The 49,806-nt window shown below is 73.5% G+C and carries 38 protein-coding genes and 2 tRNA genes (1 of these 40 cut by a window edge); 14 read left to right on the top strand and 26 right to left on the bottom strand.

The annotated features are described in order from the left end of the window. Positions 1-594, top strand: partial view of an acyl-CoA dehydrogenase family protein gene (locus IEZ03_RS25170; protein ID WP_184887717.1) — the 3' end only. 909 nt of this gene lie to the left of the window's left edge; the window shows 594 of its 1,503 coding nt (coding positions 910-1,503); its start codon lies beyond the left edge, outside the window; the stop codon is at positions 592-594. A gap of 42 nt (positions 595-636) precedes the next feature. Here IEZ03_RS25170 and IEZ03_RS25175 read toward each other — a convergent pair whose 3' ends face one another. From IEZ03_RS25175 to IEZ03_RS25195, 5 genes are all read right to left on the bottom strand, one after another. Beyond that, on the bottom strand, positions 637-1,221 hold the full coding sequence (locus tag IEZ03_RS25175; protein ID WP_229808564.1) for a GAF domain-containing protein: 585 nt from the start codon (positions 1,219-1,221) through the stop codon (positions 637-639). Positions 1,222-1,300: 79 nt separating this feature from the next. After that, on the bottom strand, positions 1,301-1,882 hold the full coding sequence (locus tag IEZ03_RS25180) for a GTP-binding protein (protein WP_184887715.1): 582 nt from the start codon (positions 1,880-1,882) through the stop codon (positions 1,301-1,303). Then, a complete protein-coding gene (locus IEZ03_RS25185; protein ID WP_184887713.1) occupies positions 1,863-2,243 on the bottom strand; it encodes a DUF742 domain-containing protein in 381 nt (126 codons plus the stop codon). Before IEZ03_RS25185 ends, IEZ03_RS25180 begins: the two co-directional genes overlap by 20 nt. Further along, positions 2,240-2,674, bottom strand: a complete 435-nt coding sequence (locus IEZ03_RS25190) for a roadblock/LC7 domain-containing protein (protein WP_184887711.1) — start codon at positions 2,672-2,674, stop codon at positions 2,240-2,242. Before IEZ03_RS25190 ends, IEZ03_RS25185 begins: the two co-directional genes overlap by 4 nt. Before the next feature lie 30 nt (positions 2,675-2,704). After that, positions 2,705-4,150 (bottom strand): sensor histidine kinase, encoded by a 1,446-nt coding sequence (locus tag IEZ03_RS25195; protein ID WP_229808565.1) that lies wholly within the window; start codon positions 4,148-4,150, stop codon positions 2,705-2,707. Positions 4,151-4,764: 614 nt separating this feature from the next. Between IEZ03_RS25195 and blaOXA the strand changes: the two genes are divergently transcribed. Further along, positions 4,765-5,652, top strand: coding sequence for a class D beta-lactamase (blaOXA, locus tag IEZ03_RS25200; RefSeq protein ID WP_229808566.1), 888 nt, complete (start codon positions 4,765-4,767; stop codon positions 5,650-5,652). Next, positions 5,649-6,905: an MFS transporter gene (locus tag IEZ03_RS25205; RefSeq protein WP_184887705.1), complete on the top strand. Its 1,257-nt coding sequence runs from the start codon at positions 5,649-5,651 to the stop codon at positions 6,903-6,905. The genes blaOXA and IEZ03_RS25205 overlap by 4 nt, the downstream gene beginning before the upstream one ends. Here the strand turns inward: IEZ03_RS25205 and IEZ03_RS25210 are convergent. Genes IEZ03_RS25210 through IEZ03_RS25220 form a run of 3 tightly spaced genes read right to left on the bottom strand, consistent with a single transcriptional unit; the run spans position 6,792 to position 9,259 of the window. Continuing rightward, positions 6,792-8,009 (bottom strand): sensor histidine kinase, encoded by a 1,218-nt coding sequence (locus tag IEZ03_RS25210; RefSeq protein WP_184887703.1) that lies wholly within the window; start codon positions 8,007-8,009, stop codon positions 6,792-6,794. The two genes, IEZ03_RS25205 and IEZ03_RS25210, sit on opposite strands and share 114 nt — an antisense overlap. Beyond that, complete coding sequence (locus IEZ03_RS25215) at positions 8,006-8,734, bottom strand: response regulator transcription factor (RefSeq protein WP_184887701.1); 729 nt, start codon at positions 8,732-8,734, stop codon at positions 8,006-8,008. The genes IEZ03_RS25210 and IEZ03_RS25215 overlap by 4 nt, the downstream gene beginning before the upstream one ends. Positions 8,735-8,737: 3 nt before the next feature. Further along, the gene (locus tag IEZ03_RS25220) at positions 8,738-9,259 is read right to left on the bottom strand and encodes a DM13 domain-containing protein (protein ID WP_184887699.1); all 522 of its coding nucleotides are present in this window, start codon (positions 9,257-9,259) and stop codon (positions 8,738-8,740) included. Positions 9,260-9,540: 281 nt separating this feature from the next. Here IEZ03_RS25220 and IEZ03_RS25225 point away from each other — a divergent pair, with 281 nt between their 5' ends. The 5 genes from IEZ03_RS25225 to IEZ03_RS25245 are packed head-to-tail and all read left to right on the top strand — an operon-like array spanning position 9,541 to position 23,041. Then, positions 9,541-11,586, top strand: a complete 2,046-nt coding sequence (locus tag IEZ03_RS25225; protein ID WP_184887697.1) for a phospholipase D-like domain-containing protein — start codon at positions 9,541-9,543, stop codon at positions 11,584-11,586. Positions 11,587-11,589: 3 nt separating this feature from the next. After that, complete coding sequence (locus IEZ03_RS25230) at positions 11,590-14,979, top strand: DUF6603 domain-containing protein (RefSeq protein WP_184887695.1); 3,390 nt, start codon at positions 11,590-11,592, stop codon at positions 14,977-14,979. Between the two features lie 15 nt (positions 14,980-14,994). After that, the gene (locus IEZ03_RS25235; protein WP_184887693.1) at positions 14,995-17,685 is read left to right on the top strand and encodes a hypothetical protein; all 2,691 of its coding nucleotides are present in this window, start codon (positions 14,995-14,997) and stop codon (positions 17,683-17,685) included. After that, the gene (locus tag IEZ03_RS25240; protein ID WP_184887690.1) at positions 17,682-21,539 is read left to right on the top strand and encodes a hypothetical protein; all 3,858 of its coding nucleotides are present in this window, start codon (positions 17,682-17,684) and stop codon (positions 21,537-21,539) included. Before IEZ03_RS25235 ends, IEZ03_RS25240 begins: the two co-directional genes overlap by 4 nt. After that, on the top strand, positions 21,539-23,041 hold the full coding sequence (locus IEZ03_RS25245) for a hypothetical protein (RefSeq protein WP_184887688.1): 1,503 nt from the start codon (positions 21,539-21,541) through the stop codon (positions 23,039-23,041). The genes IEZ03_RS25240 and IEZ03_RS25245 overlap by 1 nt, the downstream gene beginning before the upstream one ends. Before the next feature lie 47 nt (positions 23,042-23,088). Here IEZ03_RS25245 and IEZ03_RS25250 read toward each other — a convergent pair whose 3' ends face one another. From IEZ03_RS25250 to IEZ03_RS25265, 4 genes are read right to left on the bottom strand one after another with little or no spacing between them, the layout of a single operon-like run. Next, complete coding sequence (locus tag IEZ03_RS25250) at positions 23,089-23,799, bottom strand: ABC transporter ATP-binding protein (RefSeq protein ID WP_184887686.1); 711 nt, start codon at positions 23,797-23,799, stop codon at positions 23,089-23,091. Further along, positions 23,796-24,557, bottom strand: coding sequence for an ABC transporter ATP-binding protein (locus IEZ03_RS25255; RefSeq protein WP_184887684.1), 762 nt, complete (start codon positions 24,555-24,557; stop codon positions 23,796-23,798). Before IEZ03_RS25255 ends, IEZ03_RS25250 begins: the two co-directional genes overlap by 4 nt. Then, the gene (locus IEZ03_RS25260) at positions 24,547-26,553 is read right to left on the bottom strand and encodes an ABC transporter permease (protein WP_184887682.1); all 2,007 of its coding nucleotides are present in this window, start codon (positions 26,551-26,553) and stop codon (positions 24,547-24,549) included. The genes IEZ03_RS25255 and IEZ03_RS25260 overlap by 11 nt, the downstream gene beginning before the upstream one ends. Positions 26,554-26,573: 20 nt before the next feature. Further along, a complete protein-coding gene (locus IEZ03_RS25265) occupies positions 26,574-27,827 on the bottom strand; it encodes an ABC transporter substrate-binding protein (RefSeq protein WP_221480860.1) in 1,254 nt (417 codons plus the stop codon). A 218-nt stretch (positions 27,828-28,045) separates the two neighbouring features. Between IEZ03_RS25265 and IEZ03_RS25270 the strand changes: the two genes are divergently transcribed. After that, positions 28,046-28,729: a TetR/AcrR family transcriptional regulator gene (locus IEZ03_RS25270; protein ID WP_184887678.1), complete on the top strand. Its 684-nt coding sequence runs from the start codon at positions 28,046-28,048 to the stop codon at positions 28,727-28,729. A gap of 170 nt (positions 28,730-28,899) precedes the next feature. On the opposite strand, the gene IEZ03_RS25275 is transcribed toward IEZ03_RS25270, so the two are convergent. The 3 genes from IEZ03_RS25275 to IEZ03_RS25285 form a co-directional block, all read right to left on the bottom strand. Further along, positions 28,900-28,972, bottom strand: a tRNA-Lys gene (locus IEZ03_RS25275). 83 nt (positions 28,973-29,055) lie between these two features. After that, positions 29,056-29,625: a response regulator transcription factor gene (locus tag IEZ03_RS25280; protein ID WP_184887676.1), complete on the bottom strand. Its 570-nt coding sequence runs from the start codon at positions 29,623-29,625 to the stop codon at positions 29,056-29,058. Positions 29,626-29,845: 220 nt separating this feature from the next. Beyond that, positions 29,846-30,376, bottom strand: a complete 531-nt coding sequence (locus IEZ03_RS25285; protein ID WP_184887674.1) for a pyridoxamine 5'-phosphate oxidase family protein — start codon at positions 30,374-30,376, stop codon at positions 29,846-29,848. Between the two features lie 97 nt (positions 30,377-30,473). Between IEZ03_RS25285 and IEZ03_RS25290 the strand changes: the two genes are divergently transcribed. Continuing rightward, complete coding sequence (locus IEZ03_RS25290; RefSeq protein ID WP_184887672.1) at positions 30,474-30,944, top strand: winged helix-turn-helix transcriptional regulator; 471 nt, start codon at positions 30,474-30,476, stop codon at positions 30,942-30,944. A 144-nt stretch (positions 30,945-31,088) separates the two neighbouring features. Here IEZ03_RS25290 and IEZ03_RS25295 read toward each other — a convergent pair. The 3 genes from IEZ03_RS25295 to IEZ03_RS25305 all read right to left on the bottom strand — a co-directional run bounded on the left by IEZ03_RS25295 (position 31,089) and on the right by IEZ03_RS25305 (position 32,519). Next, positions 31,089-31,164 (bottom strand) — tRNA-His (locus IEZ03_RS25295). A gap of 54 nt (positions 31,165-31,218) precedes the next feature. Then, entirely contained in the window at positions 31,219-31,815 is a 597-nt protein-coding gene (orn, locus tag IEZ03_RS25300; RefSeq protein ID WP_132049030.1) for an oligoribonuclease, read from the bottom strand. A gap of 53 nt (positions 31,816-31,868) precedes the next feature. Beyond that, positions 31,869-32,519, bottom strand: a complete 651-nt coding sequence (locus IEZ03_RS25305) for a pyridoxamine 5'-phosphate oxidase family protein (protein WP_184887670.1) — start codon at positions 32,517-32,519, stop codon at positions 31,869-31,871. Positions 32,520-32,588: 69 nt separating this feature from the next. Here IEZ03_RS25305 and pdxR point away from each other — a divergent pair, with 69 nt between their 5' ends. Further along, a complete protein-coding gene (gene pdxR, locus IEZ03_RS25310; protein WP_229808567.1) occupies positions 32,589-33,962 on the top strand; it encodes a MocR-like pyridoxine biosynthesis transcription factor PdxR in 1,374 nt (457 codons plus the stop codon). Positions 33,963-33,996: 34 nt separating this feature from the next. Here pdxR and IEZ03_RS25315 read toward each other — a convergent pair whose 3' ends face one another. Then, positions 33,997-34,701 carry a hypothetical protein gene (locus IEZ03_RS25315; protein WP_184887668.1) on the bottom strand — a complete coding sequence of 235 codons (705 nt, stop codon included), beginning with the start codon at positions 34,699-34,701 and terminating at the stop codon, positions 33,997-33,999. Between the two features lie 430 nt (positions 34,702-35,131). On the opposite strand from IEZ03_RS25315, the gene IEZ03_RS25320 reads away from it, so the two are divergent. Beyond that, positions 35,132-36,214 (top strand): phosphotransferase family protein, encoded by a 1,083-nt coding sequence (locus tag IEZ03_RS25320; protein WP_184887665.1) that lies wholly within the window; start codon positions 35,132-35,134, stop codon positions 36,212-36,214. Between the two features lie 78 nt (positions 36,215-36,292). Here the strand turns inward: IEZ03_RS25320 and IEZ03_RS25325 are convergent, their stop codons facing one another. The 3 genes from IEZ03_RS25325 to IEZ03_RS25335 form a co-directional block, all read right to left on the bottom strand. Further along, entirely contained in the window at positions 36,293-37,765 is a 1,473-nt protein-coding gene (locus tag IEZ03_RS25325; protein ID WP_184887663.1) for an RNA polymerase sigma factor, read from the bottom strand. Between the two features lie 216 nt (positions 37,766-37,981). Beyond that, entirely contained in the window at positions 37,982-39,490 is a 1,509-nt protein-coding gene (locus IEZ03_RS25330; protein ID WP_184887661.1) for an RNA polymerase sigma factor, read from the bottom strand. A gap of 377 nt (positions 39,491-39,867) precedes the next feature. Beyond that, entirely contained in the window at positions 39,868-42,150 is a 2,283-nt protein-coding gene (locus IEZ03_RS25335) for a substrate-binding domain-containing protein (protein WP_184887659.1), read from the bottom strand. A gap of 263 nt (positions 42,151-42,413) precedes the next feature. Here IEZ03_RS25335 and IEZ03_RS25340 point away from each other — a divergent pair, with 263 nt between their 5' ends. Then, on the top strand, positions 42,414-43,226 hold the full coding sequence (locus tag IEZ03_RS25340) for a TrmH family RNA methyltransferase (protein WP_184887657.1): 813 nt from the start codon (positions 42,414-42,416) through the stop codon (positions 43,224-43,226). Here the strand turns inward: IEZ03_RS25340 and IEZ03_RS25345 are convergent, their stop codons facing one another. The 3 genes from IEZ03_RS25345 to IEZ03_RS25355 all read right to left on the bottom strand — a co-directional run bounded on the left by IEZ03_RS25345 (position 43,227) and on the right by IEZ03_RS25355 (position 48,152). Beyond that, positions 43,227-44,213 (bottom strand): hypothetical protein, encoded by a 987-nt coding sequence (locus tag IEZ03_RS25345; RefSeq protein ID WP_184887655.1) that lies wholly within the window; start codon positions 44,211-44,213, stop codon positions 43,227-43,229. A 130-nt stretch (positions 44,214-44,343) separates the two neighbouring features. After that, the gene (locus tag IEZ03_RS25350) at positions 44,344-44,712 is read right to left on the bottom strand and encodes a UCP033725 family protein (RefSeq protein ID WP_132054380.1); all 369 of its coding nucleotides are present in this window, start codon (positions 44,710-44,712) and stop codon (positions 44,344-44,346) included. Further along, entirely contained in the window at positions 44,709-48,152 is a 3,444-nt protein-coding gene (locus IEZ03_RS25355) for an SseB family protein (RefSeq protein ID WP_184887653.1), read from the bottom strand. The genes IEZ03_RS25350 and IEZ03_RS25355 overlap by 4 nt, the downstream gene beginning before the upstream one ends. Positions 48,153-48,462: 310 nt before the next feature. On the opposite strand from IEZ03_RS25355, the gene IEZ03_RS25360 reads away from it, so the two are divergent. Further along, entirely contained in the window at positions 48,463-48,843 is a 381-nt protein-coding gene (locus tag IEZ03_RS25360) for a DUF8711 family protein (protein ID WP_184887651.1), read from the top strand. A gap of 46 nt (positions 48,844-48,889) precedes the next feature. Here the strand turns inward: IEZ03_RS25360 and IEZ03_RS25365 are convergent. Continuing rightward, positions 48,890-49,806 (bottom strand): penicillin-binding transpeptidase domain-containing protein (locus tag IEZ03_RS25365; protein WP_189241237.1); only part of this gene is annotated, 917 nt, incomplete at its 5' end.

Here is a 49,806-nt window from a genome sequence, read left to right on the forward strand (position 1 = left end):
ACCCCGGCGTTCCCGGCCGTCCAGGCCCTCAAGACCGTCGCCACGGAGCGGATCGTCCGTGCGGCGCAGAACTACCAGCAGCTGACCGGCGGTGAAGGGTACCGCTGCGGGTCGCCCACCAACATCGCCGGCCAGGCGTTCCTCGATTCTCGGGTCTTCACCGTCTTCGACGGCAACAACGACATGCTCAGCCAGCAGCTCGCCGCGCACTGCCTGACCCGGCGGGGCGGCCTGCCGCTCAGCGAGTTCCTGGCCGGCTGGCCGCTGACGGCGCCCGCCGTCGACACGCTCAAGACGGACCTGAGCTTCCTCGACCGGCCCCTGGACCAGTCGCACCAGGTCCTGGCGGGCCGCGCCATCGGCTACCTCTTCGCGGTGACGAGCGTCCTCAAGTGGGCCGAGGAGACAGGTGCCGACCCCGGGCGGCTCTGGCCCGCCGTCGAGTTCCTCCGGCACGACATCACCGGCGTCGCCGCCGAGTTCCGGCTGATGGCCAGCGGGATAGTCGGAGACGAGGACCCGGCGGAGCCGGTCGGCGCCGGCGCCGGGCGGCCGTTCCCGTTCGCCGGTTCCGACCTGACCGGGACGGGGTGAGGCCCCGCCCGCTCCGCCCGCCGCTGCCCGATGCCCGGCCGGTCAGTCCGGCAGGCCCTCGCGGAGGTCGATCCGGGCGGCCAGGTCGGCCGCCTTCCGCTTCATGAGGTCCAGGCCGGCCTTGCCCCACGGGCGCGGTTCGCTGTCCACGACGCAGACCGTGCCGAGAACGGTGCCCGTGCGGTCCGTCAGCGGAGCGCCCGCGTAGCTGCGGACCATGAGCTTGTCGACGATGGGGTTCCCGGCGAACCGCGGGTAGTCGAGGACGTCGTCCAGGATCAGTGCCTTGCGCCGGACGACGACGTGCGGGCAGTAGCCGGCGTTGAGGGGGATCCGCAAGTCCAGGATCCCCTCGACGAGGTCGGCGGCGGCGGGCGGCGTGAAGACGCCGGACACGAACTGGTCCTCGCCGATGAGGTTCACGAAGGCCACCGGCGTGGTCGCGAGGCCGGTGAGCTGCTGTGCCTCCAGCGCCAGCTCGTGGGCGAACCTGTCGAACTCGCTCTCCCGCTTCTGCCCCAGCCCGAGTTCGCGCAGCCGCGCCGCCCGCTTGGGCGCCTCGTGGTCGGGCGGCAGCAAGGGCCGGTCGAACAGTTCCGGCGCCTGGTCGCTGAACTGGTGTGTCACGGGAGACCTCCGGGGTGTGGGCGGGTGTGCGGTGGCGGACGGACAGCGGGGCCGGGGTCCGGGACCCCGGCCCGCCGCGTCAGACGGGGGCGGGCGGGGCGGTGGAGAGAAGGTGCAGGATCAGCGAGCGCAGCGCCGCGATCGCCGAGGCGCGGTCGCGCGCGTCGCAGAGCACGATCGGCACGTGCGGGTGGAGTTCGAGGGCGGCGCGCACCTCGTCCGGGGAGTAGTGGAACGAACCGTCGAACTCGTTCACCGCGACCAGGAACCGGAGGCCCCGGTTCTCGAAGAAGTCGACGGCCTCGAAGCAGTCCTCCAGGCGGCGGGTGTCGGCGAGCACGACGGCGCCGAGGGCCCCGGCGGCCAACTCGTCCCACAGGAACCAGAAGCGCCGCTGCCCGGGGGTGCCGAACAGGTAGAGCACGATCCCGTGCTGCTCGATCGTGATCCTGCCGAAGTCGAGCGCGACGGTGGTGGTCGTCTTCCCCTCCACCCCGCCGAGATCGTCGATGCCGACGCTCTCCGAGGTGATGAGCTCCTCGGTGCTCAGCGGCTCGATCTCGCTCGCCGCGCCGACGAACGTCGTCTTCCCGACGCCGAAACCGCCCGCCACCAGGATCTTCACCTGGGTCGGGAGCCCCTCAGACTCGTTGTAGGCCATCGAGCAGTGCCTCCAGAAGGGCTCGGTCGGTGGGGTCGGCCGCGATCCGCGCCTCCTGCACGGCCATCACGCCGCGTTCCACCAGATCGGAGAGCAGGACTTTGGTGACCGCCGTGGGGAGCCGCAGGTGGGCCGCGACCTCGGCGACCGACGTCGGCGTCCGGCACAGTTCGAGGGCCCTGGTGTACTCGACGTCCAGCGCGGGGGAGAGCCGGACGGACACCATCAGGGTCAGCATGTCCAGTTCGACGGTCGGGTGGGTGCGCCCGGCGGTCACCGTGTAGGGGCGCACGAGCCGGCCGGCGTCGTCGTCGAGCCAGACCTCGTCGTCCTCGGGCCGTACCTCGTCTCCGGACGTCATATCGGCCGGTCTCGCTCGATCGCCGTGGCCGCCGGCCGGACCGCGGTGTGCAGGAACGGCCGGACGGACCTGATGAGCCGGGCCATCTCGAAACCGACCACGGCGGGGTCGGCGTCCGCGCCCGCCAGCACCGCGAGCACGGAATTGTAACCGGCCCAGGAGATGAACAGCTGGCTGGATCTGAGCTCCGCCACCACCTGCCGCACCTCGTTGCTGTCGTCGAATTTCGCTCCGGTGCTGCGCGCTATGGAGAACAGCCCGGAAGCGAGCGCGGAAAGCTGCTCCGCGCTCGTGCGGTCGAATCCGTGGGCGGCTTTCAGCATGCCGTCCGCGGAGAGCAGCACGCTGCCGCGTATGACCGGAACCTCTTCGCCCAGCCCCCGCAACAGCCAAGCAAGATCTTGAGCCTGGTTCGGGGCGACACCGCTCAATGGACGCTCCTTATCATGAGTCCTGCCTCGCTAGTTGACGCCGTCCGGCTCCTCCGCGGAAATGTCCGCCTCCTGGGCGCTGCGCATTCCTCGCTGGAAAGCCGCCATCAGTCCGGAGTTGTGCACGACCTCCCGGTCCTCTTCTTCCTCGTGCTGCGCGGGCGCGGGCGCTTCGGCCAATTCGGGTACGAGGTGCGTCTGCGCCTGGCGGCGCGGCAGCGCCGGCCGCTCCCCGGCGTTCGGCGGGACCGGCGCCTCGGCCGGGCGTGGGGGCTCCCCGGCCGCCGGCCGGGCGGGCGGCGGATCGCCGGGGGCGCCGCGGCCCTCCGGCGCGGATTGCGCTGTCGGTTGCGGCGCGGGTTCCGGGCGGGCGTGCGCCGGGGACGGCCGGGGCCGCTCCCCGGTGTCCTCGGGCTGCCCGCCGTCCAGTTCGCCCGGCACGACGACGACGGCCTGCGTGCCGCCGAAGACGTTGCCCTGCAGCTGGACGCGGATCTTGTGCCGCCGGGCGAGCGCGGAGACGACGAGGAGCCCGATCCGCCCGTCCTTCAGCAGCTCGTGGGTGTCGCCCCGGTCCTGGTCGGCGAGCAGGGCGTTCAGCCGGCGCTGCTCGCCCCGGGGGATGCCGAGGCCGCGGTCCTCGACCTCGATGGCCAGGCCCGCGCTGACCCGCTCGACCCGGATGAGGACCTGCGTGTGCGGCGGGGAGAACCTGGTCGCGTTCTCGATGAGCTCGGCCAGCAGGTGGACGACGTCCGCCACCGCGCCGCCGTGCAGGTTCCCGTCGGCCGGCGGCACCACCTTGACCCGGTTGTACTGCTCGACCTCGGCGATCGCCGAGCGCAGCACCTCGTAGAGGGTGACCGGCCTGGTCCAGCGGCGGCGCGACGAGGCGCCGCCGATCACGGCGAGGCTCTCGGCCTGGCGGCGGGTGCGGGTCGTGAGGTGGTCGACCTTGAACAGGCCCTTGAGCAGGTCCGGGTCCTCGACCTGGTTCTCCAGCTCGTCGAGGCCCTGGATGGCGCGGTGCGACAGCGTCTGCATCCGCCGCGCGAGGTTGACGAAGACGTCGACCCGGCGGCCCGACTCGGCCGCGGGGTCGCGGTTCGCGGCGCCGACCACGGCGTTCCAGGCCGCGGCCTGCGCCCGCTGCAGCTCGTACGCGAGCTGCGCGACGGAGTCGCCGGCCTCGGGGACCGGGAGGTCCTCGCGGCACGGCTTGGCCGTCTCGCCCGCGCGCAGCCCGGCGGCCAGCCGCTGCAGCTCGCGCCTGCCGCGGGCGACCAGGAACCCGAGCTCGCCGAGCCGCCGCCGCAGCTGCTCGTCCTCGCGGGCGCGCCGCCGGCCCAGCCGCCGGGACGCCGTCTCCGCCCCCGCCGCCGCGGCCAGCAGCGTGATCACGGCTCCCACGGCCAGCATGGCGAGGATCAGGCGCGTCTCCCGGTTCATGGCGTCGTCGCTGTACAGCGTGGTCACGGCGATAAGTCCGAGAAGTCCCATAATTGCTGCGGGAAGCACGGAAATGGTTCGGTGGTAGGCGCGCATTCCGTCCCGTCCGCGCCGGCCGGGGGCCGGCGCCCCGCCGGGCCGGACGTCCGGGGGCGCGGCCGCTGCGGCGGGTTCGAAATAGTCAGGCATCGGGGTCCTCGGCGTCGACAGCGAGATCACGATACTGGGGGATACATGCTCGTATGAGTACGGCTCGTGTCCAGGCTGTCACAACGTCTTATCGGGGAAACCAGGATTGCTGAGATTCCCTCATCCGAGGCGGGCAACGCGGCAACTGGTCCGAAATGTCCAATTCTCCCGATTTTGAAAGTCGATCCGGGCGGTAGGGGCGCGGCTTAGACCGTTCTATTCGCTAACAAGGACGACCAGAAATGCCCTCAACGGACATCTATTAACGCCTGTCACCACACCATGGGCCGACCGGCGCTCCTCCGAACCACCCGGTTGAGGCGCTCGAACACGGCTCTGTGGCCTGCTCAGGTGTCGTGTCCCTTCTACCTGCAATGATATTGATCTGATATCAATCCTCGATCAGTATCAATATTGGACAGGGTGCGCCGGGTTGTGATCACTTGGGGTCCGTGATCAGACATCCCTCCCGAATCCTTCGCACGCGGCTGGGGGCCGCGGTGCTCGCCGCGGCCACCGTCTTCGGTGCCGCCGCGTGCGGTGCGTCCGCCCATGACGCCGTCCCGCGCGGGGCCACCGCGGTTGCGGCGGCCGAGCGGCCGAGGCCCGGCACGATCGTCCGCGACGACCTGCGCGCGGTGTTCGACGCGGCCGGCGTCCGCGGCACGTTCGCGCTGCTGGACGTGCGCACCCGGAACACGACCGTCGTGGACCGGCGCCGTGCCGAGACCCGCCTGGTGCCCGCATCCTCCTTCAAGGTCCCGCACGCGCTGGTCGCCCTGGAGACCGGCGCGGTGCAGAGCCCCGACGAGGTGATCCCGTGGGACGGGACGCCGCAGCCGTTCCCCGACTGGGAACGGGACATGACCATGCGGGAGGCCGTCCAGCTCTCCAACGCGGCCGCCTTCCAGGTGATCGCCCGCCGGATCGGCCCCGAGCGCGAACGGCGGTGGCTGCACCGGTTCCACTACGGCAACCGCGAGATCGGCACCGCGGCGGACCGCTTCTGGCTGGACGGTCCGCTGCGGATCTCCGCGGTGGAGCAGACCCGGTTCCTGGAGCGGCTCGCGGCCCGGCGGCTGCCCGCCGCACGCGAGCACCAGCGCACCGTCCGCGAACTGATCAAGCAGGAGGAGAGGGACGGGTACGCGCTGTTCGCCAAGTCCGGCTGGGAGAACGCCCCCGGCCCCGGCACCGGCTGGTGGGTCGGCTGGGTCGAGCGCGGCGGGCACGTCCACACCTTCGCGCTGAACATCGGCATCGGCGAGGCGGGCGACGCCGGGAAGCGCGCCACCGTGGCGCGTGAGCTGCTGCGGCGCCTGCACGTGCTGCCCGCGTGAACGTATCCGCCTACGACCACGGCGACCGCCGCACGGTCGCCGTGGTCGTCGCCGTCCAGGCGGCCATCTCGCTGGGCTACTTCTCCGCGATGGCGCACCTCGTCGTCCACCTCAGGGACGATCTGGGACTCGCGGCCGGGCTGATCGGCCTGGTCCTGGCGCTCCGCAACCTGGTCCAGCACACGCTGTCCCTGCCGGTCGGAGCGCTGGTGGACGTGCTCGACCCCGTCCGGGCGGGCATGCTCGCCTGCGTCCTGCGCGCCACCGGGTTCGTCCTCCTGGGCACCGTGTCCGCGACCTCGGGGCTCGTCGTCGCGGCGCTGCTGCTGGGCACGGGCGGCGCCCTCTTCCACCCCGCGGCGCAGTCGCTGCTGGCGGGACTCGCCGACCGGCGACGCGGCCGCGGCTACGCGGCGTACACGATGACGCTGCAGGCGGCGGCGGTCCTGGGACCGGCACTGGGCCTGGCCCTGCTGAACGTCGGCTACTGGCTCGTGGCCCTGGTGTCGGGAGGGCTCTGGCTGCTGGCGGCGTTCCTGTTCTCCCTGCTGAAGCGGGTCCCGCGCCTCCCGTCCGGAAGCGGGGCCGTCGCCGGGGTGCGGACGGCGCTGCGGGACCGGGTCTTCATGTGGTTCGTCGTCGTGTCGATGCCCGCGATGCTGCTGGCGGACCAGGCGGCGGTGGTGGTCCCGCTCGGCGGCGCGTCCGCCGGCGCGGTGACCGTGTTCTCCTGCGTCCTGGCGGCGGTGTCGGCGGCGGTCCAGCCGTGGTGCGCCACGCGAGGCGAACGTCCCGGCGTCCTGCGCGCCGGCCTCCTGTGCGCCGGCGCCGGCTACCTGCTGCTGGCGACCGGCGCGGGGAGCGGGGGACCGGGCCTGATCGCGGTGGCCGTCCTGCACGGCTTCGCGGGCGGCCTGCTGCAACCGGCGGTGTTCCAGACCGTCGCCAGGCTCGCCCGGCCGTCGCGCTACGGGACGTACCTCGGCGTACGCGCGTTCTTCGCGGGACTGCTCGCGTTCGCCGGCGGCATCGCCGTGAGCCGAGCCTTCGAAAGCGGCCCCCGCGGAGCGACGGCCGCGCTGGCCGCCCTGGCCCTGCTCGCCTGCGCCGCAGCGGCCGCCACGATGAGGCGCGACGCCTCAGGAACGGCGCTGGTCCAGCGCGGGCGAGCCCGTCCCGCCGGGGACCCGCTCGGCGCCGGCCGCCGGGAGGGTGAGCTCGAAACGGCACCCCACGCCGGTGTTGCGGACTGAGACGCGCCCGGCGTGGGCCTCCACGATGCCGCGGACGATCGCCAGCCCCAGCCCCGCGCCGGTGTCGCCGAGGCGCCGCTGCCGCGCGCCGGCGTCGTCCTCAGCAGGCCGGACTGCCGCCGGGGTCCGGGCCTGGCCGTCGCGCCAGCCTGTTTCGAACACCCGGGGCAGGTCCCGCTCGGGGATGCCGCCGCACGCGTCGTCGACCGCGAGGACGACCCGGTCGCCCTCCCGGTGCGCGCTCACCGCGACGGTGCCGTCGGCCGGTGTCGCGCGGATGGCGTTGACCAGCAGGTTCCCGAGGACCCGCGTGATGCCCTGGCCGTCGACCCGCACGGGCAGCCGCGCGATGCCGCCGTCGCGCAGCCGCACCCCCCGCTGCTCCGCCAGCGGCCGGGCGGTGGCGATGGCGTCGTCCACCAGGTCGTAGATCGAGATCCGGGCCAGGGTCAGCTCCAGGGATCCGGCCTGGATGCGGGACAGCTCGAACAGGTCGTCGACCATGTCGGACAGCCGCTCCACCTCGGCGCGGATGCGGGTGTGGTACCGGCCGGGCTCGGCGACGACGCCGTCCTCCAGCGCCTCGGCCATGGCGCGGAGCCCCGCCAGCGGGGTGCGCAGATCGTGGGAGATCCACGCGACCAGGTCCCGGCGGGAGGCGTCCAGCGCCCGTTCCCGCTCCTGCGCCGCCCTGAGCCGGGCGCCTGTCTCCTCCAGTGCGGCGGCGAGCGCGGCGAGTTCGGCGATCGGCGGGTCCGCGGGGGCGACGAACCCGGCCTCGCTGCCGACGGCCCGTGCCGCCACCGCCAGTTCCCGGCTGCCCGCGGCGATCCGGCGCCCGAACAGCAGCGCCGCGCCGAGCGACACCGCGCCCGACACGGCGACCACGATCAGCACCACCTGGAAGTCGTGCGGGGACAGGAACATCTCCACCGCCACCGCGATCGTGCCCGCGGCCATCGCGACCACGGCGAGCGCCGCGACCGCGAACATCGACAGCACCACCGGACGGCGGCGCAGCAGCGTGACGGCGGGGGCGGCCAGCATCCCGGCGAACAGGGCGCCCAGCGCCGCCAGCCCCACGATGACCAGCACCTCGCTCATGGGGGCGGCACCTCGTCTCCGGGCGGGTCGAAACGGTAGCCCGCGCTCCACACGGTCCTGATGAGCTTGGGGGCGGCCGGATCGTCCTCGACCTTCTCCCGCAGGCGCCGCACATGGACGGTGACCGTCGAGGCGTCGCCGAAGTCCCATCCCCACACGTGCCGCAGCAGCTCCTCGCGCGCGAACACCCGGCCGGGACGGCGCAGCAGGAACGCCAGCAGGTCGAACTCGCGGGCCGTCAGGGCCAGCGGCCGGCCGGCGCGTTCGGCGCGCCGGGCCGCCGGATCGACGACCAGGTCACCGGCCCGCAGCGCCGCCGAGGCGGCGGCGGGCGGCGGAGCCTCGGCGCGGCGCAGCACGGACGCCACCCGCAGCACCAGCTCGCGGGGGCTGAACGGCTTGGAGATGTAGTCGTCCGCGCCCAGTTCCAGCCCCAGGATCCGGTCGGCCTCCTCGTTGCGCGCGGTGAGCATCACCACCGGCACGGGCGGCCCGTCCCCCGACCGCAGCCGGCGGCACACCTCCAGGCCGTCCAGGCCGGGCAGCATCAGGTCCAGCACGATCAGCCTGGGCCGCAGCGCCGCGGCCATCTCCAGCGCGGCCGGGCCGTCGGCGGCGTGCGCGACCCGGTGCCCGGCGCGGGCGAGGTATCCGGTGACGACCTCGGCGACGGTCGGGTCGTCCTCCACGACCAGTATGTGGCCGCCGGCGGCAGCGGGACTCAACGATCAGCTCTTCCCGGGGGCGAGGTCGGCGGCTCCGAACGAGACCGAGAACCGCTTGCACCAGATTACGGCGCTGCGGAACCCGGACACATCGGTACCGGCGGGGACGCTGTAGTTCTGGTCGCCGAGGTTGCCCTTGAGTTCGCCGAGTTCGACCGCCCCCTTCCCGAGCCCGTCCCGCACCGCGCCGGCGTCCCGCCGCGACAGGTAGACCCGCACGTCCGGCCCCTCCGACGTGCTCAGATCCTCCAGGCGCAGCAGCCGTTCCCCGTTCGCGAGCCGCACTGTGAACGCCTTGCCGCCGGTGCCGTGCTCATGGCTGACGAACCGCCCTCCCGCCAGCCGCACGGGCCCCTCTTCCTGCTCGGCCACGGCGGCGGACGGCGAGGCGGACGGCGAGGCGGACGGCAGCGCCTCGTTCACGGTGGTGTCGGTGAACGCCCTCCACGGCTGGAAGAGATAGAGCCCAACCCCGGCGGAGCCCACCAGGACCGCCAGGACGGCGACGACAGCACGACGGGACATCACGATTCTCCAGGCCAGGATGAACGGACGACCCCCACCGGCCGCCCCGGACATCCCAACCCAACACCCGCCCCCGCCCCCGAGCCAGCCGGAACAGCGTCCCGTAAGACACCGGTAAGACCCCGTCCGACGGGCTGGAGCACGAATGACCGGGTGAGGCCTGGAACGCGACAAGGGCGCAACCGGGCCGTGGACCCGCCTGTCCACCATGGGTCAGGATCGTGCGCGGCGGCCGTGCCGAGAGGAACATCGGGGACATTCGACCCCGGGGGAGCCTTCCCATGAGCACGCGGGCGACAGGCCGTCTCGTCGACGAGGACGGCGCGGCTTGGCGATCGGGACTGGTCGTCGACGTGATCCACGGGTCGAGGCTGTTCGGTCCGCCGCTCGGCACGGCGGTGCCGGACGACCAGGGCGTGTTCTCGCTCTCGTACGCCGCGGACGCCCCCGGCCTGAGGCAGCCGCTGGGAACCCGGCAGCTCGTCATCCGGATCAGCGACCGGGTGGGCCGGCTCGTGCATCGGCGGGAACGCGCGGACGTGGACACCGAGGTCCTCGATCTCGGCGACATCGCGATCAAGCGCGCCGAGGCCGGCGGCTTCCTGGTCACCCTGGGCACGGGCGAGCCGTCGCTGGTCTCCGACGGCAACGAGGTCCGGCCGCTCATCGACAACGTCGAGGCGTGGGGCCACATCGGCGCCGCCTTCCAGGCGGCTCAGCGGTCGATCGAGTTCACCCAGCTCAACTTCTTCACGCCGCGGTTCGCCGCGGACCCCCGGGACGAGGCAGCCGTCCTTGTCTTCGGCTTCGAGCCGCCGCCACCGACCACGAGCACCCCCCGGGCGGTCACCGAGCGGGACCTGCGGCCGGAGGTGACACTGCGGGAGAAGGGCCGGCGCGCGGGCTTGTCGATCCGCGTCCTCCTCGACCACATGGCCATTCCGTTCCCGTTTCTCACCTGGGCCGTGGATCAGGTGCACGACCGCCTCAACGTCTGGCGCAACCCGACAGACGCCGAAGAGGCCCGCGACTATTTCCGCAGGTCGGACGCGACCGGAGTCAAGGTCCTTCCGTTTCTGCCGGCGTTCTACCGGCGGATGCACATGAAGATGGCGTTCGTCGATGTCAGGGCGGAGACCGGGGGCGAGGCGATCAGCGTCGCCTCCCCGTTCCGTCCCGGCTACCTGGACGGCCCCGGCCACGCGATCGACGACCCCGCCCGGGGCGGGGCCGCCGACACCGCGTTCCCCCTCCATGACGTCAGCATGTCGATGAAGGGGCCCGCCGTCGCCGACGCCTACGACGCGTTCCGCCTGCACTGGAACGCGGCGCTGCCGGCGGAGGACGCGCAGGACAGGGTGGAGGGCATCGCGCGTCCGGCCAAGCGGGCGGGCGGGCCGGAGAGCATCGCGGCGCTCCAGATCGTGCGCACGCTCGACGACGGGTTGTTCGATGAGCGGAGCGACGGCGAACGCGGGATCCTGGAGGGCTACCTGCGGGCGTTCGCCCAGGCCCAGCGGTTCATCTACCTCGAAACGCAGTACCTGACCAATCCCACGCTCGCCGACGCCCTCCTCAAGGCGGTCTCCGACCGGCCCGCGCTGCGGGTCGTCATCGCGCTCAATATCAATCCGGACATTCCCACCTACCCCCGGCAGCAGCAGAAGCTCGTCAACGAGCTGTTCGCGCGGTTGCCGGCCGGCCGTCCGCCCCAGGTCGGCGTGTTCACCCGCTGGACGTTCGACCGGGCGGACCCGCCCGCCCGCCCCCGTCCGCGGATCGCGCCGATCTGGCTGCACTCCAAGGTCGGCGTCGTCGACGACGTGTGGGCGACGGTGGGCTCGGCCAACCTCGACGGCGCCTCGCTCGACCGCGTCGACGCGTGGGCGATCCCGGAGTTCGTCGACAGCCGGCACAGCGAGCAGAACGTCAACATCCTCAACGGCGTCGACGGGCAGCCCGCGACGGCCGTCGTGGAAACGCTGCGCCGCAGGCTGTGGGCCGAGCATCTCGGGATCGCGGCCGACGATCCGGCGCTGACCCTGCGGACCGGCGCCGAGGCGCTGGACCTCTGGAACGTACAGGCACAGGCCGCCTTGCAGGCACTGCGAGCGCCGTCCACCGCGCCCGCGGGTTCGGCCTACGTGCTGCCCTATCCGGTCGGAGAGCCGTTGTCGTGCCGGTGCTGCGCCAGCCACGAGACCCCGCGCAAGCACCTGGACGTGCTGGGGGTCACCAAGGACATCGACGCGGTCAAGTCGGTGCGGGGCTTCGACTACAAGACCGGTGACTGGGATCCGCGCACACCTCTGCAGATCGACGGGTGAAGCATGCCGTCCACCGTGGAAACCGCCGCCGAACAGGTCGCCCGCGCCCTGCTCCTCATCAACCGCGCCCTGGCGGATCCCCGCGGTCCGCGGGCCCTGCTGCACCGGCTCGGCTGGAGCCCGCCGCCCGGGGTGGACGACATCGGCCTGGCCGCGCTCGACCTGTCCGATCTGCTGGCGAAGGTGACGCGCCTGGACGCCCTGCGCGCCTCGGGCACCGCGGACGACGCCGAACTGGCGGTCGCCGTGGCCGAGGTCGCGGTGGCGGCGGCCGAGGCGGTCGATGCCGTGCGGCGCGTCCCCGACGGGTTCGTCGCGCCGGCCGGCTATCTCGCGGCCACCCGGATCGCGGACGAGTTCGTCCCGCGGCTGACGGATCTCGCCGTGGTCGGGACCACCGCGTCCGCCGCCCCCATGGTCGCCGCCATCGCGCAGCTGTGCGGGGTCTTCGTCACCGAGCACCGCGCCGCCGACCCCGCCGTCTTCCAGGTCGAGCACCTGCGGCACATCGTGCGCTGGGACAGGCTGGGCGCGCTGTTCACCGATCCCGGCGGGGTCTTCCGGGAGGTGTACGGCTGGGGGACCGCCGACTTCCACGGTCAGGAACTGCTGCACAACCTCGGCAACGTCCTGCACTTCGTCTCCGACGACATCACCTCCCAGCCGTTGCCGCGCCGGGTCGAGGCACAGCTCGCCGGCGTCTCCGCCCAGGAGGGCCAGGCGATGCAGCTCCTGCTGAGCCTGCTCCGCGACCAGGTCACCGCCCGGGACATCGGGTTCACGCTCTTCGAAGTGCGCCGCACCGCGCCGGCCGCGTCCGACGGCGGCCTGGGCCTCGCGCCGTACGTCCTCGGCACCGACCAGGTCGACATCCCGATCGCCGCCGGCGTCGCCCTGCGGCTCCAGACCTCGGTGAACGTGCAGGACGGGGTGGCGCTGGTGGTGCGCCCCGGGCGGCCCCCGGCATTCCGGGTCAACATCATGCAAGCGGCCGGAGACGTCGCCGGGGACGGTGACGCCCTGGTCGCGACCCTGCGCTTCGCCCGCGGGCCGGACCGGCCGATCCGGCTGCTGGCCATGCCCGGCGGGGCGGTGCTGGAAGCGTCGGCCTTCGTCGTCGGAGGAGGCGTCGGCGCGGGCGGGGCGGACGGCTCACTGCTCGCGACGACGACCGGCGCCCGCCTCGTCGTGCCCGCCGGGCTCGGCGACGCCTTCCTGGCCCGGCTGCTGGGCGGCCGGGACATCGACATCGCGTTCGACCTCGGTGTCGAGTGGTCCCCGCACCGCGGCCTCACGCTGCACGGCAGCGCCGGGACGGCCCTGACGCTCAGCCTGGACGAGCGGATCGGGCCGGTGCGGCTGCGCGCGCTCCGCCTGGAGTTCGAGGCCGGCCCCGGGGGCCTGGCGATCGAAGCCGGGCTGGTCGCCGACGCCGTCCTCGGCCCGGTCACCGTCGCCGTCGACGCTGTCGGGCTGCGCGGCGAACTGGGCCTCCAAGGCGGCGACCTCGGCCCCTTCGACCTCTCGGCGTCGGTGCTCACCCCGGACACGCTGGGCCTCGACATCGACGCGGGTCCGGCGCAGGGCGGCGGGTCGGTGACCCTGGACGCGGAGGACGGCCGCTATTCGGGTGCGCTGGCGATGCGGCTGCACCGGATCGCGGTGCGCGGGGCGGGGGTGCTCGACACCCGGCTGCCGGGAGGCCGGTCCGGCTTCTCCCTGCTCGTGCTGCTGTCGGCGCGGTTCGAGCCGGGCGTCGAACTCGGCTTCGGCATCAGCCTGACCGGGGTGGGCGGGCTGGTCGGCATCGACCGGCGCATCGACGTGGACGCGCTGTCCGAGCGCTTCGCCACCGGCGCCGCGGCGCGGATCCTGTCGGCGGACGGTTCGCCGCGGGACCTGCCGGCGGTGCTGACCGAGTTGTCGGAGGTGTTCCCGCCGGCCGACGGCGTGCTCGTGGTCGGCCCGACCCTGCGGCTCCGGTGGATCAAGATCGTCACGCTGGACGTGGGGGTGTTCCTGGAGTTCCCCGGCCCGACCCGGGCGGTGGTGCTGGGCACCGCGAGGGCGAGCGTGGACAACCCGCTGGCGGCGGGGCCGCTGCTGCGGTTGCGCTGCGACTTCGTCGGCGTGCTCGACCTGCCCGCGGCCACGTTCGCGTTCGACGCGGTGCTGGTGGACTCGCACCTGCTGGAGACGTTCGCGGTCACCGGCGGGCTGCTGCTGCGCGCAGGATGGGGCGACGAGCCGTACGCGGTGCTGAGCGTGGGCGGGTTCCATCCCGACTTCGCGCCCGGCGCGCTGGTGGTCCCCAAGACGCTCACCCGGCTGGCGATGTCGAGGGGCGACCCGGGCGACGCGTTCTTCCTGCGGTTCGAGGGCTATTTCGCGATCACGCCGAACACCATGCAGTTCGGCGCCGCGGTGGAGGTCGGCGCCAAGCTCGGTCCGCTGCGGATCCGCGGGTTCGTCGGGTTCGACGCGCTGATCCGCCGCGAGCCGTTCGCCTTCGCGATCTCCTTCGAAGCGCGCGTGCAGGTCAAGGTCAGGGGCCGCACGCTGGCCGGGATCAAGGTGCACGGCCGGCTGGCCGGGCCCGGCCCGACGGTCCTGTACGCCAAGGCGTGCGTCGAGATCCTGTTCTTCGACATCTGCGCCAGTAAGACGTTCACCCTGGGCGGTTCCTTCCCACCGGCCGTCAATGTGATCACCAGCGCGCTCGAGGTGCTGGGCCGCGAGCTCCGCGACCCGGCCAATCTGCGCGCCGCCGCCGAGGACCGGATGGTGGCGCTGCGCGACCTGCCCCGGTCGGGGACGCCGGTGCTCGCGCCGACCGGGCTGGTCTGGGAGCAGACCCGCGCGCCGCTGGGACTGCTGCTGGAGCGCATCGAAGGCTCGCCGCTGGCGCGCGCCGCGACCGTCCGGGTAACCGGCGCGGACGTGACGGAGGAGGAGCTGGACTGGTTCGCCCCGGGCGGTTTCGCCGAACTCGGCGACGGTGAGGCGCTCAACCGCCGTTCCTTCGAGCGGCTGAGCTCCGGGGTGCGGCTGGCCACCGGCGACGACCTGTCCACCGGCCTGCCGCACACCGTCATGGTGGAGGAGTTCAGGCTGCCCGAGCCTCCCGCCCGGCCGCCCCGGCCCGGCCGCGTCCCCGTCCTGGACGCGCCGCTATGGCTGATCGAGGCCGCCCTGGTGCGCGAGGGCCGGGCCGACGGCCGGGTCCGCGGCCCGGCGTTCCAGGTCCGTCCCGAGCGGTGGGAGGTGCTCGACGCGGCCGGGCGTCCCCTGGCCGAGGCCGGCGAGGCCCAGGCCCACCAGCTCGCCCGCACCGTCCCGGCCGGCGCCGTCGCCGTCCCGGCCGGCGACCGCATCACGCTCACCGACCTCTGACCGGAGCACGCGACCATGGCCACTGCGATCACGTTCCACGGCTGGCAGCGTCCCGCCGTCGGGCGGCTCATCGACACCGTGGAGGACGGCCGGGCACGGGCCGAGGCGGCGGTGCGGATCGAGAGCACCGATGCCGCCGGCGCGGTCACCGAAGCCTCGACCGCCCGGCTCCGGGTGCTTCTGGCCGGGCCGGGCGATGTCGGGGGGCTGCAGCCGGGGGCCGTCACCGCCCGCTTCCCGGCGCCCGGCACGGCGGACGCCGAGACCCCCAAGTGCCCCTTCGCCGAGTTCGCCGATCCGGCGCTGCCCTGGCGGTACACCCCGCAGCGGACTCCGGCGAACGGTGAGCGCCGGCTGCGCCCGTGGCTGGCCCTGCTGGTCGGCACCGACGACGAGATCGTCATAGCCGGCAGGACCGCGCGCCTGAGCACCTCGGTGCTGCGCGCCCACCGGCTGGGCCGCACGGTGCTCGCGGCCCACGTGCAGGACGCGGACGGCGAGCGGCTCGCGCGGGTGCTCTCGCTCCGGCCGCTGGAGCCGCGGACCCGCTACCTCGCGGTGCTGGTCCCCACGTTCGTCGTCGTCGACGGAGAACTGGCCAACGCCTGGAGCGACGCCACCACCGGCCCCCTGACGCTCCCGCAGTACGCGCAGTGGCGGTTCCGCACCGGACCGGGCGGCGATTTCAAGACGCTGGCCACCGGCCTGAAGCCGCCCCGGGAGGGGGACCGGGAGGAGATCTCCATCGGGCGGGCGCCGCTGCGCTACCCGCGGCTGCCCTCCGCGCCGCCGCTGAGCGTGGGCGGCGCGCTGGCCCCGGCCGACGGGGCCGCCGACGAGCCGCTGCCCGCCGAGATCGCCGCCGACCTCGCCCGGCTGCGCACGCCGGCGCGGGACGGGAACGGGCGGCCCATCGTCGGGCTGCCCGGCTACGGCGCGGCCTGGCACCCCGGCCGGGCGGACGAGACGGTCTGGGGAGCGGCGCTCAACGGCGACCCGCGACACCGCGGCGTGGCGGGGCTCGGACTGAGGCTCGGCGTGGAACTGCAGGAGGAACTGGCCGACCGGGCCGCCCGGCAGGCCGGGGCGCTCTCCGTCGCCGCGGAACGGGTGCGGCACCTCTCGCTCGGCCTGGCCGCGTCCGGTGCGCTGTGGCGGCGCCGGCTGCCGGCCGAGCCCAACCGGCGGGTGTGGCTGCTCGGGCCGGCGCTGCGCCGAGTGGTGACCTCGTCCGGGCCGGTCGCGCAGCGCGCCACCGCCGCCGACCGCCCGCTGGCGCCCGGGTGGTTCGCCACGGTCACCCGGCGGGCGCTGCGCCGCGGGCCCGCGCGCACCGCCGCGGCCGATCCGGCCGTCGTGGATCCGGCCCGGCTCAACCCGGCCGCCAACCGGCCCCCGCCGCCGGTGCCGTTCGTCGAGGCCGGCCTGCCCGGGTTCGGCGAACGCCTCGGAGTGCCCGACTTCGAGCGGCTCCGCGGCGAGGTCGCCAGAGGAGGCGCCGAGCAGATCGCCACCGGTGCGCTCCGGGGGCTGGTCGGTTCCCTGGACCCGGCCGGCTTCCCCCGGCACCGCGTCCGCCTCGAACAACTGCAGGCCACCATCGCGCAGCGATCCGCGGAGCGCGACATGCCCTGGGTGTCGGTGGCGCGCCTGCTCGCCGCGGCCGGCGCCGGCGAGAGCGACCCCGTCTTCGACGAGGCGGAGGTGGCGCCGCTGCTGGAGGGGCTGACCGAGAGCTTCGAGACCCACTGCGACCACCCGCCGATCATCCGCTCGCTGATGGGCGAGCTCGGCGACGTGCGGGAGGAGCCGCCGCCGTCCCGGCCGCTGGACCTCACCCGGATGGCGGCCGAGCTGGCCTCGGCGTTCGATCCGACCGGCCCGGAATCGCCCGTCCGGCGGCGGGTGCTCGGCACCATCTCAGGCCCGGTGGGCGACGACCCGGCCGACCCGGCCGGTGCGGTGGCGCCGCCGGAGCCGTGCCCGGACCTCGACCTGCCGGTCTGGCGGCGGCTGTCCGCGATGGCCCCCGACTGGCTGCTGCCCGGCGTCGGCACCCTCCCCGAGGGCACCGTGATCGCGGTGGGCACCAACCCGGTCTTCGTCGACGCCTTCCTCACCGGTTTCAACACCCGCGTGCTGGAGGAGCTGCGCTGGCGCAACCTGCGGGCCGCCGGCGGCTGCACCCCGGTGCGGACGTTCTGGTTCCGCGCCGACACCACCGGCGGCGACCGGGTCGACGACATCCGCGGCATCCGGGACTGGGACGACGGCACCGCCCTCGGCGCCGCCCAGCACCGGCCGGACGCGGCGACCGGGGCCGATCTCGTCCTGGTGTTCCGCAGCCGGCTGTTCCAGCGGTACCCGAACACGCTGCTGTACCTGGTGTCGGCCCGGCACGGCGGCGGCCCGCCCGACTTCACCGTGCCCCCGGACCCCGGCGCGCCCCGCACCCTGCCCACGTTCCAGGGCCGCATCGGCGCGGGCGTGACCTTCTTCGGTTTCGTGGGGGTTCCTCCCGAGGAGATCACCGGCCGGTGGGTGGCGCTGGAGGAGCCGCCGGCGGGCTACCAGTTCCGCAACGACGTTCCGGACGGCGAGATCGACGCGACCGGCGACGGCGCCGAGCTCGCCGTCCTCGCGTTCGACGACCCGACCCGCGTCCTCATCCAGGGCGACTTCCTCGTACCCGGGGGTGCGCGATGACCGGCCCCGGGCGCCCCCGCCCGGCGGCGCCCCCGGTGCTCGCCGGGGGCGCCGTCCTGCTGCCACTGCGCCTGGAGACCCGTTTCACCGGCACCCGCCTCCGGGTGCGGGTGATCCCCGACGAGCCCTGGTTCGACCGGCACGACCCGCTGGCCTCCGCCGAAGAACTGGACAGCCTCGATCGCTACCTCGCGGCCTCCGGCGACGACCACGACACCCCGCGGGCCCGCGCCGCCTGGCAGGTCTTCGCCGCGGAGCACGGACCGGCCCGGGCGGCCTGGCTGGTGCGCACCTTCCCCCCGGCCCCCGGCGACGGCGGCGGACTCGCCGCCCGGCCGGCCGCGCTTCGCGAGGACGCCCTGCTCACCTCCATCGCGGACTTCCCGGCGGAACTGCAGGTGTGGATCGCCTTCGCGGACGAGGCGCCGGCGCACGCGGCGACGATGCCCGTGCGGGCCGACCGGCTGCGGCTGGATCCGCCCGACCTGGACGCGCCCGAGCCGGACCCGGACGATCCGGACCGGCCGAGCGAACGACGCTGGTGGGAGTCCTGGAACGAGGCCGTCATCGCCGGCCTGGCCACCGAGATCGAGCTCGGCGAGCGGGCCGGCGACGCCATCGCCGCGCTCTACGTGGTCGGGCTGGCCGGCACGACGCCCGCCGCGCTGTTCGCCGGACACCGCGACGCCGGGCGGCTCGGCCTCCTCGCGCCCGGCACCCCCACCAACACCGTCGACGGCGCCCCGGCGGCCGGCCTGGGCGACGACCCGCGGGAGTGGCTGGAGCTGCTGCACCGGGCGCCCGAGGACGTCGAGCGGCAGGTCAGCTTCGGGCTCACCGGCGACGCCGGCCTGCTCGGCCCGCTGCCCGGCAACGCGGGACGCCACCAGGAATGGGCCGGCGAACTGCTGACCGGGATGTGGCCGGCGCTGCTCGGGCACACCCTCACCCACGTCCTGGGCCTCGGCGCGGCGGTCGAGACGGCGGCGGAATGGGCCACCCGCGACGTCGACCCGCTCGGGCCCTACCCGGCCGTCCGGATCGGCGGCCAGCCCTACGGAGTGCTTCCGGCGACCTCCCTCAACGACTGGGTGCAGACGGACGGCGTCGACCCGCCGTTCATGGGGGCGCTGCGCGAGCCGCTCGTCGCCCTGCGGTCGCGATGGGCGCGCGCGGCCGTCGCCGCGGGCCGCGGCCCGGTCGCTGCGGCCGACCCCGCCGACAGGATGCTGAAGCTGCTGGCCCAGCCACCGGCCTCACCCGGATACGCGCTGCGCGGCATGTACCCGATGCAGCTCTGGCTACTGGCCCTGCTGGCCACCGGCCACCCGATCCGATGGCGGGACCTGCTCGCCGAGTGGGAGGAGACCTACCAGGTCGCCCGCGAGCTCGGGCTGCGGCCCCGGCGCCGCTACAGCGCCCGCAACACGACACGGCGGCTGCGGCTGCCTCCGGTCACGCCGGGCGGCCTGCCCGGGGAGATGCGGGTGGGGACGATCCTGGAGCGGTTGTTCGACCTGGCCACGCGCTCGCCCTCGTCCTTCGCCACCACCGCGGGAGTCGGGGAGGCGATCGAGGCGCCGACCGGCAGCCTGCTGCTGCGCCTGGCGATCCGCTCGCTCCAGGTCGCCATCGGCGAGGTCGGCCGCGAGAAGCCGGGCGCCCCCCGGGGGACGCTGGAACCGGTCGCGGTCGACGTCGGCGTCCTGCCGCCGCCCCCGCAGCTGCTGTCGGAGTGGATCCGCGCGGTCACCCCCGCCGACCTGGCCGCCGAGACCGGCCGCGGCGCCGCGGCCCGGCGCGTCGCCGAGGCCTTCCGCCGGCTCCGGGTCGTCCCCCCGGCCGACCTCGAACGGCTGCTCCCCGCCGTCATCGACTGCGCCACCCACCGGATCGACCCGTGGGCGGCCGGCCTCGCCCGGCACCGGTGGCGGCGGATCGCCGCCCGGACGGCGCCGCTGCCGCCCCGCCTCGGCGCGTACGGGTGGGTCGACGAACCGCGCCGCGGCCGGGCCGGACCCACCGCCGGGCGGCTCCTGCACGCGGCCACGCCCTCCCAGGCCCTCACCGCCGCCCTGATCCGCGACCGCGCCGTCCACGACCCCGAACCCGGGCGCTGGCACATGGACGTCACCTCGGCCAAGGCGCGCCGCGCGGCCCGCCTCGCCGACGAGGTCCGCCGCGGCGCCCACCCCGCCGAGGCCCTCGGCCGCGAGGTCGAACGCGCCGTCGGCGACCCGGCCGCCATCACCGAGCTGCGCCGGCGCTTCCCGATCCGCGCCGGGCACGCCGGCCGGCGGACCTGCGACGGGCAGCGCGTGCTGGCCGCCGACCCGGCCGCGCTGGACCTGCCCGCCGCCACCCTGGACGAACTGGCCCGGCTGCGCGAGGTCATCGACGTCTACGCCGACCTCCTCGTCGCCGAAGCCGTCCACCACGTGGTCGAAGGCCGTACCGGCACGGCCGGCGCGGCGCTCGACGCCGCCGCGGGCCTGGCCCGCCCGCCCGACTTCGAGGTACTGCGGACCCGGCGCGAGGGCCGCCCGGTCGAGACGAGCTGCCTCCTCGTGACGCCCCACGCCGCCCCGCCGCCCCTGCCCGCCGACCCGGCGGCCCGGGCGGCGGCACGCCCCGCCGCGCTCGCCGACGCCGCCACCGCCGCGCTGGTCGCCGCGCGCGTCGGCGCCGCGCCGCTGTGGCGATGGCGGATCACCCCGCCGTCCGGCCCGCCCACGACCGTCGCCCTCGACGACCTGGACCTCGAACCGGCCGAGGCGCTCGCCCTTCCGCTCGGCACCCTCGAACGGCTCGTCCTCGCCGCCGTCCCCGGCCTGGAGGCCGCCGACCCCGCGCACTTCACCGACCGGGACGGCAGCGTCCGCTACGAGCGGGCGGTACGCCTGGTCGCCCTGATCGGGCGGGTGCCGGCCGCGGCCGCCGACGCGGCCGAGACCACGGGCGCCCCGCCGGCCGCGGCCGATCCCGCCGAACTGCGCGAACGGCTCCGCGACCTCCGGCTGGCGGCGCAGGCGCTCGCCGGCCGGCTGGCCGCGGCCGACCCCGCCGCGGTACGGCTCGCGACCCGGTGGGGGATCGCACCGGAACCGGATCCGGCCGCCGCCGACCCGCCCGCCGACCAGGCCGGCCGGGCTCACGCGCGGCTCGCCGAACGGCTCGCGGCCGCCCCCGGCGACACCGCCGCCGAGGGCCTCGACGCCGCGGCGCTCGCCGCCGCCGTCGCCGCCCTCGGCTCGGCCACCGGGCAGATCGCCGTCATCGGCCGGCTGCGGCGCGACGCGCTGCCCGCACTGCACGAGAGCGGCGACCTGGACGGCGCATGGCTCACCCAGATCGCCGCCGTGCGCCCGCCGCTGGCCCGGCTGGAGGCGCTCCAGCTCGCCGCCGGCACGCCGGTCGGGGCCGGGGCGAGGCTCGCCTCCTGGTGCAACCGGCCGGCCGACCCCTGGCAGGCGGACGCCGGCGACGCCCGCCGCCTCGTCGCCGTGTACGCGCCACCCGGGCTCGACCTCGCCGCGATGCCGCCCGGCGAGACCCTCGCGGCCGGCCTGCTCGACCGCTTCGCCGAGACCATCCCCGGCGCCGAACACGACACCACCGCCGCGTTCGGCTTCAACGCGCCCGCCGCGCGGGCCCCGCAGGCCATCCTCCTGGCCGTCCCGCCCGACCCCACCCGAGACCTCGACGCGGCGAGCCTGGTCGGCATCGTCGCCGAGACCCGCGAGCTCGCCCGGGCGCGGACGGCCACCCTGGCCGACCTGGCCGAGATCGACGGGCTGGCCCCGCTGCCGCTGGTGCCCGCCACCGGCGACACCGCCACCCGCCTGGAGGAGTGATGGCCTACCGCTACGACATCGTCCACCGGCTCGAACCGCTGCACACCGACGCCGACCTCGGCCGCGAGCTGGCCGCCCCGGTCGCCGACCCGGCCTGGTTCCTCGGCCGGCAATGGCAGCTCGGCGAACATCGCGGCGAGGACGCCGGCTCTCCGGTCCGGGTCGAGTACCGGGCCGCGCAGGTGCCGATCAGAGCGGTCGACGCGGCCGAGGGCACGGACCCGCGGGTCGTGCCCGCCGAGGCGATCATCGAGGCGGAGCCCGACGACTTCTGGACCACCGGCCGCCGCGTCGCCTTCGGCCGCGCGGTGGAGCAGCGCGCCGCCGACGCGGGCCGCCCGCTGCCCGGCGACGACGAGCGGCTGCGGCTCACCGGCCTGCCGGTGCCCTATGACGTGCTGAACGGCACCGGTTTCGACGGCCAGGTCCTGTTCGCCCGGCGCGTCGAGCTGGACCTGCCCGAGGAGTGGTTCCCCGAACCGCCCGTCCGGGTCGTCCGCCGGGACCAGTGGAACTCCACCGACCTCGCCTACGACGCCGACTTCAGGGCCGGCGCCACCACGCTCACCCTGCGCCGCCACGACGGCGGAGAGGTGGACTGGTGGTCGGTCGACGCCGACGCGCCGCTACCGGAACCGGACCGGCCGCCGCGGGCGGTGCCCGTCCTCGCGTCCCGGGTGCAGTACCCGGGCGCGCCCAGCCCGCGGTGGTGGGAGATCGAGGAGACCCGCACCGACATCGGAGCGTACGGACCCGACCGCGGCCACTTCGCGACCCTGCTGCTGGTCGAGCTGGTCAGCTCGCACTCCGGCGACTGGTTCACCTTCCCCGTCGCCTCGCAGGCCGGGCACGTCCTCACCTTGCACGAGGTCACCGTGGTCGATGCCTTCGGCGACGGCTGGACCGTCGAACCACCCGACGACGGCTGGACGCTCTTCGCCGTCACCGGCCTTGATCAGCGCTCGCTGGTGCTGTGGCCCACCGTCCCGGCCGCGCTCGCGGGACCGGTCCTCGACCAGGTCGACCTGGGCGTCGACGAGGACGCCAACCTGGTGTGGGCGGTCGAGCGGCGAATCGCCGGCCGGGACCTGCCGACACCGGACCGCCCGGCCCCCGCCGGGCCGCCGGCCGCGGACGGCGGCCGGCCCGGCTACGCCTACCAGGCCGGCGGCGAGGTGCCCCCCTTCTGGCACCCGTACGTCATCGAGGAGAGCGAGGGACGGCCGCGCCGCCTCGTGCAGGGGCGGCTGGCCGACCTGTCCGGCCCCACCAGGGTCCTCATGCCGCCCCCGGCCAGCGGACTGCTCAGGCCGACACCCGGCGGCGAGGAGGGGATCCACCGGATCGAACCGGCCGCCGTCCCCGCCGACGGCCTCCAGCTCGAACGCCGCACCATGCTCGGCCGCCGCACGGACGGGCTTCCCGTCCTCTGGCAGCAGCGCCGCCGCGTCCCCCTCGCCGCCCCGCCCACAATGCGGCTGCAACACGACACGTTCATCTGAGCGCCTCCACCGCCGTCGGCTCGTAAGTCCGGGGCTCGGAGGTCGTGTCAGTGTTCCTTGTCGCCGAAGTAGGCTCGCTGGACCTGGTCCCGGTCCTCTCGGAGCTCGGCCGCGGGGCCGGTCAGCACCACCCGGCCGTGGTGGAGCACGACCGCCTCGTCGGCGACGCTGAGCGCCTGGTCGATGTGCTGCTCGACGAGCACGATCGCCGTGCCGTCCTCGTCGGCGAGCCGGCGCAGCTCCGGCAGGATCTGCCTGATCGCGACCGGAGACAGCCCCATGCTCATCTCGTCGATGAGCAGGACCCTCGGCCGGAGCAGCAGGGTCTTCGCGATCGCGAGGAGCTGCTGCTCCCCTCCGGAGAGCAGGCCGCAGCGCCGGTTCAGCAGCGGCCGCAGTTGCGGGAACCGGTCGAGTGCAGGGCCGGAGCCGCCGCGTGCCTTGGCCAGCCGGAGGTTCTCGGCGACGGTCAGGCGGTGGAAGACTCCCCGGTTGTCCGGGATCAGGCACAGCCCTGCCCGGGTGGCGCGCTCGACGCTCCCGGTGACGGGCGAGCCGGCGGCGGTCACCGTCCCGCCGAGCGCCGGCAGCAGACCGGCGGCCGCGCGCAGCGTGGTGGACTTCCCCGCGCCGTTGGGGCCGAGCAGCGCCAGGATCGATCCGGCCGCGACGCGCAGGTCGATGTCGCGGATGGCGGGGACCCCGCGGTAGCCGGCGCTGAGGCCGCGGATCTCCAGTGCGTCGGTCGTCTCGGTCACGGGGTCACCGGGCTTCCCAGGTAGGCGGCGATCACCCGGGCGTCGCTGCTGACGTCGCCCGGCGCGCCGGAGGCGATGATCTTCCCGAAGTCCATGACGTAGACGCGGTCGCAGACGTCGAGGACCAGCGTCATGTCGTGGTCGATCAGCAGGACGCCCGGACCGGAGGCCGCGATCCGGCGCAGTTCCCGCCCGAACTCGGCGCTCTCCTCGGTGTCCAGTCCCGCGGCGGGCTCGTCGAGCAGCAGCACGCGGGTGGAGCCGACCAGGGCCCGTGCCACGCCGGCGAGCTTCTGCCGGCCCAAAGAGAGTTCGTCGGGGCGGCGTCCGGCCATCGCCTCCAGGCCCACCAGGCTCAGGGCCTCCTGGATGTCCTCGCCGGCCCGCTTCCGGCGTCTGCCGAGGTCGGCGACCAGGCCCCGCAACCCGGGTGGATCGACCGAGACGGCGAGGTTCTCCGCCACGGTGAGGTCGGTGAACAGCTCCCCCGACTGCCACGTCCGGGCGAGGCCCAGGCGGCGGCGCCGGTGCGCGGGCACCGAGTCGAGCCGGACGCCGTCGAGCTCGATCGTGCCGGTGTGGGGCGCGAAGCCGGTGACGGCGTCGACGAAGGTGGTCTTCCCCGCGCCGTTGGGCCCGATCAGGCCGACGATCTCCGCGGCGCCGACCTCGATCCTCACTTCGTCGTTGGCCCGGACGCCTCCGTAATGCACGGAGATGTCGCGGGTGAGCAGCAGCGGGCTCGGTTCACCGGACATCGGCGGGCTCCTTTGCGTGGGCGGCGGCCGGCGGTTGTCCGGGGGCCCGCCGGGCGCGCCGGACGAGGAGCCATTCGGGGACGGCGTCGCGGTGCGGCGCGAAGACGACGACGCGCAGCAGCATCGCGGCCGCCACGACGAGCGTGTAGTAGTGGCCCAGGTCGATCGTCTGGGTGAACACCAGGTACAGCAGCCCCAGCGGGCCGGCGACGCCCGCGAGGACCGCGCCCGAGATGCGGGTGATGTCGCCGACGTAGGTGGTCGCCAGGACGGCCAGGCCGACGAGGACGGTGAACGAGGCGGCCGAGAGCTGGCCGCGGCTGTAGCCGATCAGGCATCCGCCGATTCCGGCCATGAACGACGCCAGCGCGAAGCCGAGCAGTTTGACCGCCGGGACGTTCACGCCCGCCGCGGCCGCGGCCCGCTCGTTGGACCGCACGGCCAGGAACGCCCGCCCGGTGGCCCCGGACAGCAGCCGCGCCATGGCGATCAGCAGCACCGCGACGATCACGAGGACCATGAAGGAGAACCGCAGCGTGATGAGGTCGGTGCCCTCGCGGACGGCCAAGGAGAACCCGAACAGGGACGGATCCGCGATCACGTTGCCCGTGTAGGGCGTCATCGCCGGATTGTTGAAGACGAAGCTCTCGATCGCGAGCGCCGCCGCGATGGTGGCCACCGCGAGCTGGGCGCCTCGGATCCGCAGCGCCGGGACGCCCACCACGATCCCGAGGGCCGTCGCGGTCAGGGCCGCCAGCAGCATCGACAAGGGGAAGGGGACGCCCGCGTTCGTCGTCAGCTTCGAGAGCGCGAACCCGGCCGCGCCGGCGAAGGCCATCGTGGTCAGCGAGATCTGGCCCAGGTAGCCGGTCAGCAGCACGATCGACGCCGCGATCAGCGCCAGGATGATCGACATCACCAGGCTGAAGCGCCACTGGCCCGTGGTGAGGACGATGGCGACCGCCGTCCCGGCGATCGCCGCGGCGGTCCACAGCGGCCGGATCCGCGGCACCCGCACCGGCGCCTGCGCGCCGGTGTCACGGGCGCCGCGTTCCGGGATGCCGCGGCCGAGCAGGAACAGCGCCACCACGACGATGACGAACGGGATCGCGTCGCCGACGCCGGCCTGCGCCCACGACGGCCACCAGCTCTTGGACGTCAGGAAGAGCAGGATCTGCTGGACCGAGCCGAGGGCCAGACCGGCGCCGCAGGCGACCCCGATCGACGTCAGCCGGCCGACGAGCGCGACGGACAGGGCCGGCACGACGTACAGCATGTAGCTGGTCGGGTCCAGGCCGCCGATCGCCGGCGCCGCCAGGATCACGATCAGCCCCGAGAAGAAGCCCGTAGCGCCCCACATGAACGCGGCGAGCCGGTCCGGCGAGTACCCCATCAGCCGCAGCGCCTGCTCGTCCTCGGCGCCCGCCCTGGTGGCGACGCCCATCCCGGTGAACCGGAAGTAGCCGGCCAGGGCGAGCGCGATCCCGATCGCGGCCGCGGCCAGGATCAGGTTGCCGACCGCGATCGAGGCGCCGCCGAGCATGATGACCTTGGACGTCAGCGTCGGGAGCGGGATGAGGCTGCTGGGCTCCGCGCCGAGGGCCTCGGCGTTGAACCGGAGCGGGATCAGGGCCTGGATGAACAGCATCACCCCGACCGACGCGACGACCTGCCCGAGCTCGGGGGCCCGGCGCAGCGGACGGAACACCAGCAGGTGGGCCAGCAGGCTCCACACCAGCCCGCTGACCGCGCCGATCAGCACCGCCGGCCACACGTCCATCGGCCCGGAGCCCAGCTGGACGCTGCCGACCGGCAGGACCAGGACGCCGCTCGTGCGGAGCCCCGCCACCTGCCACACCGCCCACAGCGCCACCGACCCCTGCGCGAAGTTGATGACGCCGGTGGCGACGTAGATGCTGACGAGCGACGCCCCGAGCACCGCGTAGACGGCTCCGGTGGAGAAGCCGAGGACGGCGAATTGCAGAAGATCGTTCATGAAGGGTTCGCGTACCGTGCTCAGCTGGCGCCGGGGATGGTCGCCATGATCTCCGGAGCGGGGGTGATCCAGTCGCCGGTGACGGGCTTGAGCGAGAGGTCCTTCTGCACCGAGAACAGGAGCATCTGGGTGGTGCAGTTCGGCGACTTCTCCTTGCCGCACGTGATCTTGGTTCCGAGGAAGGTGGGGAAGTCCTTGAGGCCCTTGAGCGTGGACAGCACGCTCTCTCCGGTCAGCTCGCCGGACGACGACCCGGCCGACAAAGCCTTGGCGAAGTCCACGACGGTGGCGAACTGGGCGTAGGCGTAGAAGTCGGCGGGACCGCTGGTCTTCGAGATGTACTCGGTGGCCGCCTTGAGGTTGTCGACCGCCTCCTTGGGCGCGTGCTTCTCCGTCCCGGGCAGCCACACCGACGAGTACAGCGTCGCCCCGGGGGCGTTCGCCGGGTCCGACTTGATGAAGCCCATGCACGCGGCGACGAAGATGTCGCCCTTGTAGCCGACCGACCTCAGGTTCTTGATCAGCTGGATGCACGTCGAGGCGTTCGGTGCGGCGATCAGGCCGGCGACGTCGGGCTTGGTCGAGGCGATCGTGGCGGCCAGGGCGCTGAAGTTCGGGTTCGTGGGCGAGTAGTACAGGCCGTTCGCCTTGATCCCGAGGGCTCCGGCCAGCGGCTTCAGCTGGGTGTCGATGGTCTTGTGCGAGGCGGGGGTGTCCACCAGCGTCAGCGTCGCCGACTTCTTGCCCTCGGCCTTGAACCCCTGCAGGGCGCCGATGAGGAACGAGGCCTGGGGGGGACCGAGGTAGACGCGTCCGGACGCCGCGCTACCGGTGGTCTGGTCGAACGGGATCTGGCCGATCAGGGGGATCTTGGCCGCTTCCAGGATGGCGATGCCGGCGCTCGAGCTGAGGTTGAACCCGTCGAAGGCCGCGACGACGCCCTCCTGGACGAACTTGTTGGCGCAGCCGATGGTGGACTCGGGGGTGCCGTCGACCGAGCAGGCCTCGACCACGATCGGCCTGCCTTGCACGCCCTTCAGTTCCTTGGCGACGTAGCTCACGCCCGCGTCCATCCCGGACTTCACCGCGGGGACCGCCACCGCCCCCTTGTCCGGATTGAACAGGCCGACCTTGATCGGCGCGCCCGTGAGGGTCGGATCGTCGGACGGCTCGTCGGAGCCTCCGCAGGCGGCGGCGGCCGTGAGCAGCAGGCCCACTCCACCGCTCAGCAGGACTCGGCGCAGAGTCGTGCCCTTGTGCATACCCAGGTTCATCGTCGGCCTCGCTTCGCTGGTTCGCATGCGGCCGGACCAGGGAAACCGGCAGGCCCGCAGCTAAGGGGGGTGTTAACCGCGTCACACGGAGCCTGAAAGTATCCAGAAACTGAGAATGAGGTCAACCTCAGTTTTTGGCCGGAGCCGGGAGACCCCGGCCCCCCTCACGGTGGCTGGTAAGATCGTGACTCTCAGCGATCATCGAAGCGAGGTGCAGCGTGCCCGAGCCCGCCGCCGAGACCGGCGGAGCGAGCGGGGGCCGCACCCGTGTCGACCGGCGCCGCGAGACCACGCCGCAGCGTCTGCGCGAGGCGGCGCGCGTCGTCTTCGAACGGGACGGCTTCCACAGCGCCCGGCTCTCCGACATCAGCACTGAGGCGCGGGTCGGGTCGGGGACGCTTTACAACTACTACCGGTCCAAGCACGATCTGCTCTACGAGCTGATGAAGGGCATCTCCGCCGAGCTGACCGGGATCGCGGCCGACCGCATCAGCGCGCAACAGGACCCCGTCCATCGCATTCGAGAAGTCAACCGGGTCTACGTCAATGCGTTCCGGCGCAACGCCCGCGTGCTGCAGGCCGTCTATCAGGCGCGCGACGAGGACGAGCGGCTGAAGGCCCAGTGGGAGGAGGTCGCCGAGCACTTCCAGAGCAGGGTCACGCGCGCCATCGCCGACTGGCAGAAGGCCGGCATGGCGTACGGCGACCTGGACCCGCGGCACACCGCGCATGCCCTGACGCTGATGGTCGAGCGCATAGTCATGGCATGGTCGTACGAAGGCGTCGAATACGACGCTGAGGTCCTGATCGACACACTCAACAAGATCTGGATCCGGTCGCTGGGACTGACGAGCACCGCCGAGTCCCGCTCCGGCACCACTGCGCGGCCCGGCGCCGAATAGCAGCCCTGAGCCGCTTCACCCGGTCCAGACGTGGTCGTCACTGGGCACACGAGCCTGGCGTAGGCCGGAGAGTACGGCGGGCGACTGGCGAGCGAACATGGGTGGGCAGAACGGCCCAGAAAGACTGAAGAGCATTCACGGCTCGCCGCGAATGCTCTGGTCGGTACGGGTGCGCCGTCAGGGACTTGAACCCCGAACCCGCGGATTAAGAGTCCGCTGCTCTGCCAATTGAGCTAACGGCGCCTGTCGATGGGGGGTCCGGCCCTCGGCCGGGGCCCTTGCGACAGGAAGAACAGTATCAGGAGCGATGGACCTGTGCGAATCGTTTAGTCGCGGGCGGGGAGGACGCTCACCATGCCGCGCCAGAGGGCGATGGCGGTGGCGCGGGAGCTGACGCCGAGCTTGGCGTAGATGCGGTTGACGTGGTTCTTGACGGTCTTCTCGCTGAGGAAGAGCTGCCGGGCGATCTCGCCGTTGGAGCGGCCGGTGGCGATGAGGTCCATGACCTCGGACTCGCGGGCGGACAGGCCGAGGGTGGTGCGGGACGCCTGGCGGACGCCGCGGATGAGGTCGGGGGCGGTGAAGGAGCCGGGGACGAGGTGGCCGCAGGCGCCGGCGTGGAGGGCGTCCTGGACGGCGGGGTCATCGGGCCCGGCGAGGACGAAGACGCGGGAGGTCCTGCTGAGGGGCTTGGCGTGCTCGGCCGACGCGGCGTCGAGGAGGACGATGTCGGGCCGCAGGCGTTCGGCCAGCGGGAGGGCCGCCGCGGAGTCGGGGGCGTCGGCGACGACGCGGAGTTCGTCGCTGGCGTCGAGGAGGGTGATCGTGTCCGCTCGGATCCGGGGGTCGCCGTCCACCACGAGGACGCGCAGGGGGGCCGTCTCGTCGACGCTCATCCGTTGCCCTTGACCTGTCGTTGACATTTATAGGGTCGGAGCATAACGGCCCGATCTTCCAGAGTCGATGGAGACGGCGAAAGGCCCCGGTCGCCGGATCGGGGCCTCGCTCAAAGGGTGAGTAAGGGGACTTGAACCCCGACGTCTTGGACCACGACAGGGGCCGCGGAAAGCGTGCCGCGCCGCGTGACCTGTGCCGACGGGCAGCGTGAGATGCCCGTCAGGTGAAGCGCCAGCGGGTGGGCATGAAGTCCGCCGCCGACGGCAGGGCGAACACCTTGCTCGGCCGGATCTGGTAGACGCGGTATGGGGGGCCGCCAGAGGTCGGCGCGCCGTAGTCGGCGTCGAGTTCGGCGTCGGCGATCGTGGTCGGCCACCCGTAGACCCGCTCGAACGCGCCGGAGGCGCGCGTGAGCGTCTCCTCATCCAGGACCTGGCTCGCCTCGCCCTCGACGATCAGATGCGCGCCTTCGACGTCGGTGGACAGGACGCAGCGCCCATCCGCGTCTAGGTTGCGGCTCTTGCGCGCGGTGGCCTTGGACGCGATGAACAGAACCGACTCCGACCACACACCGAAAACAGGCATGACGTGCGGTGCCCCGTCCGGGCGCACCGTCGCCAGCCAGCGCCAGCCGTCCCGGGTGAAGCGGCGCTCCACCTCGGACCAGTCCAGGACATCGGCCCCGGGTGTCACGTCGGTGCCCTTGCCGGTGGGTGTGAGCGCCTCTGCCACCGGTGCTCGCTGTGCCATGCTGCCTCCCCCGTCCACAACTGCTTACTTTTCAACAGCAGTTGAGCCTACGGTAGAGTGCTTCAGAAAAGCAACCAGTGTGTCAAAGGAAGCATGAATGGCAGCCGCGAACCGCTCCGAATGTCCGGTCAACCTGGCGGTCGAGGTGCTCGGGGACCGCTGGTCACTGCTGGTCCTCCGCGACATCATGTTCGCCGGCAAGCGGCACTACCGAGAGCTGCTCGCCTCGGACGAGGGCATCTCGACGAAGGTCCTCGCCGAACGCCTTCGCAGCCTCACCGACGCCGGGTTGCTCACCAGAAGCGAGGACCCCGCCCACAAGCAGAAGGTGATCTACAGCCTCACCGAGCGCTCCATCGCCCTGGTTCCCGTGCTCGTCCAGCTCGGCGTCTGGGGGCATCGCGAACTGGGTGCCGACGATCGGCTCAGTCGCCACGCCGAGACGCTCGACCAGGGCGGGCGACCGCTGCGGGAGGCTTTCATGGACGACCTCAGGGAGGCCCACCTCGGTGCGCGGGCGCGTCACCGCGCTCGCGGCGAGCGGCCGGCACTCCAACTCACGGACTGAAGGCACCGTGCTCAAGCCCGCGGAAGTAGAAGATCACTCCCAGATTGCTCCCAGAATCGGACATCCGAGCGCGGGAGCCTGGCGTAGGACGCAGAGACGCCCTGGTCATCCTTGCGGTGACCAGGGCGTCTGCTGTTTCTAGCCTGGGGTGAGTGAGGGGACTTGAACCCCCGACATCTTGGACCACAACCAAGTGCTCTGCCAGCTGAGCTACACCCACCGTGGCCGGGAACGCACCCGGCTCCCAGTAGTGTAGCGGCTCCGGAGGCGTGGGTCAGCCTGAGGCGACCTTGGCGGCGACGGCGCGGGCGGTCTCGGAGTCCGGGCCGGGCTGGGGGACGAAGACGGCGGCGCGGTAGTAGCGCAGTTCCTGGATGCTCTCGGTGATGTCGGCGAGGGCCCGGTGGCCGCCCTTTTTCTCGGGGCTGGCGAAGTAGACGCGCGGATACCAGCGGCGGGCCAGTTCTTTGATGGACGAGACGTCCACCATCCGGTAGTGCAAGTGGCCGTCGAGGGTCGGCATGTCGCGGGCGAGGAACGAGCGGTCCGTCGCGATGGAGTTGCCGCAGAGGGGGGCTTTCTTGGCTTCCTTGACGTGGCCCTTGATGTATTTGAGGACGGTGTCCTCGGCCTCGGCGAGGGTGACGCCGCCGGGGAGGGCCTCCAGGAGGCCGGACGTCGTGTGCATGTCGCGGACGACCTGCGACATCTGCGCGATGGACTCCTGCGGGGGCTTGATGACGACGTCGACGCCCTCGTCGAGGATGTTGAGCTCGCTATCGGTGACCAGTGCGGCTATCTCGATGAGCGCGTCGTTGCGCAGGTCGAGTCCAGTCATCTCGCAGTCAATCCAGACCAGCCGCTCGTTCATGTGCTTCACCCTACGGCCATGGACGACTGCGCGGGGCACTGAGCCATATCGAATCAGGAGGTCACACGGTGGGAGATGTGGCCAGGAACGGCAATGCCGGGACGCAGGGCAGGGTCGGGGGACGGGGCGCCGAAAGTCTGGTGGACGGGGAGGACGCCCGCCCATAGGTCGAGCGCGTAGTCCTCGTCGTCGTCGCTCGGGGGACCCTGGCGGATCTTGACGGACGCCTCCTCCAGCGGGATCGCCAGGACCGAGGTGGCCGCGAGTTCCTTGCGGGTGGGCAGGCGCGCCACGTCCCATTGGCCGGGGGCCAGTCGCTCAGTGATGGCGCGGATGCCCGCCAGCTTCTCGTCCGGGTCGGTGAGGCTCCGGGGCGTCCCGAAGATGACGGCGCTGCGGTAGTTGACGGAGTGGTGGAACAGGGACCGGGCGATGACGATCCCGTCGAGGTGGGTGACGGTCACGCAGACGTCCTGGGACGGCCCGGCCATCAGGCTGCTCGCCCCCGTCGAGCCGTGGACGTAGAGGGTGTCGCCGAGTCGCCCGTAGCCGGTGGGGAGCACGCGGGGCGAGCCGTCGACGATCAGGCCGAGGTGGCAGATCAGGCCGGCGTCGAGGATCTCGTAGAGGACGGAGCGGTCGCTGCGGCCGCGGTCGGGGTTTCTGCCCAGCCGGGTCCGGCCGGTCGTGGAGAGTGCGGTCATGGACGTTTACGCTAGGAACAGAGTGGCCTGGCCGGTAGGGCCACTTAGTGCGGATATCGGGAGACCACTTTGTCGGTAGACCTGCCCCTCACCGTCGACCGGGACGCCGGCCTGCCGCTGAGCGCCCAGCTCGTCGCCCAGTTGCGCGCCGCGATGGGGGAGGGGCGGCTGGCCGCCGGTGAGCGGCTGCCCGCGAGCCGGGCGCTGGCCGGGGTCCTCGGGGTGAGCCGCACGGTCGTGACCGAGGCGTACGAGCAGTTGTACGCGGAGGGCTGGCTGGAAGGCCGCCACGGGTCGGGGACGTACGTGACCGAAGGCGTCGCCGCCCCGCCCGCACTCGACCCAGGCCCGGTCACGATCGAGACGGTGTTCAGGACGGCGGGCCCAGGCGAGATCGACCTGAGGCCAGGTGCCGCCTGGGTCGGGGCACTCGACACCCCTGCGTGGCGGCGCGCGTGGCGCATCGCGTCAGGGATGCCGCCCGAGCAGCGCCAGGACCCGCACGGCCTGCCCGGGCTCCGTGTCGCGCTGGCCGACTACATTCGGCGCAGCCGAGGGGTGGCGTGCCGTGCGGACGGGCTCCTTGTCACGCGGGGCGCGACGAACGGGCTCGATCTGCTGGCGGCGACGGTCCTGCGTCCGGGCGACCGGGTCGGGGTGGAGGAGCCCGGGTACCGGCGGGCGCGGGCCGTGCTGGCCGGGCGCGGCGCCGAGCTGGTGCCCTGCCCGGTCGACGAGCACGGCCTCATCGTCGACGGCCTGCCCGACGGCCTGCGCCTCGTCTACACGACGCCCTCGCACCAGTTCCCGATGGGCGGCGTCCTGCCGGTGCCGCGCCGCCAGGCCCTGCTGGCGTGGGCGCGGCGCAACGGGGCGCTCGTCGCCGAGGACGACTACGACGGCGAGTTCCGCTACGACGTCGCGCCGCTGCCCGCCCTCTACGGCCTGGACCCGGACGTCGTGGTCTACCTCGGCACGACCGCCAAGATCCTCACCGCGGACCTGGCGGTCGGCTGGCTCGTGGCCCGTCCCGGCCTGGTGGGGCGGATCGCGCGGTGCCGCAGGGAGCTGAACGACCGGACGGCGGTCGTGCCGCAGGACGCGCTGCGGCTCCTCCTGGAACGCGGGGACGTGGACCGGCACGTCCGCCGGATGCGCGCGGAGTACGCGCGGCGCCGCGACGTGGTCGTCCAGGCGCTGGACGGGCTGCCGCTGCGCGGCGACACGGCCGGGCTGCACCTCGTGGCGGACGTCCCGGCGGAGGTGGCGGGACGGATCGTCCGGGCGGCGCGGGAGCGGGGCGTGCTGGTGGAGACGCTCGACCGCCATCACGCGGGCGCGCCGCGGGCGTCCGGCCTGGTGATCGGGTACGGCTCGGCCGCGAGCCGCGCGCAGCTCCGGAAGGGCTGCGAGATCGTCCGCCGGCTCGCGCGGGCGGGCTGAGCCGGAGACGGGGGGACGACCGGGAAAAGGAGGGTCAGTTGGACATCGCGGACGACGGCCCGACCGGAACGGGTTCCGGGGCCGGGTGCAGCGGAGCGGGACGCCCCGACGGCGGATCGGTCTGCGGCGGGCGGACCGGCTCCTGCGGGCGCGGCGGCCGCGGAAGAAGGTGCGGCGGGGTCGCGCCCTCGGAGAGGGGCGCGCGCGGCTTCGGGATGGGGGCGACCGGGGTGTCGGGCCCGGTGATGCGGCGGATGTCGATGGCGCCGGGGTCCGGGCGGTCGACGAGCGGCACCTGGGACGCCCCGTAGTGCCCGCCGCGCGCCCAGTCCTTGCGGCCGCGCCGCGCGTGGTACGACTGCGGCGACGGCAGCGGCGGCCCGGCGGGCCAGCGGCGCGGGACGCCCCACGTGTCCAGCCACTGGACGATCGCGTCGACGCCGGTGAGCAGCGTGCCGGTGAACGGCGCCCGGGACTGGCCGACGACCATGATCTGCACGCAGACGCGGCCCTCCCGGCCGACGCGCCCGCCGAGCAGCCGGGCGGCGCGGGTGACGGGCAGGAGCTGGACGATGTCGCCGGTGCCGGGATGCCAGACCAGGTGCGGCGGCCGGTCGTCCTTCAGGAGGTCGGCGGCCGCCGAGCGGGCGGAGACGGTGCGCGGATCGTGCTCGCCGACGCACCAGACGACCCGGGGAGCACCTCCTCGCAGAGCTCCGCCGTCCTGTCGCGCCGGCATGCGGCCGGCTCCCGGCAGCCATGCGTCTGCCACGGTGTGTCCCCCCCAATCGGGCGGTCTAGTCCCGAATGGTCTAGTCCTACTCTCATAGCCCAGCAGGACGTATAAAGTCCAGCCTGCCGTCATGGGCCGGGAATGACGGCTCTGACCTCCGGGCGAGGTAGGTGCACACTGCTCGGCTGTCGTCGCAGACCCGTACCCCGGGGCTCCTCCGCTTGCACCTGGCGTTCTCGTTCTCCTCTGGGAGTCTCAGCCAATCGGCCGTTCTCCGGCGGATGCCGGGGCGTCGTCGCAGGTCAGCGGCATGCTGGACGCCCGGTGAAGCCTCCCTGCAAATCGGCCGGAAGTGGCCGGAGTGTTTCACCGCGCGGACGGCAGGTACCCGGGTGGGGTTCACAGCATGGACCGAGTCGCGTTCTAATAGGGCGTCATGACCGTTGACGCAGAGCTTCCCTCCGGGGTCCCCGGCATCGACGTCCCCCGCCTGGCGGACTGGCTCGCCCGCGAGTTGCCCGGTACGGGACGCATCGGCGCGATCGACCTGATCGCCGGCGGCCGCTCGAACCTCACCTACGGGATCACCCTGGACGGCGGCCGCCGCATCGTGCTGCGCAGGCCGCCGCTCGGGCACGTCCTTCCGACGGCCCACGACATGGGACGCGAGTACCGCGTGCTGACCGCGCTCGGCGACGGCACGGCGGTCCCGGTGCCGCGGACGCTGGCGTTCTGCGACGACGAGGACGTCATCGGCGCGCGCTTCTACCTCATGGACTACGTCGAGGGGCGCGTCCTGCGGAACCGCGAGGACGCCGACGGCATGACGCCCGAGCAGGCGCGGGGCCTCAGCGAGGCGCTGGCGGAGGCGCTCGCCGCCATCCACACCGTCGACGTGAAGGCCGTCGGCCTGGAGGACTTCGGCCGGCCGAGCGGCTACATGGCGCGGCAGCTCAAGCGCTGGGGCAAGCAGTGGGACGGCTCCCAGGAGGCCATCCGCGCCACCGGCACCACCCGTGACCTGCCCGAGTACGACCGGCTCGTGGCCAGGCTCGCCGACCGGCTGCCGGCCGACGCTCCGGCGCGCCTCGTCCACGGCGACTTCCGGCTCGACAACGCGCTCGCGAGGCTGGAGCCCAAGCCGGAGATCGCCGCCGTGGTCGACTGGGAGATGTCGACGCTCGGCGACCCGCTGTCCGACCTCGGGCTGACGCTCGTCTACTGGGCCGAGGCCGCCGACGCCGACAAGCTGCCCGTCGGCGCCACGATCACCTCGGCGCCGGGCTTCTACACCCGGAGCGAGTTCATCGGGCGGTACGCGGAGCTGACCGGCTACGACCTCGCCGACCTCGACTTCTACGTCGCGTTCGCCTGCTTCAAACTCGCGGTGATCCTTGAGGGCATCCACGCGCGCTTCCTGCAGAAGGCGACCGTCGGCGAGGGGTTCGACCAGATCGGCGCCGGCGTCCCCGTCCTGCTGAACCGGGCGCACCGCACCCTGGACACCGGCACCATCTGAGGACACCGGCACCATCTGACGGACACCGGCACCATCTGACCGCGACGAGCTGAGCGGGGCGCCCCCGGAGGGGGCGCCTCAGCAGTACGAGACGCGGGCGGAGCCGCCCGGCGAGAAGGAGACCGACCCGGTCCTGCCGCCGAAGCAGAACACGTTCGTGCGGCGGACGGTCACGCTCGCGGACGCGCCGGCCGCCAGGCGCCCGGCCCCGCCCGCGGTCAACTCACCGGACGTGCCGGTCACCCGCCAGGTCACAGCCCCGCCCACGGCGGTGATCCGGATGGAGCACGACTCGCGGGTGCCCATGCCGCAGCCATCCACCGACAGTTCGCCGCGCTTCGGGGGCTCGGGCTCGTCGGTGTCCGACGGCGGCGGCCGCAGCGGCGGCCGGGTCGTCGCCGTCCGGGTCGGCGTGGCGGTCGGCGAGGGCGTCTTCGACGGCGACTTCGTCCGGGTCGGGGACGGCGACGTGACCGTGGGCGACGGGTCGGTCGGCGTCGGCTCGGGCTGCCCCGAGGGCACCGGCTCGCTGCTGTCGGCGGCCGCCGGGCCTCCCGCGGACGTGCTCGTCCCGTCGCCGCCGAACGCCGACACCGCCCCCGCCGACAGCACCACGACTCCGACCGCCACGGCCAGGGCCGCGACGAGGGGGCCGCGCCGCCGGGCCGGGCGCTCGCGGACGCGCGTCGGCGTCGGCTGGTAGGGGAGCGGCCAGCCGTACTCGTCGAATGGCTCGGTCCAAGCGGCGATGGCGCGGCGGTTGCCCGCGCGGTCCTCGGCGGTCGCGGCGGTCAGCACGTCGAGCCGCAGGTCCGCGGGGATCGCCGCGATCGGCAGCACCGACAGCAGCCGGTCGGGCGGCAGCGGCGGCGTCTGGCGCTCCGCGCACGCCGGGCAGTTCGCCACGTGGCGCACGAGCGCCGCCGCGGCCTGCGGGGGCAGCGGCCACGACTCGGTCAGCGCCCCCACGCCGGGGCAGTCCTCCCAGTGGTTCTGCGCGATGAGGGCCGCGTGCAGCGAGGCGGCGAGGTCCTCGCGGGTCCGCTCGACGAGCGCGAGCGTCTCCTCCAGCGGGATCCCGAGGATGCCGCACAGGTCGACCTCGTCCAGCTCGTGCCGCACCAGCAGGTCGATCGCCTCGCGCTGCCGCCCGTTGAGCGCGGCCAGCGCGCTGTGCGCGAGGAGCCGGCGCTCCTCGCGCCGGACGAGCTGCTCCTGGGTCAGCTCGTCGTCGGCTTCGGGCGCCTCCTGCCCGGTGTGCCGGTTGGGGCTGTCGCGGCGCCGCATCGCCTCCTTGCGGGCGATCGCGTACATCCAGCCGCGCAGCCGCTCCGGCTCGGTGAGCCGGTCGATGTGCTCGCGGGCCGCGATGAAGGCGTTGCGCAGTGCCCCGGCCGCCTCCACGCGGTCGCGGAGCAGCCCGTGGCAGTAGTCGTAGAGGAACGGCGCGTAGGTGTCGTAGACCTCGGTCAGCGCGATGACGTCCCCGGCCCGCAGCGCGTTCGCCAGCCTGACGTCGTCGTTCTGCCCGGGCCCTGGCTCACCGGCCACGGGAACCCTCCCAGTCGAATTCGGTGTCGTCGGTCAAACCCCCGGGGAGCGCCGACGCCTGCCGGCCCGCTCTGGTTGCCTGATCTTGCCACCAAGTCGCTGAGATTTCTCCCGGACGCGGTGAAGTCCGTGACGGAATCGGTACACATTGTGGCCGTTTGGCCTAGTCGACCAGCTTTCGGTCCTACAAAATGTGATATAGATCACGTTTTAGGATCAGCGGCCTGGGCCGCCCCCGTCGTTGCCTCCGCCTCCTCCGCACGTCCAAGACACAGCTCTGCTGGTCCCGCCCGGGGAGAAAGTAACGGCTCCGACGCCCTCCCCTTCGCAATTCGGGGCGAGACGTACCGTGGCGACGCCCGGCTGGCCATTGGACAGCGTGCCGCCTCCGTTCGCGCTGAGGGGCGCCCCGGCCGATGCCGACCAGCTGACAGGTCCGCCGACGGCGCGCACTGGGAACACGCATGAGTCGGCAGGGCCGCTGAGATTGCAGGCCCCGCCGCCGACCTGCAGGGTTCCGGTGCTCGGGCGCGTCGTGCTCGGCCGCGGGCTGGACGGCCGGGCCGACCGCGTCCGGGTCGGCGTCGGCGTCGGGGTCGTCGTGGACGGGGTGGGCGTCGGAGTGCTGCTCTCCGTGGGCGTCGGTGACTCCGTGGGCTCCTCGGACTCGCTCGGCGTGGCCGAGTCGGGCGCCGACGTGGCGGGCCCGGGGGAGTCCTGGGCCTCCGTCCCGCCGGTGGGCGAGCCCGGCATGATGAAGAACGCCCCCGCCACGATCAGCACCACGGCGGCGACGGCGGCGAGCACGGGCCAGAGCGCGCGCGGGGCACCCCGGCGGGGACCGGCTTGCGCCGGCGTCTCGTCCTCGTCGATCGGCCAGCCCCAGGTGTCGAACGGCCCGGCCTGGTAGGCGATGTGGTCCAGGTCGCCGGCCAGTGACGGATCGGTGGCGGTGGCCATGACGTGGCCGCGCAGGTCGGTCGGCATCGTCGCGACGGGCATCACCTGCAGCAGCCGCGCCGCGGACAGCGGCCGGTCGCGCTGCGGCGCGCACGCCGGGCACGACTCCATGTGCCCGGCCAGCGAGCGGACGGCCGGGGGCGGGAGCGGCCAGCCGCCCTCGTCCGCGATCGCCGCCGCCTCCGGGCAGCCGCCGCCGTTCCGCACGATGTGCGCGGCGGTGAGCGCGGCGTCGAGGCGGGCGCGGGCCCGGCCGGTCAGGTCGGCGGCCTCGTGCGCGTCCATGCCGAGGACGCCGCCGACCTCCCCGGCGTCCAGGCCGTGCCGCAGCATGAGGTCCAGCGCCTCGCGCTCGCGCCCGCGCAGGGCCGCCAGGCCGCTGTGGACGAGCTGGCGCACCTCCAGCCGCTTGGCGAGTTCCGCGCCGTCCAGGAAGCCCTCCTCGACCTCCGGGGCCTCGTGCCGCTCGGCGGGCCGCTCCGGGTCGCGGAGGCGCCGCATGGACTCCTTGCGGACGAGCGCGTACAGCCAGCCGCGGAAGCGGTCGGGCTCGCGCAGGACCGGCACGTGCGCGTAGGCGGCGATGAGCGCGTCGTGGAGCGCGCCCGCCGCCTGCTCCTGGTCGCGCAGCAGCGCGTGGCAGTAGTCGTACAGGCGGGCCGCGTAGCGGTCCATGACCTGGATGAGCGCGCTCGCGTCCCCCGCGGCCAGAGTCCGCGCCAGGCGCTCGTCGTCGGCGCGATCGAAACTGGGCCAACCGGACACAAGGTCCTCCCGCGGGCTGTGTTCAGATTCCTCGTCCGCGTCGTCGGGGACGTCTGGAAGATCCGATTGGGAGCTTATGCGCTCCTCCGTCGCCGGTGGGCGGCGGAGTGCCGTTTCGCCCGGTGCTCCGGGCGACCCCCTGATCGGCCGGCCGTCCGAGACGGCTCGCTTCCCCGTCACGGGCCAGGGAGGGAAGGCGGTCGGAGGCCCGACGGCCCCGCTCCCCGTCGGGCCTCCACCAGGTTGGACGGCCGGGTGCGGCCCTTGGTTGACACGGAACTCCAGGAAAAATCAAGAACTACCTGACGCATCCGGATGATCACGTTTGGCTGATCATCCGGATGCGTCATGGGGTGCCGGTCACTGGATGTTGCGGGTCACTGGATGCGGCGGGACAGCGCCTTGAGGAAGATCTTCTTGATCTCCTCCGGGGTCTGCGCGACCTGGACGGTGCCGTTGGTCGCGTCCGCGATCTGCTGCAGCTCGTTGACGTCCACGCCCTGGCCGAACCCGATCATGTTGACCTGGATCGGCTTGTTCGGGTCCTGCATGCTCTTGAGCTTGTCGAGCGTGGTCTTGAGCGAGGGGCCGCCGTCGTCGTCGTTCTTCCCGTCCGTCAGCAGCAGGATCGAGTTGCCGAACTCCGGCTTGTAGGTGTCGTTCATCATCTTGTACGCGGCGAGCATCGTCCGGTACAGCCCGGTGTCGCCGTTCGGCTTCGGCTGCATCGAGTTGAGCGTCGACAGGACGAGGCCGCGCCGGGTGTTGGACCCGATCCGCTCGCCCAGCGGGCCGATGGGGACCGACGTCTTGTAGGGGAGGTCCCCGTCCATGTTCGTCGAGAACAGCCACTGGCCGAGCTCGGTGTCGTCCGACATCATGCTCAGCCCGCCCTGCGAGATCTGGGCGATGGCCTGCAGCCGGTTGACGTTCGAGTTCGGCGCGACCTTCTCCAGCATCGAGCCGGACACGTCGAGCAGCGTCAGCATGCGCAGCCCGAGCGACAGCTTCGACCACGCCTGCATGATCTTCGCGACGTCCTCGCTCTTCGGCATCGGCAGCTGCCGCGGCCGGGCCGGGCTGACGCCGGTCTTCTGGTCGAAGCCCTCCGGCGCCTTGCCGTCCGGGGTGCGGAAGCCCATCTCGTGGACGTCGTTGCGGGTGGCCTCGGTGCTCATCGCCTTCTCCAGCAGGCGGGCGCCCCGCTGCTTAGCGGCGTCCTTGCTGGTGACGGTGAACGGGTAGTCCATCGACAGCGTGCCCTCGAGCGGGTACAGCGCGACCGCCGGCTCCTGCGGCTTGGTCCGGTTGTAGCTCCACAGCGCCTGCTCGGACGACAGGGAGATCGGCTTCTTGCCGCCGCCGCCCTTGTTGAAGGCCTCGAACTGCGCGTCGACCGAGGGGACGGTGCTCTCCCGGACGGTCCGCACGATGCCGGTGAAGATCGAGTCCCGGTTGGGGTCGTTCGCCAGCAGCGTGCTGGTGACCATCAGCGAGCCCATGCCCGCCGCGTTCCGCATCGGGTCGGGGACGACCAGCCGCACCGTGCCGGCCGGGATCATCTGGTTCTTGGTGACCGCGCCGCCCGCGGTGCCGCCGGCGGCCTTGAGGAGGTTGTCCCAGGACGGGCTGGCGGTGATGCCCTGCTTCTTCAGCTGCTCCGCGAGCGTCTGCGGCAGGCCCACCACGATCGGGCTCGTCGCCACCGAGGTCTTGGTGGGCACGACGTCGTTCTTCTTGCCGTCGCCGCCCGCCTGCGCCAGCGAGATCCACAGCGACGAGTCGGGGATCCACACGTCCGGGCGCTCGTTCGCCGCGTTCGCCACGCCCTGCCCGGAGATCAGCGTCGACACCGACGACGGCTCGACCTTCTTCACCGTGGCCCGGACGCACTTGCCGTCCGTCTCGTGCGAGCCGTCGTTGAAGCGCTTGGCGGCCTTCTCCACGACCGGCGCGATGTCGGGCGCCACCGCGACCGACAGGCTCAGCGCGTCGTCGCCGGTGCAGCCGCCGCTCTCGGCGAACGCGTACACGCCGACGCCCAGCAGCAGCGCCAGGCCCACGGCGCCGGCCATCGGCCCGATCAGCGCGGTCGCGTTGCGCTTGCGCTTGCGGCGCCCGTACTCGTAGCCGCCGGACTCGCCGCCGTAGCCACCGGAGCCGCCCGAACCGCCCGAGCCACCGGACCCGCCGGACCCGCCGCCGTAGCCGCCGGAGTCGCCCGGCCCGCCGAAGTACCCGGACGGGCCGCCGTCGGAGCTGCGGATGGAGTCGTACTCGCTGTACCCGGTCCCGGCCAGCGGAGACGAGGAGGCGCCGGGCGGCGGGCCCTGGGGGTTCCCGGACATCGGCTCCCCGGAGCGGCGGCCGCCGCCCTCCCGCGCACCGCCGTACCCGCCGCGGCCGTAGCCGGGGTGCTCGCCCGACTGGCGCGGCGTGAACCACTGCGGCGTCTCGCCGGACGCCCCCGGTGCGGCGCCCCGGACGGGCGGCGCGCCCTGCGGACCGGCCGGCGGCTGGGCCAGCGGCTGCCCCTGGCTCTCCCTGGCGCCGAACCAGTCCGAAGACCCGTCGTTGGCGGGGCCGAAGACGGGCCGGGACGGGTCGTATCCGCCCTCCCCCGCCCCATCGGGGATGTCATTGCGATGACGTCCGCTCATGGACCTGCCCTCGATTCACCAGAAACCCGCCGATGTCCCACGGCACTGTAGTAGTACGAACTAGAGGTTACAAAGAACTCAAAACTGATAATGACGCAGGTCATGAGCGTATGTCTCAACGATCCTGGCATTGCCGCCGATCACCACACCCTGCGTACGGGGCGGAACGGTACGCCGTGACGGTCTCGCGAAACCTGCACGGGCCCGCTCGCGGTTGGCCGGATCCGGACGCCCCATCCCGGTTTCAACGGCAGACTGGGCGCATGGCCCGCCTGGTTCCCGTCACCGACGCCGCCGACCCGCGCCTCACGGACTACGTCCGGCTGCGGGACGTGAACCTCCGCAAGAGCCTGGAGGCCGAGCACGGCCTGTTCGTCGCCGAGGGCGAGAAGGTGATCCGCCGCGCGATCGGCGCGGGCCACCCCGTCCGCTCCCTGCTGATGGCCCGCCGCTGGGCCGAACCCCTCGCCGACGTCCTGGACGGCCTCGACGCCCCCGTCTACCTCGCCGACGACGACGTCCTGGAGGCGACCACCGGCTTCCAGGTCCACCGCGGCGCCCTGGCGTCCCTCGAACGCCTCCCGCTCCCGTCCGTCGACACGCTCCTCACCACCGCCCGCCGCGTCATCGTCTGCGAGGACATCGTCGACCACACCAACATCGGGGCGATCTTCCGGTGTGCGGCGGCGCTCGGGGTGGACGCGGCCGTGTTGGCGCCGCGGTGCGCCGATCCCCTTTACCGGCGTGCGGTCAAGGTGTCCATGGGCGCCGTGTTCGCCCTGCCGTACGCCCGGATGGCCGACTGGCGCAACGGGCTCGGCGCGCTTCGCGAGCGCGGTTTCGAGCTCCTCGCGCTCACGCCCGCGGCCGACGCGACGCCCATCGACGAGGTGAAGGCCGCGGAGCGCAGGGCGCTGCTGCTGGGCTCGGAGGGGGACGGGCTGTCGTCGCGGTGGCTGCACGAGGCCGACCATCGCGTCCGGATACCGATGGACGGGGCGGCCCTGGCGCGCGGCGTCGACTCGCTCAACGTGGTCGCCGCCGCCGCGATCGCGTGCTACGCGCTCACCCGCTGATCACTTGCCGAACATGCCCTTGCGGGGCCGGCGGTGCGCGCCCTTCGCCCGCATGGCCGCCGCCCTGGCCGGGATGCGCCGCCTGCCCAGGCGCAGCTGCGTCAGCAGCAGGGAGAACGCAACCAGGAGCGCCGCCAGCCACGCGACCTGAGTGCTGGCCATCCGCTCGAACGTGAGGTCCTGCGCGACGGGCGCCTCGTTGCCCTGCAGCCGGCTCTGCGGCGTCAGCGCGACGCCCTGGGAAGGCGCGACCGACGGGTTCGGCGCCTGGATCGGCGGCAGCGCGACCGACGGGTCCGGGGGCGCGAACGACGAGTTCGGCTGCGGCGGGACGGCCCCGCCGTTGGAGGTGACCGAGCCGCTCCCGGATCCGCCGGAGGAGCCGCCGCTGGACCCGCCGTCACCGCCGGACGCGGAGTCGGTGGGCTTCGGCGTCTTGGACGGCTTCTTCGTCGGCGTCTTGGTCGGCGGCTTGGAGGAGCTCGGCGGCTTGGTGGTCGTCGGCGGCTTCGTCGGCGTGGGGACCACGTACTTCAGGACCGTGGTCGCGGTGGCCGGGTCGAGTTCCGCGGCGTCGACGGTGACGGTGACCGTGAACTCGGTCGTCTCCTCGGCGGCCTCTTCGGGGACGTTGACCGTCGAGCCGATCGCCCCCTCCTTGCCGGCGGCGAGGCTCTCGATGCCGCACTCGGGATCGGTGAAGGGCTCCCCGCAGTCGCCCGCGAACGTCGCCCCCTTGAGCGTCGCGGTGATCTTGGTGACCTTGACGTCGGCCAGGTCGCCGCCGACGGCCTTGACGGTCGTCGTGATCGCCACGGACTTGCCGGGGTCCACCGTGGACGCGTCCGGCGCGACGCTCACCTCGAGCGTCTCCTCCGTGGTGGGCGAGTCCGAGGGGGAGGGGGACGGCGAGTCGGCGGCGACGGCGGACGCGCCGCCGGCGGCCAGGATGGCGGCCGTGCCGAGCCCGACAAAGACCGGTTTCACCGCTGGTCGGCAGATCACTGCCGCAGCACCTCCGTCGCGTCGCCGTTGAGCGCTTCTGCCTTGCCCGGGGGGTCGGCCCCGGAAATCATGCGACCACGGATTCGCGGGGCAAATCAACCCCCGTCCGCGACTAGATCAACTCCTCGCGGACGTCCGCCACCTCCGACCTGGGAGCCCATGTCTGCCAGACTCCCTGGTCGATTCGATCGAGCCCCAGGCCCTCCGCGACGGGGGCCCGCCCGCCGGTGTACTCGACCCGCAGCCAGCTCTCGTGCTCGCCGACGATGACGAACCGCTCGCCGCGCCACTGGCACGTCGTCCGGACGTAGCGGAGGTCCTCCACCTCGGACGCGGGGACGATGCGGCGGTAGCGCCCGGGACGCAGTTCCTCGAAGCCGTCCGTCGGCCCGGGGGTGTACAGCCTGACCTCGCCGTCGGCGCCGGGCGCGGCCTCGAAGTCCCGGCCGAGCCACCGCGCGATGTACCCGTCGCGGATCACTGCGCGGCCTCCGTCCGCCCGTCCCAGGTCTCGGTGCTCGGCTCCGGCCGCAGCCAGGCGAGCCGGTCGGGGTCGTACATGGCGATGAACCGCTCCGACCGGTCCCTGCCGAGGTAGTACATCTCCGCCCCGAACGGGAGGCGGACGCTGTCCACCTTGTACTCGCGGATCGACCCGGCGCTGCCCGGCGCGAATCCGGTGCCCAGGAACGGCGGCCGCTCGATCACCCAGCCGGCGTCGCCCCACGTGGCCATCTCGTCCTCGTCCCGTCCCCCGAACGGGATCCGGTAGAGGTCGGGACAGTAGGCGGGCCACCGGATGACGTACACGCCCTCGTCGCCGGGCGTGAACGGGGAGCCCTCGTAGAGGAGGCCCAGCGCCTCGTACAACTGGACGGGCGTCTGCAGTTCGGCGACGTCGCCCGTCGAGTGGACGAACCCCCCGACCCGGTCGTAGCCCTGCTCCAGGTACCAGGCGACGTGCCCGTGCGGCACGACCTTCTGCATGATGGACGGCGACGAGACGCGGTCGTCCAGGTCGGCGGGCGGAGCCTGCGGCGCGGCCTCCGGCCCGACCTCTGGAACGGCCTCTGGAACGGCCTCTGGCACTGCCTGCGGAACGGCCTCCGGCCGCGGCGGCGGCAGCGGGACCTCCGGCCGCGCCGGGACGAGCCCGACCCGCACGGCCCAGTCGCTGAGCGCCCGCACCTGGTCACCGCGCAGGGACGCCCCTATGCGCGTCCCCGGGTTCAGGAGCATCGTCCAGTCCTCGCGGGGCCACGCGCCGATGAGCTCCCGGAAGTCCGCGTACACGAACCGGGACTCGGGCAGCACCTCGCGCAGCCTCACCAGCGACGTGAACACCTGCACCGCGCCCTCGGACCGCAGCGCCGCGTCCCAGCGGAAATCCCGCTGGACGGGCGTCACCTCAAGCGGCGCGTCCTCGGGGATCGGCACGAGGACGTTCGCGTTCAGCAGCACGCGCAGGAACGCGTCCGAGTCGCCGCTCAGCGTCGCCTCGTACAGCTCCTGGTCGATCCGGTTGCCCGGCTCGAACGCCTCCTCGGGCTCGGCCACGGCGCGCAGATCCGGCCCGCCCGGCTCGCTCTCCGGCCCCGCGTGCAGACCGTCGGCCGCAGCCGTCTCCTCCGGATGGCCCCCGGTCTCGGCCGGCGAACCATCGCCGCCCCACGGCCCGGGCAGCCCGGAAGCCCGGCCCCCGGGCGCGGCTTGGACGTCCTGTGGGCCGGGCACTCCCGGCGCGGGGGACGTCGGCGGGCCCGGATGTGCCTGTTCTTGAGGCATTGCGCCGGGCGCCGGGGCGTCGGCGGGTCCGGGTACGTCTTGACCGTCCTGCGGCCCCGGCAGTCCCGGAGCGGGAGACCCGATCGGGCCCGCTTCGGGACTGCTGTGCGGTGGACTCTCCGGCACCGGAAGACCGCCCGTCCCGTGCATGGCTTGGTCGCCCTGCGGATCAGGCAGTCCCGCAGCTGGGGGAGTCGGTGTCTCCGGTGTCGGGGTGCCGGTGGTTCCAGGCGTGGCTTGGTCGCCCCGCGGCCCCGGCGATCCCGGCGCGGGAGAAGTTGGTGTGGGGGAAGGCGGCGTGCCCGTGTAGGTGTGGTCTTGGGGGTCTGCGCCGGGCGCCGGGGTGTCGGTGGGGCCGGGGGCGGCCTGACGGTCCAGGGGGCCTGGGAGTCCCGGAGCGGGAGACCCGGCCGGGTCCGTTCCGGGGTGGCTGTGCGGTGTGCCCCCTGGTGCCGGAGCACTCTCCGTTCCGGGCGTGGCTTGTACGTCCTGCGGGCCTGGCAGCCCCGGAGCGGGGGACGGCGGCGTGCCTGCGTGGGGGTGGTCTTGAGGGGGTCTGCCTGGTTCTGGGACGTCGGGCATCCCGGATGCTTCAGCGCCCAGCGGCCCCGGAAGGCCCGGGGCGGGGGAGCCCGGCGTGCTCGTGTCGGGGTGGGTTTGTGAGGGGCTGGGCGGTCCCAGCGGGTCGCCCGGTGCTTCCGCGGGGGCGTCCTGTGCCGTTTCGTGCGGGGTGTCGGGCTCGGCGGGGACGGCGGGGGCCACCGGGACGGCGGGGGTGTCCGGGGGCGGGGGCGTGGACGCGGCGGGGGGTGTGGCACGGTCCGCCGCCGGGGGGCCGAGGGAGCGGATCTTGTCGCCGGGCATGGACGCGTCGATCGGCGTGCCGGGGTTGAGGACGAGGTTCCAGCCGGTGTCGGGCCAGGCGGCGACCATGTCCAGCAGGGTCGGCATGATGAAGCGGGACGAGCCGACGGCCTCGTTCATCCACTTGAGCGACGTGAAGATCTGGATGGACGTCCGGCCGTGGACGGGGACGGGCCGCCACGGGAAGCCGGGGTCGCCGGGCGTGATGCCCCAGGGCGTGTCCGGGTCGGCCGGGACGAGGACCTGGGCGCCGAGGAGGATCTTGAAGAAGGCGTCGGTGTCGCGGCGCCGGGCGGCCTCGAAGAGCCGGCCCTCGATGTCGTTCTGCGGTTCGAAGCCGTCCGTCATGCGCTGGGCGGCGCGCTGGTCGGCCCACGTGGCGAGGCCGGGGAGCTGCTGCGCCAGGATGGTCCCCCCGGCGGGGGAGCCGGAGTTGATCGCCAGCACCCAGTCGTGGTTCGGCCAGTAGCGCAGCGCGACGGTGAACGGCAGCTTGATGTACTCGGTGCCGGTCCCGGCGGTGCGGGCCGCCTCGACGAGGCGTTCCGGCGACGTGAAGACGGGGACGACGGTGGAGCCGTCCACCTCCCGGGTCTGCCAGGGGAAGCCGGGGCGGCCCGGGCGCATCGCGTAGTCGGTGTCGTCCGGGACGGGCAGGAGCACGTCGGTGCCGGCGAGCGTCTGCAGGAAGAGGTCGTGGTCGTTGTTGGCCGCGGCCCGCAGCAGTTCGCGTTCGACGTCGTTGGCGGGCTGGAACTCCTGCCGGGGGGACTCGCGCGGCAGGTCCCGGTGCTGGTCGCGGAGCTCCTCCCAGGGGGCGGACACGCGCCCGACCTGGGGCGGGCGGCCGTCGCCGCCGGCGACCTGGCGGACGAACCAGGCCGGCAGCCGCGCCTCGATGGGCAGGGCCGCGGGGACGCCGCGGGCGGGCGCGTCGATGGCGAGCCACCAGCGGTCGTCGGGCCACGTCTCGGCGATCTCGCCGAAGCGGACCGTCATGAAGTGCTGGTAGGACGGGCCGAGGCAGGCGCGCATCGCCGACGCCGACGTGTAGGTCAGCACGTGGACGCGGCCGTCCTCCTCCTGGGTCGGCCAGGACGGCTGCGCCTCGCCCGCGAGCATGCCGTCCACCAGGTCGGGCGGGACGGGGACGACGAGCTCGCTGTCCGCGATGAGGCGGAAGTAGCTCTCCTGGTCCCCTGCCCGCACGGTCTCCTGCAGCCGGTGTTCCAGTTCCGACGTGGGTCGCCACGCGTCGGCCACGGTCGCCACCCCCTGTTTCCTCCGTGCTCGTCCCGCGCGACTGCCTACGCTACATGGGCGAACAGGACCAAAGAGCCCCCTCGCCTGACTGTGCGGAAGAGTCCGCAGGTCAGCGTGCTGTCAGCGCCGCGAGGCCGATCGGAGGCGCCGCCGCCGGAGCGGCCGCGCGCCCCCACCGAACCCCGCCGTCCCGGGACGCGTCACAGCGAACGGGCCGAACCGCCCGAGTGCGGGAACCCCGCGAACGCGGCCGATGCGGAAACATATGCGGCACCGGTCCGTGGTCAAGGGATCCGGGCGGGGGCGAGTGGGAGGTGCGATGCGTTACGGGGTGTTGCGGGCGCTGGGCGGGGGCGCGGTGGTGCTCGGCGCGTCCGGGCTGCTCGGCGGGTGCGGGGTGGTGAGCGCCGGTCCGGACCCGGTCTGCACCGATACCAAAGAGGCGTTCCAGCAATACATGACGCAGGTCAGGAGCGCGCCCGCGGCCGATCCCGCGCAGTGGCGGCAGGCAACCGAGAAGCTCGCCGGACGCCTCGACGAGCTCGCGGAGGAGGCCGGCGACGACGACCTGGAGAAGGCCCTCACCGCCGAGGCGGACCGGCTCCGCGCCGCCGCCGCGGCCGTGGGCGGCGGCGACGTGACGCAGCTCAACACCGTCATGTCGAAGACGCCGGCCCGGATCGGCGAGGTCTGCGGGTAGCGTCCCGCAGGCCGCCGTCCGGGCGGCCGCCGTCCGGGCCGGGGCGTCAGCCGCTCGCGCCGGGACGGCCGCCGCCGCCCCCGCCCCCGCCGGAGCCGCCGCCTCCGCCGCCGTCTCCGTCGCCGTCCCCGCCACCGCCGGGTCCGCCGGGATCGTCGCCGCCGGGCCCGCCGGGCTCGGTCGGGGGCAGGGTCGGCACGCCCGTCGGGGGCGACGGGATCTCCGGCTCCTCGGGGTCGTCGGTGGGCGGCTCGTCCGGCTCGGTCGTGCGCGGCGGTTCCGACCCGTCCGGGCGGTCGTCGTCCCGCGGGCCGCCGACGCTGCCGCCCGGCCTGCTCGACGGCGCGCCGAACGACTTCGGCTCGTAGTCCTTGATGTTCACGGCGTCGGTCATGTAGGTGCGCCAGATCTGCGCGGGGAGCGCCCCGCCGTACGCGCCGTAGCCGGGGATGTCCAGCGGCTTGCCGTCGCTGCGGAACATCGCGACCGACGTGGCCAGCTGCGGGACGAAGCCGTTGAACCAGATCGCGCGGCCCTCGTCGGTCGTGCCGGTCTTGCCGGCGACGTCGCGGCCGTCGAACAGCTGCGCGGCGGTCCCGGTGCCGCCCCGGACGACCTGCTCCATCGCGTACGTCGCGTCCCGCGCGTTCTGCTGGCTGAGCGCCCGCTCGCCCTTCTCCTTGAAGGTGCGCTTGTGGTCGGCGTTGTCGGTGACGGACTTGACGACGAACGGCTCCCGGTGCACGCCCTCCGCCGCGAACGTCGCGAACACCCCCGCCTGCTGGACGGGGTGCAGCGACACGATGCCGAGCGGGAACGTCGCGGCGCTGCGCTGCTCGGGCTTCATCTGCGACTTGGGGATGCCCATCTTCTCGGCCATCTTGACGATCTTGTCGTTGCCGATGTCCTGGCCGAGGTTCACGTACGCGGTGTTGATCGAGTTCTGGGTGGCGGTGACGAGGT

Source organism: Actinomadura livida, from assembly GCF_014648675.1.
GTDB classification, from domain to species: domain Bacteria; phylum Actinomycetota; class Actinomycetes; order Streptosporangiales; family Streptosporangiaceae; genus Spirillospora; species Spirillospora livida.

Excerpts from the sequence above, each read along its gene's own strand:
- IEZ03_RS25180 (WP_184887715.1), bottom strand. The coding sequence starts at position 1,882 with ATGGCCTACAACGAGTCTGAGGGGCTCCCGACCCAGGTGAAGATCCTG.
- IEZ03_RS25185 (WP_184887713.1), bottom strand. The coding sequence starts at position 2,243 with ATGACGTCCGGAGACGAGGTACGGCCCGAGGACGACGAGGTCTGGCTC.
- IEZ03_RS25210 (WP_184887703.1), bottom strand. The coding sequence starts at position 8,009 with ATGAGCGAGGTGCTGGTCATCGTGGGGCTGGCGGCGCTGGGCGCCCTG.
- IEZ03_RS25220 (WP_184887699.1), bottom strand. The coding sequence starts at position 9,259 with ATGTCCCGTCGTGCTGTCGTCGCCGTCCTGGCGGTCCTGGTGGGCTCC.
- IEZ03_RS25225 (WP_184887697.1), top strand. The coding sequence starts at position 9,541 with ATGAGCACGCGGGCGACAGGCCGTCTCGTCGACGAGGACGGCGCGGCT.
- IEZ03_RS25230 (WP_184887695.1), top strand. The coding sequence starts at position 11,590 with ATGCCGTCCACCGTGGAAACCGCCGCCGAACAGGTCGCCCGCGCCCTG.
- IEZ03_RS25235 (WP_184887693.1), top strand. The coding sequence starts at position 14,995 with ATGGCCACTGCGATCACGTTCCACGGCTGGCAGCGTCCCGCCGTCGGG.
- IEZ03_RS25240 (WP_184887690.1), top strand. The coding sequence starts at position 17,682 with ATGACCGGCCCCGGGCGCCCCCGCCCGGCGGCGCCCCCGGTGCTCGCC.
- IEZ03_RS25245 (WP_184887688.1), top strand. The coding sequence starts at position 21,539 with ATGGCCTACCGCTACGACATCGTCCACCGGCTCGAACCGCTGCACACC.
- IEZ03_RS25255 (WP_184887684.1), bottom strand. The coding sequence starts at position 24,557 with ATGTCCGGTGAACCGAGCCCGCTGCTGCTCACCCGCGACATCTCCGTG.
- IEZ03_RS25260 (WP_184887682.1), bottom strand. The coding sequence starts at position 26,553 with ATGAACGATCTTCTGCAATTCGCCGTCCTCGGCTTCTCCACCGGAGCC.
- IEZ03_RS25265 (WP_221480860.1), bottom strand. The coding sequence starts at position 27,827 with ATGAACCTGGGTATGCACAAGGGCACGACTCTGCGCCGAGTCCTGCTG.
- IEZ03_RS25280 (WP_184887676.1), bottom strand. The coding sequence starts at position 29,625 with ATGAGCGTCGACGAGACGGCCCCCCTGCGCGTCCTCGTGGTGGACGGC.
- IEZ03_RS25285 (WP_184887674.1), bottom strand. The coding sequence starts at position 30,376 with ATGGCACAGCGAGCACCGGTGGCAGAGGCGCTCACACCCACCGGCAAG.
- IEZ03_RS25290 (WP_184887672.1), top strand. The coding sequence starts at position 30,474 with ATGGCAGCCGCGAACCGCTCCGAATGTCCGGTCAACCTGGCGGTCGAG.
- orn (WP_132049030.1), bottom strand. The coding sequence starts at position 31,815 with ATGAACGAGCGGCTGGTCTGGATTGACTGCGAGATGACTGGACTCGAC.
- IEZ03_RS25305 (WP_184887670.1), bottom strand. The coding sequence starts at position 32,519 with ATGACCGCACTCTCCACGACCGGCCGGACCCGGCTGGGCAGAAACCCC.
- IEZ03_RS25315 (WP_184887668.1), bottom strand. The coding sequence starts at position 34,701 with ATGCCGGCGCGACAGGACGGCGGAGCTCTGCGAGGAGGTGCTCCCCGG.
- IEZ03_RS25320 (WP_184887665.1), top strand. The coding sequence starts at position 35,132 with ATGACCGTTGACGCAGAGCTTCCCTCCGGGGTCCCCGGCATCGACGTC.
- IEZ03_RS25335 (WP_184887659.1), bottom strand. The coding sequence starts at position 42,150 with ATGAGCGGACGTCATCGCAATGACATCCCCGATGGGGCGGGGGAGGGC.
- IEZ03_RS25340 (WP_184887657.1), top strand. The coding sequence starts at position 42,414 with ATGGCCCGCCTGGTTCCCGTCACCGACGCCGCCGACCCGCGCCTCACG.
- IEZ03_RS25360 (WP_184887651.1), top strand. The coding sequence starts at position 48,463 with ATGCGTTACGGGGTGTTGCGGGCGCTGGGCGGGGGCGCGGTGGTGCTC.